Here is a 56,521-nt window from a genome sequence, read left to right on the forward strand (position 1 = left end):
GGACAGCGCCGTGGTGCGGATGGCGCCGCTGGCCACGCCGCCGGCGGTCGATGCCGCGCGGCTGGGCGAGATCGTGCAGGTGGCCTTCAGCCAGCGCCGCAAGCTGCTGCGCCATACGCTGGGCAAGTGGCTGCAGGAACACGGCTTCGAGGGCGAGTTCGATGTCCAGCGGCGGGCCGAGGAAGTGCCCGTCGACGAATACGTCGCCCTGGCCCAGGCCGTCGCCCCATGAAAAAAGCCCGCTGAGCGGGCTTTTTCAATTGGGCTGATGCGCTGTCCGTCGCTTGTGTTCAGGCGGCGGCGAGCCAGTAACCCGCATTGAAGGGGCTGCTCATGCGCAGGGCAAGCGGCGAAACGTCGACCAGTTTGTCGGTCGGCATTTTTTCGCCGGCCGGCTCGGTGCTGGCGGCGGCCGCTGCGGTTGCGGAGGTGTTGTTCACGTCGATGCCATCGAGGGTTTCAGCGTTCGGCTGAGCCTCGTTCGCCCGTTCTGCTTGGCTGGTGGATGCAGAACGGGCTACAGAAAAGAATAGAAGCAGCGGAACGGGACCTTGCGGTCGCCCCAGTAGTCCGAGGCGTCGCGGAAGATGTCGAGCAGCTGCTCGCGCGCTTCCTTGTCGAACTTGGCGTTGGCCGGGATCTGCTCCAGCACGATGACGAAACCTGGCTGCGGGCCCGATTTATGCAACGGGTCGGTCATGCAGTCGTACAGCGCGTCGAAGTTCTTCCCGAAGTGGGCCGGGAACGTGAACTGCTGTGCGATCAGGTCGAGCACGTCCTGCTTGGTCTGGGCGTTGCCCAGGTTCGCATACAAGAAGTGCTGGCCGGCTGCGTTGGCAGCGTCCTGCAGGTCGTTCACGCGGAACGCGCGGATCGATTGCACGATGTTCGGGCGTACGGCACGAAGGGATAAGGTCATCTCCGCTGGTCTTTCCATAGTCATCATCATTTCTTCGGGGCGCTTTGGTGCGCCGCTCAGGTCGTTTTCATCGCTCATGGTGCAATCCGTCTGAAACTCGCATAGTGGTCCGCCGTGTACCAGCAGGCTTCGGGCGCCGTGCGCTGCTCGCCGCCACAGACGATCCGCCGTGCACCACGGTTGCGCGCGCCGGGCGTCTGCACCGTGTACTCGCGGTAGTGGCCGCGGCGTGCCGCTGGCAGGAGGCGTTCGCGGTTGCCAAATACAACGCCGTCCTTCTCATAACGAAACGGGCCGCCGCTGAGGATTGCCTGATAGGTCTGCTGTCCTTGCACCGGCAATTCGGACAGTGCAATCGTTTCCTCGGCGGGCGTTTTTCCTGCGCCGAACCAACCTCGGGCCTCGGCCCCCGTCGTCAACGCCGCCAGCAACAGGCTGGTGAGCGCAAACTTTGTGACAGAGGACGTGATCGAGGCGTAAGCCGCCATGGGGCACCACAAGAAAAGAGCGGGGGGTTCGAATTGGCGATCAACCTCGGGGTTAACCCGCAAATTCAAGCCCGCGAGTGTGCACCACGCTGGCGAAAATAGCAAGCGACTGCCCAAAGTTTGAGCAGTCGCGGGGGCATCGAATGGCGTTTTAAGTTGGCGGCCACTCTCGCCAAACAGCCTATCTTTCGGCGTTTGCGTCAGCCACTGTCAAGGCTGTCATGTTCACGATGCGGCGAACGGTCGCGCTGGCCGTGAGAATGTGCACAGGTTTGGCCGCGCCGAGCAGAACCGGCCCGATCGCGATGTTGCCGCCCGCCGCCGTCTTGAGCAGGTTGTACGAAATATTCGCTGCGTCGATGTTTGGGAAAACCAACAGGTTGGCGTCTCCCGCCAGCGCGCTGTGCGGCATGACGACCGCGCGCTGCTTGCTGTCCAGCGCCACGTCGCCGTGCATTTCGCCGTCCACCTCGAGCCAGGGGGCCTGCACGCGCAGCAGTTCGAGCGTCTTGCGCATCTTGATGGCGCTGGGCTCGTTGCTGGTGCCGAAATTGGAGTGCGACAGCAGCGCCGCCTTCGGCTTCAGGCCGAAGCGCATCATTTCCTCGGCCGCCATCGTCGTGATCTCGGCCAGTTCCTCGGGCGAGGGGTCGTAGTTGACGTGCGTGTCGACCAGGAACACCTGGCGGTCGGGCAGCAGCAGGCCGTTCATGCAGGCGTACACCGGCACGTCCTGCGGGGTGCTCTGGCAGCCGCCGGGGCGCTTGCCGATCACCTGGTCGATGTAGTGCAGGTGGATCAGCGTGGTGCCCCAGGTGCCGCAGATCATGCCGTCGACCTCGTCCTTGTGCAGCAGCATCGCGCCGATCAGCGTGAGGCGGCGGCGCATCTCGATCTTGGCGGTCTGCACCGTCTGGCCCTTGCGCTCGGTCATGCGGTGGTAGGTCTGCCAGAAGTCGCGGTAGCGGTGGTCCTGCTCGACGTTGACGATGTCGTAGTCCAGCTCTTCCTTCAGCCGCAGGCCGAATTTCTCGATGCGCTGGGCGATGATGGCCGGGCGGCCGATCAGCGTCGGGCGGGCGATGCCTTCGTCGACCACGATCTGCGCGGCGCGCAGCACGCGCTCTTCCTCGCCTTCGCAGTAGGCCACGCGCTTCTTGGCGGCACGGCGGGCCGTTTCGAAGATCGGCTTCATCGTGGTGCCCGAGGCATAGACGAAGCTCTGCAGCTTGTCGCGGTAGGCGTCCATGTCCTTGATGGGACGCGTGGCCACGCCGCTTTCCTCCGCCGCCTTGGCCACGGCCGGCGCGATCTTCATCATCAGGCGCGGGTCGAAGGGCTTCGGAATCAGGTATTCGGGGCCGAACGACAGCTTTTCACCGACGTAGGCGGCAGCAACGCGCTCGCTCTGCTCGGCCTGCGCCAGGTCCGCAATGGCGTGCACCGCGGCGATTTCCATCTCGTCGGTGATCGTGGTCGCGCCCGAGTCGAGCGCGCCGCGGAAGATGTACGGGAAGCACAGGACGTTGTTGACCTGGTTCGGGTAGTCGGTGCGGCCGGTGGCCATGATCACGTCGTCGCGCACCGCATGGGCGTCTTCGGGCGAGATCTCGGGGTTCGGGTTCGCCAGCGCGAAGATCACCGGCTTGGCGGCCATCTTGGCCACCATTTCGGGCTTCAGCACGCCGCCGGCCGACAGGCCCAGGAACACGTCGGCGCCGGCAATGACCTCCGACAGCTTGCGCGCGTCGGTCTTCTGCATGTATTGGCGCTTGTCGTCGTCCATCAGCTCGGTACGGCCTTCATAGACCACGCCGGCCAGGTCGGTCACGAACACGTTCTCGCGCTTCAGGCCGACCTTGAGCAGCAGGTTCAGGCAGGCCAGCGCCGCGGCGCCCGCGCCCGAGGTCACCAGCTTCACGTCGGCGATGTTCTTGCCCGCCACTTTCAGGCCGTTGACCATGGCCGCCGCCACCGTGATGGCCGTGCCGTGCTGGTCGTCGTGGAAGACCGGGATCTTCATGCGCTTGCGCAGCTCGCGCTCCACGTAGAAGCAGTCCGGTGCCTTGATGTCTTCCAGGTTGATGGCGCCGAAGGTCGGCTCCAGCGACGCGATGATGTCCACCAGCTTGGCCGGGTCCTTCTCGTCGATTTCGATGTCGAACACGTCGACGCCCGCGAATTTCTTGAAGAGAACGCCCTTGCCTTCCATCACCGGCTTGGACGCCAGCGGGCCGATGTCGCCCAGGCCCAGCACGGCGGTGCCGTTGCTGATGACGGCCACGAGGTTGCCACGGGAGGTGTACTTGAAGGCGTTGGCCGGGTCCTTGACGATTTCCTCGCAGGGGGCGGCCACGCCGGGCGAGTAGGCCAGCGACAGGTCGCGCTGGTTGACCATCTGCTTGGTCGCCGCGATGGCGATCTTGCCGGGGACGGGAAACTCGTGGTACTCGAGGGCGGCACGGCGCAACTCGGCGCGTTTGTCTTCGGGCGTGGGAGTCGATGAGGTCGAAGGGGTCGAATCGGACATGTGCCTGTAGCTCCTGGTGGCGCTTCTTCTGGGGGCGCCGATTGTAGACCTCGCGTCATTGGCGCCCTACGCCGGATGGCCTGTGCGGCCCATGACCAAAGACACGGCTGCGCGGTCAAATCGGTGTGGCAATATGCACAGTTCGTACAAAAACCTGAAAACACCTGAAGAGGAGCGACCATGGCCCTGATGGATTTCATCAAGAAACAGTTCATCGACATCATCCAGTGGACCGAGACCGGCGACGGCACGCTGGCCTGGCGCTTCCCGATGGCGGAGATGGAAATCCAGAACGGCGCATCGCTCACCGTTCGCGAATCCCAGGTGGCGGTTTTCGTCAACGAAGGCAAGGTGGCCGACGTGTTCGGCCCCGGCATGTACAAGCTCACGACGCAGACGCTGCCCGTGCTCACGTACCTGAAGAACTGGGACAAGCTCTTCGAATCCCCCTTCAAGAGCGACGTCTACTTCTTCAGCACCCGCCAGCAGGTCGACCAGAAGTGGGGCACGCCCCAGCCGATCACCATCCGCGACAAGGACTTCGGCGCCGTGCGCCTGCGGGCCTTCGGCAACTACAGCTTCCGCATCGGCGACGCCAAGCTGTTCCACACCGAGATCTCCGGCACGCGCGACATCTACAGCGTGGCCGACCTCGACGGCCAGCTGCGCGGGCTGGTGCTGCAGAACATCAGCAACGCCATCGCTTCCAGCGGCGTGCCCTTCCTCGACCTGGCGGCCAACCAGATCCAGTTCGCGCAGGCGCTGGCCGCGCAACTGGTGCCCGAATTCGAGAAGATCGGCATCAAGCTCGAGAACATCACGGTCCAGAACGTCTCGCTGCCCGAAGAGCTGCAGAAGATCCTCGACCAGAAGATCGGCATGGGCATGGTCGGCAACGACATGGGCAAGTTCATGCAGTACCAGACGGCGCAGGCCATCCCCAAGTTCGCCGAGGGCGCGGCCAACGGCGGCGGCATTGCCGGCGACGCGATGGGCCTGGGCGCCGGCGTGGCGCTCGGCCAGGTGCTGGCGCAGAACCTCGCGCAGGGCCTGAGCCCCAACGCGGCCGCCCAGGCCGCGGCGACCCAGCAGCAGCCTGCCGTGGCCGTGGTGAGCCCCACCGACGTGATGACCACGCTCGAGAAGCTCGGCGAACTCAAGACCAAGGGCATCCTCACGCAGGAAGAGTTCGACGCCAAGAAGGCCGAGTTGCTCAAGAAGCTGGTCTAACCCGCAGGCTTCGCGCACTTCGTGTCGCTACTCCTTCCCCCTTGCAGGGGGCGATACCTGCGGCCCGGCATAGCCGGTTCCGCGGTATCTCCCGCCTCGTTCGCCGTGTCTTCAGCATCGCTTCATGGCTGAGGAAACCGGCAACCAACGCTACTACCGCGCGCCCTGCCCCGGCTGCGGCGCGCCGGTCGAATTCCGCTCGGCGCAATCGACGCATGCGGTCTGCCCGTACTGCCAGAGCACGGTCGTGCGCCAGGGCGACACGCTCGCGCGCACCGGCAAGATGGCCGAGCTGTTCGACGACTTCAGCCCGCTGCAGCTGTTTGCCGCCGGTCGCATCCAGGACAAGCCGTTCACGCTGATCGGCCGGCTGCAATACACCTACCCGGGCGGGCGCTGGACCGAATGGATCGCCACGCTCGACGGCGACCGCACCGGCGTGCTCAGCGAGGACAACGGCGCCTACGTCTTCGCGCTGCCCTTCGACCTGCAGCGCGCCGCGCCGCCCTGGAACGAGCTGCGCGTGGGCGCGACCACCGCCTTCGCCGGCCAGAGCTACACCGTCACCTCGAACGAGCAGGTGGCGCTGACTTCCGCGCAGGGCGAGCTGCCGCACCTGCCCGAACTCGGCCGCTCCTTCGCGATGGTCGAGCTGCGCAACGACAAGGGGCTGGTGCTCAGCATCGACTACGGCACCGCCACGCCCAGCGCCTACCTCGGCCGCTCGGTTCAGCTCGACGACCTGCAGCTCACCGGCCTGCGCGAGGAATCGGCCAAGGACGAGAAAGGCCGCAGCTTCAACTGTCCCAACTGCGGCTCGCCCGTCACCGTCAACCTGGCGGACAGCAAGAGCATCACCTGCCGTTCGTGCAACAGCATCATCGACCTGACGCAGGGCATCGGCGGCGAGCTCAAGCATGCGACGCAGGACGAGCCCGTGCGCCCGCTCATCGCGCTCGGCAGCATGGGCCAGCTGCAGGGTGCGCAGTGGCAGGTGGTCGGCTTCCAGCACCGCATGGGCACCGAGCCCGGCGACGACGAGCAGTTCGGCTGGGACGAGTACCTGCTCTACAACAAGAAGCGCGGCTTCAGCTTCCTGGTCGACGCGGAAGACGGCTGGAGCATGGTCAAGCCGACCACCGGCGCCCCGGTGATGGCCGAGAACGGCAGCACCGCCACCTACCTCAACAAGCGCTACCAGCAGCAGTACGCCTACAACGCCGAGACCACCTATGTGGCGGGCGAGTTCTACTGGCAGGTCGAGCGCGGCCAGAAGACCTTCAACCGCGACTTCGCCAGCGGCCCCGCGCTGCTCTCGATGGAGCGCTCGGCCAACGAGCTCACCTGGTCTTCGGGCATCAAGCTCGACAGCGGCGTGGTGGCCACCGCCTTCAAGCTCGACGCCAAGAAGGACATGTTCAAGCGCGCCGACGCGCTGCCCGTGAGCGCGGCGGCGTCGAAGATGGGCTGCGGCACGATCATCATCATCATCGTCGTGATCATCATCCTGCTGATCATCCTGAGCACCTGCAGCAGCAGTGGCGGCTCTTCGAGCGGCTACCGCAGCTCGGGCGGCTCCTACGGCGGCTACTCGAGTGGCGGCGGGCACAAATGACGAGGAAGATGCGCATGACGCACCCGATGTATCTCATTACTACGACTGGAGGTCCCCATGGGATTTGAATGGCTGAAACCGGGCGTGGTCCTCGGATCGCTCGTGTACGCGCTGATCGGCGTCGTGATCTTCTGGCTCTGCTTCCTGATCATCGACAAGATCACGCCCTATGACCTGTGGGGCGAGATCGTCGAGAAGCAGAACGTGGCGCTGGGCCTCGTCGTGGCGGCAATGAGCCTGGGCATCAGCATCATCGTGGCTGCTGCAATCCATTGAGCGACGCGGCCTCGCCCGCGCGCACCCCGGATGCGCGGGGGCCGCAACCCGTCGAAGTCGCGCTGCTCGCCAGCGTGTTCGTGGTCGCCGCCTGCGGGCTGGTCTACGAACTGAGCGCGGCCGCGCTGAGCTCCTACCTGCTCGGCGACTCGGTGCTGCAGTTCAGCACCATCATCGGCACCTACCTGTTCGCGATGGGCGTGGGCTCCTGGCTCTCGCGCTATTTCGATCGCCAGCTGCCGGCGCACTTCCTGCGCATCGAGCTGATGGTCGCGCTGATCGGCGGCGCGCTGCCGGCGATCCTGTTCCTGGCCAACGCCTACGTGCCGGGCGCCTTCCGGCTGCTGCTCTATGGCCTGGTGATGGTGGTCGGCACGCTGGTGGGCCTCGAGATCCCGCTGGTGATGCGCATCCTGAAGCGCAACATCGTGCTCAAGAACCTGGTGTCGCAGGTGCTGACCTTCGACTACCTCGGCGCGCTCGCGGTGTCGGTGGCGTTCCCGCTCATCCTGGTGCCGCAGCTCGGCATGATCCGCACGGGCCTGCTGTTCGGCTTCATGAACGCGGCGGTGGCGGTGTGGGCGCTGTGGCTGTTCCGCCATGAGCTGCGCCGCATCGGCGCGCATGCGCTCGCCTGCTTCCTGTCGCTGGCGGCGCTGCTGGCGGCCTTCGTGTGGGCCGACCACATCACCACGCTGGCGGAAGACAAGTTCTACCAGGACCGCATCGTGTTCAGCGCGACCTCGCCGTACCAGCGCATCGTGGTCACGCGCGGGCTGCTCGGGCACCGCCTGTTCCTGAACGGCAACCTGCAGTTCGCCGAGCGCGACGAGTACCGCTACCACGAGGCGCTGGTGCATCCGGTGATGGCCGCGCAGGGCGCGCCGAAGAAGGTCGCGGTGCTCGGCGGCGGCGACGGCATGGCGGTGCGCGAGATCCTCAAGTACCCCTCGGTCGAGTCGGTCACGCTGGTGGAGCTGGACCCGAACATGACCAGGCTCTTCACCGAGCACGAGACGCTGGCCGCGCTCAACGGCCACTCGCTCTCGTCGCCCAAGGTGAAGATCGTCAACACCGACGCCTTCCAGTGGCTGCAGCAGCCGGGCGGGTCGAGCGCCGCCGGGCCGTCCCAAGGCGCGAGCGCCCCCTCGGGGGGCAGCGAACCACGCGAAGCGGGGAGCGTGGGGGTCGACGACCTTTACGACGTGATCGTGGTCGACTTTCCCGATCCGACCAACTTCGCGATCGGCAAGCTCTACACCAACAGCTTCTACGCGCTGCTCGAAAAGCGCCTGTCGGCCAGCGGCTATGCGGTGATCCAGACCACCTCGCCGCTGGTGGCGCGCAAGAGCTACTGGACCGTGGCGACCACCATCGAGTCGGTCGGCCTGCGCGCCACGCCGTACCACGCGCACGTGCCCAGCTTCGGCGAGTGGGGCTACATCATCGCGAGCCGCCGGCCTTATCGCATGCCCGATGCCTTGCCTGCCGGCCTGCGCTTCCTGTCGCCGTCCACGCTGCCGCTGATGTTCGACTTTCCGCTCGACATGGCGCGCGTGCCGACCGAAGTGAACCGGCTGTCGAACCAGATCCTCGTCACCACCTATGAGCAGGAGTGGGGCAAGGTCATGGCGCACTGAATGATGAACTCCCCCAGGCTTCGCGCACTTCCTGTCGCTTCGCCTTCCCCCTCGCCGGGGGCAACACCTGCGGCCCGGCAGAGCCGGTTCCGCGGTGTTCCTGGAAGGGAGCGATGCGAATGAAGCGCCGTGGCTTCCTGGGGGCGGCGGGTGCGGCGGGCGCCCTCGCGCTGGCCGGCTGCGAGGCGCCGCCACCACCCATCGAAGGCGGCTTCACCGGCATCGACGTCACGCGCGGCCACGCGATGCGCGACGGCGCGCTCAAGGGCGCGGCGCCCGCCGTCGTGAAGCGCACGCGCGTATTGATTGCCGGCGGGGGCGTGGCCGGACTCGCGGCGGCGCGCGCGCTGCGGCTCGCCGGCGTCGAAGACTTCGCGCTGCTCGAGCTCGAGGACACCGCTGGCGGCAACGCGCGCGGCGGCTTGGTCAACGGCATCGCCTGCCCGCTCGGCGCGCACTACCTGCCGGTGCCGGGAGACGATGCGCGCGAGGTGCAGGACCTGCTCGAGGAACTCGGCCTGCGCCGCCGCGTGGCGGGCCGCTGGGAATATGACGAGCTCAACCTCTGCCACGCCCCGCAGGAGCGGCTGTTCCTGCACGGCGAATGGCAGGACGGCCTGCTGCCCGTGCACGGCGTTGGCGAGAGCACGATGGCGCAGTACCGCAAGTTCGCGCAGCGCATCGACACCCTGCAGCACGCGGCGCATTTCGCCATTCCCACGCTCAAGGTCGCCATCACGCCCGAGCTGCTGGCGCTCGACGCCATCCCCTTCTCCAATTGGCTCGACAGCGAGGGCTTCAGCGACGCGCAGCTGCGCTGGTACCTCGACTACTGCTGCCGCGACGACTACGGCGCCGGCATCGCGCATGTTTCCGCCTGGGCCGGCATCCACTATTTCGCGAGCCGCCACGGCTTCCACGCGCCCGGCGACCCGAGCGGCAGCGTCAACGATTCGAGCCCCGAGCGCGACGGCATCCTCACCTGGCCCGAAGGCAACGGCTGGCTCACGCGGCAGCTGGCCAGGCCGCTCGGCGAGCGGCTGCACACCGGCCAGGTCGTCACGCGCATCGCCGAGTCGCGCGGCGGCGTCGAGGTCGATGCATGGGACGCGAAGACGAAGTCGCTCGTGCGCTGGCAGGCCGAGCGCTGCATCGTCGCGCTGCCGGTGTTCATTGCCGCCCGCGTGGTCGAGAACCCGCCGCCCGTGCTGGCCAACGCCGCCGCGCATGTGCGCTACGCGCCGTGGCTGGTGGCCAACGTGCACCTGCGCGGCCCGCTGGCCGACAGGCCCGGCGCCGCGCCGAGCTGGGACAACGTGATCTACGGCACGCGCGGCCTCGGCTATGTCGATGCGCGCCACCAGGCGCTCGACCCGACGCCGCGCGGCACCGTGCTCAGCTGGTATCGCCCGCTGGGCCCGAGCAGCTACGACACCGCCGATGGCCGCCGCCTGCTGCTCGACCGCCCATGGACCGGCTGGCGCGACGACCTGCTCGCGGAGCTGTCGCTGCCGCATCCAGACCTGCCCGCGCTTGCCACGCGCATCGAGATCACGCGCTACGGGCATGCCATGTCGATCCCCGGGCCAGGCCTGCTGGCGCAGATCGGGTCGCAGCGCAGCGCACCGGACGAGGCGCATCGCGGCAGCGTCGTCGCGGGGCGGTTGTCGTTCGCGCATGCGGACTGGTCGGGCTACTCCATCTTCGAAGAGGCATTCACGCGCGGCCATGTCGCGGGCACCGGCGCGGCGTCCGCATGATGAGGACGCTGGTGCTCGGCGGGTACGGCAATTTCGGCGCGCGCATCTGCCGGGCGCTGGCCGCCGACGCCGGCATCGAGCTGCTGGTGGCCGGGCGCGATGCGCGGCGCGCCACGGCGTTCGCCGAATCGCTGGGCGGTGGCGCGCGCGGGGTTCGCATCGACGTGCAGGCGCCGGACCTCGCGGACACGCTGCGCCGGCTCGGCGTGGCGCTGGCGATCCACACCGCCGGGCCGTTCCAGAACCAGGGCTACGGCGTGCCGCAGGCCGTTGCGGCGGCGGGCGCGCACTACATCGACCTGGCCGACGGCCGCCGCTTCGTGTGCGACTTTCCCGGCGCGCTCGACACCGCGTTCCGCAATGCCGGCCGCACGGGCATCAGCGGCGCCAGCACGGTGCCTGCGCTGTCGTCCGCCGTGGTCGACCATCTGGCGGCGGGCTGGCAAGGCATCCACGGCATCGACATCTGCATCGCGCCCGCGCAAGGCGCGCCGCGCGGCGAAGCCACGCTGGCCGGCGTGCTCGCCTACTGCGGCGAGCCGATCCGCGTCTGGCATGGCGGGCGCTGGACCGAGCAGCCCGGCTGGGCGCACCCGACGAAAGTCGCGTTCGCGCGCATGAAGCCGCGCCGCGGTGCGCTGTGCGACATCCCCGATCTCGAACTCTTTCCCGCGCGCCATGCCGGTGTGCAGTCGGTCATGTTCCGCGCCGCGCTCGAAGTCGGATTGGCGCAGCAGGCCTTTGCGTTCCTGGCCTTCCTGCGCCGCGTGGGCGTGCTGCCCGCGCCGCAAAAGCTGGCGCCGCTGCTGCATTCGGCGGGCCGCGTGTTCGATGCGCTCGGTACTGCGCTGGGCGGCATGGTGGTGCGCGTCGAAGGCACCGACGCATCGGGCCGCACCGCGCGCCGCGCCTGGCACATTGCCGCCGACGACAACCACGGCCCGGAGATCCCCTGCATGGCGGCCATCCTGCTGGCCCGGCGCCTGGCGCGCGGCGACGCACTGCCCGCCGGTGCGCACGCCTGCGCGGGTTTGCTGACGCTGGAGGAATTCGAGCCCGAGTTCGCGCGCTGGGGCACGGTGACGGACACGGTCGAAGAAGGCGCATGACGCGCGCCGAAGCTGACGATCGCCTGCTGCGCCTGAGCCTCGTCGCCGTGTGGCTGTTCACGGCCGTCGCCAGCATCGTCGAGCTGAACGGGCAGAGCCGCGAGGTGCTGGCCGCCGCGGGCATCACTTCGCCGCCGTGGCTGGTGCAACTGCTGATCGGCGGCGGCCCCGCTGCGGACCTCCTCGTCGGCCTGGCGCTCTGGTTGCGACCCGGCCGTGCCAGCTACAGCGCCGCACTCGCCCTGATGCTTGCCATGACGCTAGTGGCGACCGTGCTACAGCCGAGTCTGTGGCTGCACCCGCTCGGCCCGTTGCTCAAGAACCTGCCCATCGCCGCCCTGCTCTGGCATCTTTACCGACGCGCGACGCCATGAACACCTACCTCGTCCTCAAGTGGCTGCACATCGTCTCCAGCGTGCTGATGGTGGGCACCGGGCTGGGGTCGGCGTTCTACATGTTCTTCGCCAACCGCAGCGGCAGCGTGCCCGCGCAGGCGGTGGTGAGCCGGCTGGTGGTGCGTGCCGACTGGTGGTTCACCACGCCCACCGTCATCATCCAGCCGGCCACCGGCTTCGCGCTTGCGCACATGGCGGGCTGGCCGTTGTCCACGCCGTGGCTCGCGCTTTCGCTGGGGCTGTTCGTGTTCGCGGGCATCTGCTGGCTGCCGGTGGTGTGGCTGCAGATCCGCATGGCGGCCATCGCGGCGCAGGCGCATCGCGAATCGACGCCGCTGCCTCAGTTGTATGCGCGCTACCAGCGCTATTGGGAGCTGCTGGGCTATCCGGCCTTCGTGGCGATGGTGGTGGTGTTCTATCTGATGGTGAACAAGCCGCAGCTTTCGATCTGAAATGAAAATCCGCTTTTCGCTTCGTCGAACTGCGCGTTCGGAGCACCCGGTGGCCCTCGCACGCGCCCTGAACAACAGCGCCCCTGACACCGCACCATGAGCCACTGACACGGCCGCGGCGCGGCCCCTGTGCGGTTTTCACGAAGACTTCACACACAGCGCCATTGCTTCACAGATGGTCCGCACACTCGCGGACGCCAACAAAAACACAGTGGGAGCGTCCATGCTGCAAGTCGCCAATCGAAAACTCGCGTCGTTCAGCGACGCGCTCTTCACCGGGCTGGGCCGTGCGCTCGGCCTTCTGCGTCCGGTGGCCCGTGGGCTCGTCGGCTCCTGGCGACCTCCGGGCTGGCTGCGCATCGCGGGCGCATTCCTGCTCTTCGGCCTGCAGTGGCTGCAGCAGCGGCTGGCCTGGGTGGTGTTGCTTCTGCTGCTCGTGCTGGCCGGCTGGATGGCCAGCCCCCATGTGATCAGGTGGTGGCACGGCCTCACGCCCGATCGCGTCGAACCCGTCGTCGCCACCGCGAAGACCGAGCCGCCGCAGCGCACGCAGATCGAACTCGACAGGGGCCCGAACCCCTTCGCCATTGATTTCTCAGCCTCGGTGGCGCCCATTGCGCGCATCGGCCAGGAGGCCACCGGCGTCACCATCGAGCCCGCCATCGCCGGCCGCTGGACGTGGACCAAGCAGAACCGGCTCGAATTCCTGCCCGCGCAAGATTGGCCCGTCGGCCAGCCGTACAAGGTGCAGATCACCGCCAGCGCACTCGCGCCACACATCGAGATGGCCTTGCGCAAGTACGAGTTCACCTCGCCCGAATTCACCGCGCAGATCAACGCCGCCGAGTTCTATCAAGACCCGGTGCAGGCCAACGTGCGCCGCGCGCTCTTTCAGGTGCACTTCTCGCACCCCGTGAACACGGCCGAGTTCGAGAAGCGCCTGGTGCTGACCTACGACCAGCCCTGCAGCGCCTCTTTCTTCAGCGTGGGCAAGTGCGCGAGCGAGAAGTTCACGGTCAGCTACGACAAGCTGCGCCTCAACGCCACCCTGCAATCGGAGCCGCTGCCCATTCCCGAGAAGACGCGCCCGGCGATCCTCAGCCTCACCTCCGGTACGGTCGCGCAGAAGGGCGGCCCGGCGCTGCGTGCCGACATGTCCCGCGCGGTCGACATCCCGGGCCTCTTCAGCCTGAGCATCGCCAGCATCGAACCCACCATCGTCACCGGCGAGAACGGCGAGCCCGAGCACGTGATGCACGTCACCGCCTCCATGCCCGTGCACGAGCGCGAAATGGCGCGCGTGGTGCAAGCCTGGCTGCTGCCCGCGACCGAAGACGCCAAGGGCGAATCCGAAGAAAAGTTCGACTGGTCCGCCGATCCGTCGAAGGTCACCGACGCCGTGCTGCGCCGCGCCAGGAAGATCAACCTGCAGCCCATCGCCAGCGAGCGCGAAGTGACCGAGATGGTCAGCTTCCGCATGCCGCAGGCCGAGGGCGGCCGCTATCTGCTGGTGCGCGTGGCCAAGGGCCTGAAGACGCCCGGCGGCTACCAGCTCGGCGCCGCGCGGCAAGACGTGCGCCTGCTCAAGACCTTCGCGCCCGAGCTCACCATCATGAGCCAGGGCTCGCTGCTCGCACTCTCGGGCGAGCGCAAGCTGCCGATCCTGGTGCGCGACCTGCCGGGCATCCGCCTCGAAATCGGCCGTCTGCTGCCACAGCAGTTGCAGCACCTGGTGACGCAGACCAGCGGCGACTTCGCGCATCCGCAGTTCTACGGCGGCCTGCAGTCGGACAACCTCGTCGACCGCTTCCAGAAGGAGATCCCGCTCAGCATTCCCGCCGGCAAGGCGCACTACGAAACCGTCGACTTCGCCGAGTACCTGCGCAACGACGTGGCCGACCGGCGAGGCGTGTTCCTGCTCAAGGTGCAGGGCTACGACCCCAAGGCGAAGAAGAAGCCCGAGGGCGACGAGCAGCAGTCCCAGCCTGAAGACGAACAGCAACAGGAGGGACAGTCGTCGGACGAGGAAAGCAATGGCGAAGGCGGCAGTCCCGAGCAGCAGCTCGACCAGCGCCTCGTGCTCGTCACAGACCTGGGCATCGTCGCCAAGAAGTCGCTCGACGGCACGCGCGACGTGTTCGTGCAGAGCATCGCCAACGGCCAGCCGGTGGCCGGCGCACTGGTCGAGGTGTGGGGCCGCAACGGCATGATCGTCGCGTCGCAGGCCACGGATGCGACGGGCGCCGCCAAGCTGCCCAACCTCGCCGGGTACCAGCGCGAGAAGGCGCCGGTGGTGCTGGTCGTGCGCAAGGACGGCGACCTGAGCTTCCTGCCCTTCAACCGCAACGACCGCACGCTGGACATCTCCCGCTTCGACGTGGGCGGCCTGCGCGCGGCCGGCGTGCCGAACCAGATGACGGCCTACGTCTTCAGCGACCGCGGCATCTACCGCCCTGGCGACACCATGCACATCGCGATGATGGTCAAGGCCGGCAACTGGGGCACCTCGCTGCGAGACCTGCCGCTCGAAGCCGAGATCATCGATGCGCGCGGCCTCGGCGTGCGCCGCGAAAAGCTCAAGCTCGGCCCGGGCGGCGCGGCGGAAATCGCCCACACCACGCAAGACACATCGCCCACCGGCAACTACACCGTCAACCTCTACCTGCCGCGCGAATCGTCGCCCGGCACGCCCGAGGTCGAAGGCCTGCTGATCGGCAGCACCACGGTGAAGGTGCAGGAGTTCCTGCCGGACCGCACCAAGGTCACGGCCAAGCTCAGCAGCGAAGTCGCCGAAGGCTGGGTCAGGCCCAAGGACCTGAAGGCGCTCATCGACGTGCAGAACCTCTTCGGCACGCCCGCGCCTGATCGCAAAGTGGAAGGCACGCTCACGCTGAGCCCCGGCTTCCCGGTGTTCCGCGCCTTCACCGACTACGCGTTCTTCGATCCGCAGCGTGCCGCCGACAGGCAGGTCGACGACCTGGGCAGCGTGCAGACCAGCGCCGACGGCAAGGCCGAATTCGACCTGCGGCTGTCGCGCTTCGACGCCGCCACCTACCAGGTGCACGTGCTCGCCAAGGCCTTCGAGCCCGAGGGCGGGCGCAGCGTGTCGGCCGAGGCGCAGACGCTGGTGAGCGACATGCCCTACCTCGTCGGCGTGAAGGTCGACGGCGACGTCGGCTACGTGAGCAAGGGCGCCGCGCGCAACGCCACCGTGATCGCCATCGACCCGCAGGCGAAGAAGACGGCCGTGGCCGACCTGAAGATCGAGCGCGTGGAGCGCAAGGTGCTGTCGGTGCTCATCAAGCAGGACAACGGCCTGTACCGCTACGAGTCGCGCCGCAAGGAAGTGGTGCTCGACGAGAAGCCCTTCGCCATCGCCGCGGCCGGCTACAACGTGGCGCTGGACACCGGCGCGCCCGGCAACTTCGCCTACGTGGTGCGCAATGCCCAGGGGCTGGAGCTCAACCGGGTGGAGTACAGCGTGGCGGGCAATGCCAACGTGTCGCGCTCTCTGGACCGCAACGCCGAGCTGCAGCTCACGCTCGACCGCAAGGACTACGAGCCGGGCCAGGAAATCGCGGTAAGCATCCGCGCGCCGTACGTGGGAGCGGGCCTGATCACCATCGAGCGCGACAAGGTCTACGCCCACGCATGGTTCAAGACCGACAAGACCGCCTCGGTGCAGAAGATCGTGCTGCCCAAGGACTTCGAGGGCACCGGCTACATCAACGTGCACTTCGTGCGCGACCCGGCCTCGGACGAGGTCTACATGAGCCCGCTGTCGTACGGCGTCGTGCCCTTCGCCACCGCGCTGACCAAGCGCACCGCCAACCTGCAGCTCACCAGCAGCGAACTGGTGAAGCCGGGGCAGACCGTGAAGATGAAGCTCACCAGCGACAAGCCCACGCGCGCCGTGGTGTTCGCGGTGGACGAAGGCATCCTGCAGGTGGCGCGCTACAAGACGCCCGACCCGCTGAAGCACTTCTTCCAGAAGCGCGCGCTCGAAGTCGGCACGCTGCAGACGCTCGACCTGATCCTGCCGGAGTTCAAGAAGCTCATGCAGGGCGCCGCACCCGGCGGCGACGGCGAGGGCGAACTCGGCAAGCACCTGAACCCGTTCAAGCGCAAGCGCGACAAACCGGTGGCCTACTGGTCGGGCCTGGTCGACGTGAACGGCAGCCGCGAGTTCAGCTACACCGTGCCCGAAAGCTTCAACGGCAGCCTGCGCGTGATGGCCGTGGCCGTGAACGACGAGACCACCGCCGCCAAGAGCACCCGCGCCGTGGTGCGCGGCGACATGGTGATACTGCCGAACGCGCCGCTCGCGATGGCGCCCGGCGATACGGTCGAAGTGGGCGTGGGCCTGGCCAACAACATCGCGGGTTCGGGCGAGGAAGCGCCCATCGCGCTCACGCTCACCGCCTCCGGCGGGCTCGAAGTGGTGGGCGACGCCACGCAGACGCTCAAGGTCAACGAGCGCGGCGAAGCCAGCACCAAGTTCAACGTGCGCGCCAAGCCGGGCGAACAGGCGGTGCTGGGTTCTTCGGCGCTGGTGTTCACATCGACGCACAAGAACTACAGCGCGCGCCTGTCGACCGAAGTGAGCGTGCGGCCGGCGTCGCCCTTCGTCACGCTGGTGCAGGCCGGCAGCTTCCAGCGCGCGGGCGAGCTGTCGAGCCAGGCCGACCTGTACCCGAACTTCCGCCAGAGCGACGTGGCCGTGTCCGCCGCGCCGTGGGCTTTCGCGACCGGCCTCATGCAGTACCTGGAGGCGTACCCGCACGGCTGCACCGAGCAGATCACGAGCCAGACCTTCCCGGCCGTGCTGCTCGCGGGCCGCCCCGAGCTGGTGAAGGAGATGGCGCGTGGCCGCACGGCCGAGCAGGGGCCGATGCCCGAGGCGCGCAAGACCTTCGAGCGTTACCTCGTGCAGCTGCGCGCACGGCAGACGGCCGACGGCGGCTTCTCGCTGTGGCCCGGTGCCGGCACCGATGCCTTCGCCACGCTGTACGCAGTGCACCTGCTGGTCGAGGCCAGGGACCACAAGTTGCCCGTGCCGCAAGACTTGCTGCAGAAGGCCAACGCCTACCTGCAGGGCTGGCTCGGCAGCAGCGACGCATCGCTCGACGGCTGGCGCCAGCGCACGCAGGCGGCGTACCTGCTGACGCGCCAGGGCATCATCGCGCCGGCCGCGCTGGCCAACCTGCGCGAAGCATGGCGCGGCAAGCAGACGCAGGGCTGGAGCGACGACCTCGGCGCTGTCTACCTTGCCGCGAGCTACCAGCTCGTGAAGCAGGAGCAGGTGGCGAACGAGCTGCTGAACCCGGTGTGGGCCGACCTGCTCGCGCGCACGGAGAAGAAACAGCGCCGCAACGTATGGGGCGCCTACTACGACCCGCTGGTGCACGACAGCATGACGCTGCACCTGGTGGGCCGCCACTTCCCGTCGCGCCTGAAGACGCTGAAGCCCGCGGTGTGGGAAGGCATGGCCGCGATGGTGCGCGACGGCTGGTACAACAGCCTGTCGTCGGCCTCGATGCTGCTGGCGGTCGATTCGTACTTCGAGGCCGTGGGGCAGAACGCCGAAGGCAAGCTCACGGCGAGCGCCGTCAACGCGCAGGGCCAGGCCGCCGCGCTCGCGCTGGGCGCGGTGAACCCGATCACCCGCGCAGCGGTGCCGGCCGGCACGGCCAGGCTGAAGCTGTCGAACGACAGCGACTTCAACCTCTACTACAGCTGGGCCGAACAGGGCTTCGAGCGCAACGTGCCCGCTGCGGCGGTGAACAAGGGCCTCGAAATCTTCCACGAAGTGCTCGACGCCAAGGGCAACCCGATCACCAAGGCCAGGCTCGGTGGAGAGGTCACGGTACGGGTGCGCGTGCGCAGCCTGGAGCGCGCGCAGCTCAACGACGTGGCGCTGGTCGACGTGCTGCCCGGCGGCCTCGAGCCTGTGCTGCAGGCCGTGGGCGACGACGACGATGCCAACGCCGACGCGCCCATCTGGAAGAAGCGCCTGGGCGGCGGCGGCTCGTGGAAGGTGCAGTACGCCGACATCCGCGAAGACCGTGTCGTGTTCTACGGCAGCGTCAACAAGGACCTGCTCGAAGTGACCTACAAGGCGCGCGCCACCAACGTGGGCGACTACGTGGTGCCGGCGGCGTACGGCGAGGCGATGTACGACCGGCGGGTGTTCTCGCGCTCGGCCGGTGCGCGCTTCCAGGTGGTCGGCAACTGAGGCAAGGCAGGTCCGCCATGCGCATCGGCATCGCGTCTGCAGGAAGAAGGCTGCGCAAGCCCGCGCTGTGGGCGCTGGCGCTTGTCCTCGTGCTCGCGCTGCTGCGCCTGTGGCCGCACGCGGCGTTGAGCGAGACCGTCGGCAGTTCGCGCGCTGTGTATGCGCAGGGCGGGGAGCTGCTGCGGCTCACGCTCGCGGGGGACGAGCAGTACCGGCTCTGGGTGCCGCTCGATCGCATCTCGCCCACGCTGGTCGACGCGGTGCTGCTGTACGAAGACCGGCGCTTCCATGCGCACCCCGGCGTCAACCCCGCCGCGCTGGCGCGCAGTGCGTGGCGCATTGCCAGCGGCGAACGCAGGCAGGGCGGCTCGACGCTCACGATGCAGCTCGCGCGCCGCGTCTACGGCATCGACAGCCGCACGCCCACAGGCAAGGTCGCGCAGATCTTCGCGGCGCTGTGGCTGGAGGCGCGCTTCAGCAAGCACGACATCCTGGAGGCGTACCTCAACACCGCGCCCTATGGCGGCAACATCGAAGGCGTGCAGGCCGCGAGCCTCATCTACTTCCGCAAGGACGCCGCCAAGCTGAGCCTGCCCGAGGCGCTGACGCTTGCCGTGATTCCGCAGAACCCCGTCAAGCGCATCGCCGAGCGCGGGCGCAATGCCGAGCTGCAGTCGGCGCGCGAACGGCTGTGGGCGCTGTGGGCCGAGCGCGACCCGGCCGCGAAGCAGCATGCGCCCGATGCGCAGCTCGCGCTGTCGGCGCAGTCGCGCGGCAGCCTGCCTTTTCTTGCGCCGCACGCCACCGACATGCTGCTCGCGCAGGAGCGTGGCGTGCAGGAGGTGCGCACCACCATCGACCTGCGCATGCAGGCCACGCTCGAACGCGTGATGGGCCAGTACCTGCGCACGCATGCCGACGTGGGCATGACGAACGCGAGCGCGTTGCTGCTCGACGCCTCGACCATGCAGGTGCGCGCGATGATCGGCTCGGCCGACTTCCGCAACGACGCCATCGCGGGGCAGGTCAACGGCGTGCTGGCCAAGCGCTCGCCGGGCTCCACGCTCAAGCCCTTCATCTACGCGCTGGCGCTCGACCAGGGGCTGCTGCATCCGAAGACGATGCTGAAGGACGCGCCGACCTCCTTCGGCCCCTACACGCCTGAGAACTTCGACCACCGCTTCGCCGGCCCGCTGCCGGCGCAGGAGGCGCTGATCCGCAGCCGCAACGTGCCCGCGGTCGCCGTGGCGGCCAGGCTCTCGAAGCCGGGGCTGTATGACTTCATGCGGCTCGCGGGCGTGCAGAAGCTGCAGAGCGAATCGCACTACGGCCTCGCGCTGGTGCTGGGCGGTGGCGAGGTCACGCCCGAGGAACTGGCGGGCATGTACGCGACGCTGGCCAACGGCGGCATCTCGCAGCCCATTCGCTACACGCAGCCCGCGCCCGACGAGCGGCCCGTGCAGCCGCTGCGCCTGCTGAGCGAGGAGGCTTCCTTCATCACGCTCGACATGCTGCGCCACACGCCGCGCCCCGACACCACGCTGCCCGCGCGCCCCGCCATCGCATGGAAGACGGGCACGTCCTGGGGCTTTCGCGATGCGTGGACGGCCGGCGTGTTCGGCCGGCATGTGCTGGTGGTGTGGGTGGGCAACTTCGACGGCACCAGCAACCCCGCGCTGGTGGGCGTCGATGCGGCCGCGCCGCTGTTCCTGCGCATGGTCGATGCGCTGCGCGCCCAGCGGCTCGACCCCGGCGAGGTCGCGTCGCGCCAGCCGCCCGACTTGCGCCAGGTCGAAGTCTGCGCGGCGACGGGTGGCCTGCCCGACGCGCTGTGCCCGGTGCGCACCATGACGTGGTTCATCGCCGGCAAGTCGCCCATCCAGGTCAGCAACCTGCACCGCGCGGTATGGGTCGACGAGACGACCGGCAAGGTGGTCTGCGGCCCGCAGCCCAATGCCCGCCAGCAGGTGGTGGAGCAATGGGGAAGCGACATGCGCCGACTGTTCCGCCAGGCCGGCCTGCCGCGCGCGAGCGCACCGGCCGATGGCTGCGAGAAAGACGGCGGCGCACCGGAAAGCGCACCGCTCATCACCTCGCCCCTGCGCGGCGTGCGCCACACGCTGCGCGCGAACAAGCCCGAACCGCTGGTGCTGCGCGCCGAAGCCGCGGCGGGCACGCAGGCGATCTACTGGTTTGCCGACGACGCGCTCATCGGCCGCGCCGCGCCCGGCGAAGGCATCACGTGGATGCCCGACCTCGCGGCCTCGGGCCGGCGCTACGTGCTGCGCGCGGTCGACGACCAGGGGCGTGCCGAGTCGCGCGAGGTGACGGTCGACATCGCACCTTGAAGGGATGTCATGGCGGCGTCATGCCCCCTCGGCATGGTCACGCGTTTTCGACTTGAACACTCTCCTGCTCATGACACGTCTTGCCTCCCTGTCCTTCGTTGCCCTGGCCGCCGCACTCGCATGCGGCGCCGCGGCTGCGCAGACCGCCTTCCCCGCCACGCTCGCCGGCCACGCCGTGCTGCCCGCGCAGAGCTTCGTTGCCACGCCCAAGGACGCACCGGCCGACCTGCAGGTCAGCGGCAAGTTCACGACGGCCAGGCGCGTCGAGGCCGTGGGCAGCGTCGAAGGCCTGTCGGCCGGACGCCCCACCGGCGTGTCGCTGCCCTTCAAGGGCCAGCCGCTGCAAGGCCACTCGGGCATCAAGAAGATGGACGACGGCACCTTCTGGATCCTTACCGACAACGGCGCCGGCGCCAAGGCCAACTCGCCCGACTTCATGCTCTACCTGAACCACTACAAGGTGGACTTCAAGAGCGGCAAGTTCAATCGCCTGGACACCATCTTCCTGCACGACCCCGACAAGAAGGTGCCTTTCCGCATCGTGCAGGAAGGCACCAGGCAGCGCTACCTGACGGGCTCCGACTTCGACCCCGAGAGCTTCCAGTTCGCCGGCGGCGCGCTGTGGATCGGCGAGGAGTTCGGCCCCTTCCTCATCAAGGCCGACCTGAAGGGCAAGGTGCTCGCGGTGTACGACACGCTGGTCGACGGCAAGGCCGTTCGCTCGCCCGACCATCCGGCCGTGACCACGCCGGGCGCGCCGGGTGGCGCGGTCGAGTTCCAGGTCAAGCGCTCCAAGGGCTTCGAGGGCATGGCCTCGTCGAAGGACGGCAGCAAGCTCTACGCGCTGCTCGAAGGCCCGGTGTGGAACGCCGAGGCCAAGGACTACGAGAAGGTCGAAGGCAAGGAGGCGCTGCGCGTGCTCGAGTTCGACGTGGCCACCGAGAAGTGGACCGGCCGCCACTGGCAATACGTGCTCGAAGCCAACGGCAACGCCATCGGCGACTTCAACATGATCGACGGCAAGGCAGGAGATGGCACGAGTGCCATGGGCCTCATCATCGAACGCGACAACGGCGAAGGCACCAGCGACAAGGCCTGCCCCGAAGGCCAGAAGCGCACCGACTGCTTCCACGACATCGCCAAGTTCAAGCGCGTCTACAAGGTCGAGCTGAACGATGCGAACGTGGGCGGCCCGGTGCGCAAGATCGGCTACATCGACCTGCTGAACATTGCCGACCCGAACAAGCTCGCACGCAAGCCGCTGAACGACGGCGTGCTGAAGTTCCCGTTCTTCACGATCGAGAACGTCGACGTGGTCGATGCCACGCACATCGTGGTCGGCAACGACAACAACCTGCCCTTCTCCAGCAGCCGCGAGCCCAACAAGGCCGACGACAACGAGCTGGTGCTGCTCGAAGCCGGCGCGCTGCTGCAGGCGAAGTAACGACGCGGTACGCAGAAGCCGACGCTCAATCTCGATTGACGCCGGGCAAGGCCCCGCGCGGTGCAGCCGCATCGCTCCGGGGCTTTTGCCGTGGCGCTCCATTGCTGCTGCGTCACCAGGGCAAGAAGAGATTCGCGCCGAAGATGAGTATGATTCTCATTATCTGACATCTCTTTTTTCCCATGAATCCCCGAACGTCCTCGCCCGCCGTCCGGCCCGCGTCGTGAGCTCCAGCTTTCGTTACCGCCTCGGCGTGGCCGTGCGCGCCATCGCCGCCATCCTGGGCGGCTACGGCGTAGCCGCCCTGTTCGCCGCCGTCCTCGCCCTGTGCCTGCCCTTCGCCTTCGGCATGGCCCGCAGCGAAGCCACGATGACCGGCACGCTGGCTTCCTTCCTCGTCTTCGCGCTCGCCGTGATGTGGGTCTTTGCGGCGCGCACCGCGCTGCGTGCCTGGTCCGGCCTGGCCGTCGCCGCGGGGTCGCTCGGCGTGCTGCTGCTTGTCCTCCTGCGGCTCACCGGAGGCGCAGCTGCATGAAGGAGGGATTCCGCCAGTCGATGGCCTGGCTGCATACCTGGTCGGGCCTGCTGGTCGGCTGGGTGCTGTTCATGGTCTTCGCGGCCGGCACGGCGTCGTATTTCAAGGACGAGATCACGCTGTGGATGAAGCCCGAGCTGCACGCCGCCGCGCAGCCCGCCGTGCCGCAGGTGCGCGCGGTCGAAAGTGCCGTGGCCTATCTGCAGCAACGCGGCGCGGACAGCCCGCGCTGGTTCATCAACCTGCCGAATGAGCGCCAGAGGTCGACCGACGTGCTCTGGCTCGCGCCGCCGGCCGCCGCCGCCGCTGCCACGCCCGACGACAAGAAACCGCCGCGCCGCCGCTTCGACCGCGCATCGCTCGACCCGGCCACCGGCGAGCCGGTCAGCGCGCCGCGCGTCACACGCGGCGGCGAGTTCTTCTACCGCCTGCACTTCGACCTGCACTACATGCCCGCGCTGTGGGCGCGCTGGATCGTGGGCTTCTGCGCGATGTTCATGCTGGTGGCCATCTTCAGCGGCATCGTCACGCACAAGCGCATCTTCAAGGACTTCTTCACCTTCCGGCCGAAGAAGGGCCAGCGTTCGTGGCTCGATGCGCACAATGTGACGGCGGTGCTCGCGCTGCCCTATCACCTGATGATCACGTACACGGGCCTCGTCACGCTGATGTTCCTGTACATGCCGTGGGCTCCCCAGGTGGCCTACAAGGACCGCGGCGGCGAGCAGGTGTTCTTCTCCGAAGCTTTCCCCGGCAGCGGCCGTGACCAGTTCAAGGCCTCGGGCAACAGGGTGCCGCTTGCGCCCATCGCGCCGATGATCGCGCAGGCCTCCGCGCACTGGCACGGCGCGGCCGTGGGCCGTGTCACCGTGCACCAGCCGAACGATGCCAAGGCGGTGGTCTCGCTCACGCGCGCCGAGGGGCCGCAGCTTTCCTACGACCAGCCGACGATGCAGTTCAACGGCGCGACCGGCGCGCTGATCGGCACGTTCGGCGACGTGCCCAAGCCCGCCGCCGAGACGCGCGGCGTGCTCTACGGCCTGCACATCGGGCGCTTCGCGAATCCGCTGCTGCGCGCGCTGTTCTTCCTCTCTGGCATCGCGGGCTGCCTGATGGTGGCCACGGGGCTGCTGCTGTGGGCGGTGAAGGAGCGGCAGAAGTACTCAAAGACGCTCAAGCAGGGCGGGCGTGTCGGCTTAGGCCTGCGGCTGGTCGACGGGCTCAACCTCGGCGCCATCGCCGGGTTGCCGCTCGCGATGGCGGCCTTCTTCTGGGCCAACCGCCTGCTGCCGGTCGAGATGGCCGAGCGCGGCGATGCGGAGATCCGCTGGTTCTTCATCGTCTGGGGCGCGTCCGCGGTGCTGGGCCTGCTGCGGCCGACGCTGCGCATGTGGCAGGCGCAACTGGCGCTCGGCGCGCTGCTGTTCGTGCTGCTGCCGGTGCTCAATGCGTTCACCGGCCCCGCGCCGTTGACGGTGAGCCTGCGCTCCGGACCGAGCGCGGTGGCGGGCTTCGATCTCGTCGCCATCGCGCTGGGCCTGGGGCTCGCGAGCGCGGTCTGGCTCGTCGAGCGAAAGCGCCGCAAGGCCATCACGCAGAAGCCGGCCCCGAAGACACCGCCGCAGCAAGGGCTCGCCACCTCGGGAGGCGGCTCCTGATGCACGCCCTGCTCCTGGCGCTGGTGTTCGCCGCTTCGCTCGCGGGCTTCTGCGCATTGAGCCTCGCGATGGACCGCCACAGCGAAGACGTTTTCGGCCGCGGCAGCACGCCGGGCCCGTGGCGGCGCTGGCTGCAGCTGGGGGGCACTGCCCTCCTGTGCCTGTCGCTGGGCGCGAGCCTGCAGGCTGCCGGCAGCGCCATCGGCTGGGTGCTCTGGCTGGGCGCGCTCACCGCGGCCGCGCTGACGACGGTGGGCCTGCTGAGCGCGGTGCCGGGCCGCTTTCACTGGATCGCTTCCGCTGCCGCGGTGCTGGCGCTCGGCGCCGCGCTGCTCCATCTGGTGCTGGCGGCCCTGGCCGCCAGCTGACGACCAGCAGCGAGCGCAGCGGGCCGTCAGGCTCGCATCAGCGCCTCGATCTCGTCCGCCTTCACCGGCACGCCGCGCGAGATGAGCTCGCAGCCGGTGGCGGTGACGATCGCGTCGTCCTCGATGCGGATGCCGATGTTGTGGAACTGCTCCGGCACGCCGTCGGCCGGCCGCACGTAGATGCCGGGCTCCAGCGTCAGCACCATGCCCGGATGCAGGATGCGGCTCGGGCGGTTCTTGATGACCTCGTTCGACAGCGGATCCTTGCGTTCGCTCACTTCGCCGACCTGCGTGGGCTCGACGTAGCTGCCGCAGTCGTGCACGTCCATGCCCAGCCAGTGGCCGGTGCGGTGCATGTAGAACTGGAAATAGGCGCGCGAGTCGATCACGTCCTGCACGTTGCCGACCTTGTCGGCGTCGAGCAGGCCCAGGTCGAGCATGCCCTGCGACAGCACCTTCACGGCCGCGTCGTGCGGGTCGTTGAAGCGGTTGCCGGCCTTGGTGGCGGCGGCCGCGGCGTCCTGGCTGGCCAGCACCAGGTCGTACAGCGCGCGCTGCGGGCCGGTGAATCTGCCGTCGGCCGGGAAGGTGCGCGTGATGTCGCTGGCGTAGCCGTCCAGCTCGCAGCCCGCGTCGATCAGCACCAGCTCGCCCTTGCGCACGGGCGCCGCATCGGCGCGGTAGTGCAGCACGCAGGCGTTGGCACCGGCCGCGACGATGGAGTAGTAGGCCGGGTACTGCGAGCCGCCAAGGCGGAATTCATGCAGCAGCTCGGCATCGAGGTGGTACTCGCGAGCGTCCTTGCCCTCGCGCAGCATGCGGGCCGACAGCTGCATCGCGCGGACGTGCGCGCGGGCGCTGATCTGCGCGGCGCGCCGCATGATGTCCTGTTCGTGCGCGTCCTTCACGAGGCGCATCTCGTCGAGCGGGCCGCACAGGTCGCGCTGCTCCTCGGGGCACAGCGCGCCGTAGCGCACGCGGGCGCGCACAGACTGCAGCCAGCCGTCGATGCGGGTCTCCAGGCCCTTGTGGATCGCGAACGGGAACCACACGGTCGAGCGGTTCTCGAGCAGCTTCGGCAGTTTCGTGTCGAGGTCGGTCACCGAGAAGGCTTCGTCGACGCCGAGCGCCGCCGGCGCCGCGTCGGGACCGAGGCGGTAGCCGTCCCAGATCTCGCGCTCCAGGTCTTTCGGCGCGCAGAACAGCGTGGCGCGGCCGTCGCCCGCCAGCACCAGCCAGGCGTTGGGCTCGGTGAAGCCGGTCAGGTAATAGAAGTAGCTGTCGTGGCGGTAGAGGAAATCGGTGTCGCGGTTGCGCGGGCGCTCGGGCGCGGTCGGAATGATGGCGATGCCGTCCTTGCCCAGTTGCGAAGCGAGGCGCGCGCGGCGCTCGGCGTAGATCGTGGTGGTGTCTGCAGAGGTCATCTTGGCGTGTTCAGTTGGGCAAGCCGTTCGGGGGTTCCCACATCGGTCCAGGGGCCGGTGTAGAGCTCGGCGCTCACCAGTTCATTGTCCATCGCGGCACGCAGGATCGGCGCCAACGGGGCTTTGCGGCCGTCCGGGTTGCCGGGGGGGATGTCGCAGTACGGCGGCGCGAACAGCGCTGCGCGGTAGAGGCCGATGGTCGAGAAGGTGAATTTCTCGGGCGCCGTGTTCAGCGCAAGCCCGTCCGGCGACAGGCCGAAGTCGCCCTTGGGGTTGTGCGCCGGGTTCGGCACCAGCCACAGGTGCGCGAGCTTGCCGCCGGCCAGGAAGCGCTCGACCGAAGCCTGCGTGAAGGCGAAGCCGGGCGCGAACACATCGCCGGCCGCGACCCAGAACACATCGCCCAGCAGCGTCAGCGCGCGCACGATGCCGCCGGCGGTCTCGAGCGCGCCGCCGAAGTCGCGGCCTTCGTCGGAGTATGAAATCGATAGCGCGGCGTGCCCGTCCAGCAAGGGCTTTGCGCCGAAGCGCTGCGAAATCTGCGCGCCCAGCCAGTCGGTGTTGACCACCAGTTCAGTGAAGCCGCCGGCGGCCAGCGCCTCCATCGGCCACTGCATCAGCGGCTTGCCGCGCACTTCGAGCAGGGGCTTGGGGCAGGTGCCGGTCAGCGGCCGCATGCGCTCGCCGCGCCCTGCGGCAAGGATCATGGCCCGCGCCGCGCTCACGCCGGGACCCGTCCGCGCTGGAGCTCGTTGCGCTCGCTGTGGCGGGGCTGGAACAGCGCCACCAGGCATTCCATCAGCGCATGCGCCTTGGCCGAGTGGTCGCCGCTGAAATTGCAGACGTACACGTCCAGCGTCACGCCGCGCTGCTCGGGCCAGGTGTGGATGCACAGGTGCGATTCGGCCAGCAGCACCGTGGCGGTGACGCCGCCCGGCCCCTGCGGCGTGGCCGGAAAACCGTGGACCAGCCTGCCCACCGCCTGCAGCCCGGCGGCCGATACCGCCTTGAGGCAAACCGCTCCCAGCGCCTCCCGGTCGGTGAGCCATTGAAGGCCGCATTGGCAGTCGTGGAGGTCGGCGGTGAGGTGCAGCCCATGCATGGGTGGCAACTCTAGCAGTCCGGCCGCCGCACAAGAACATCCGCGGGGTGTTCGGGCCGTATCGGCAGCCGTTCGGGCTCGCCCGGTAAAATCGCGGGTTCCCCCCTATCCCACCCACCCTTTTCCCCCGAAAGTCCCATGCCCATGGCAAACCAAGCCCTGATGGCCAACGCGATCCGCGCGCTGGCTATGGATGCCGTTCAACAAGCGAATTCCGGACATCCGGGTGCACCGATGGGCATGGCCGACATGGCCGTCGCACTCTGGGGCGAACACCTGCGCTACAACCCCGCGAACCCGCACTGGTTCGACCGCGACCGCTTCGTGCTCTCGAACGGCCACGCCTCGATGCTGCTGTACTCGGTGCTGCACCTCACCGGCTACGACCTGCCCATCGGCGAGCTCAAGAACTTCCGCCAGCTGCACAGCAAGACGGCCGGCCACCCTGAAGTCGACGTGACCCCCGGCGTGGAAACCACCACCGGCCCGCTGGGCCAGGGCATCACCAACGCCGTGGGCTTCGCGCTGGCCGAGAAGCTCCTGTCGGCCGAGTTCAACCGCAAGGACCACGCCATCGTCGACCACCACACCTACGCCTTCCTGGGCGACGGTTGCATGATGGAAGGCATCAGCCATGAAGCCTGCGCACTCGCCGGCGCCTGGCACCTGAACAAGCTGATCGCGCTGTACGACGACAACGGCATCAGCATCGACGGCCAGGTCAAGCCCTGGTACATCGACAACGTGGCCGAGCGCTTCCATGCCTATGGCTGGCACGTGATCGGCCCGATCGACGGCAACGACGCCGCCGAAGTGTCGAAGGCCATCGCCAAGGCCAAGCAGTCGACCGACAAGCCCACGCTCATCAACTGCAAGACCGTCATCGGCAAGGGCAGCCCGAACCGCGCCGGCACCGCCAAGGCCCACGGCGAAGCACTGGGCGCCGAAGAAATCAAGCTCACGCGCGACGCCATCGACTGGCACTACCCGCCCTTCGAGATTCCGGCCGAGGTGTACGCCGACTGGGACCACAAGGAAGCCGGCGCCAACATCGAAGCCGAGTGGAACGCCAGGTTCGCCGCCTACGCCGCCGCCTACCCCGAGCTGGCCGCCGACTTCACCCGCCGCATGAAGGGCGAGCTGCCCAAGGACTTCCACCAGGTCGCGTTCGACACCGTGGTCGCCGCCCACACCAAGGCCGAGACCGTGGCCAGCCGCAAGGCCAGCCAGCTCGCGCTGGAAGCCTTCACCGCCGCGCTGCCTGAAATGCTCGGCGGCAGCGCCGACCTGACCGGCTCCAACCTCACCAACACCAAGAGCACCGCCGCGCTGCGCTTCGATGCGAAGACCGGCGCGGTGGTCATGAACGTGCCGGCCGTCGAAGCCAAGCAGGGCGCCGAAGACGAAACCAAGTCCGAGGCCCCGGCCGAAACGCCCCACGGCACCATCGGCCGCCACATCAACTACGGCGTGCGCGAGTTCGGCATGGCGGCCATCATGAACGGCGTGGCGCTGCATGGCGGCTACATCCCCTACGGCGGCACCTTCCTCACCTTCAGCGACTACAGCCGCAACGCCATCCGCATGGCCGCGCTGATGAAGCGCCGCGTGATCCACGTGTTCACCCACGACTCCATCGGCCTGGGCGAAGACGGCCCCACGCACCAGTCGATCGAGCACGCCGCCTCGCTGCGCCTGATTCCGAACCTGGACGTCTGGCGCCCGGGCGACACGGCCGAAACCGCCGTGGCCTGGGCCGTGGCGCTGCAGAACCAGTCGCGCCCGACCGCGCTGCTGCTGAGCCGCCAGAACATCGCCTACGCGCCCAAGAGCGAACTCGGCGACATCAGCCGCGGTGCCTACGTGCTGTCCGAGCCGGAAGCCGTCGGCCTGAAGAGCAAGAAGACGGCCGCCGTCATCATCGCCACGGGTTCCGAAGTGCAGCTCGCACTGGCCGCGCAGAAGCTGCTGGCCGAGAAGAAGATCGCCGTGCGCGTGGTGTCGATGCCCTCGACCACCACCTTCGACCGCCAGGACCTGGCCTACAAGAAGGCCGTGCTGCCCAAGAAGCTGCCGCGCATCGCCGTCGAAATGGGCTGCACCGGCGGCTGGTGGAAGTACGGCTGCGCCGCCGTCGTGGGCATCGACACGTACGGCGAATCGGCGCCCGCGCCGGTGCTGTTCAAGCACTTCGGATTCACGGCGGAGAACGTGGCCGCCACGGTGGAAGCAGCGCTGCGCGACTGAGTCCCTTCGCACGGTTCACGACAGACAACAAGTTTTTCAACCTTAGGAGCAAGTCAGATGGCTATCAAACTCGGTATCAACGGCTTCGGCCGCATCGGTCGCAACGTGCTGCGCGCAGCAGTGCAGAACTTCAAGAACGACATCGAAATCGTTGCCATCAACGACTTGCTCGAGCCCGACTACCTCGCCTACATGCTCCAGTACGACTCGGTGCATGGCCGCTTCAAGGGTGAGGTCACGGTTGACGGCAATACGCTGATCGTGAACGGCAAGAGGATCCGCCTGACCCAGGAGCGCGACCCCGCGCAACTGAAGTGGAACGAAGTCGGCGCCGACGTCGTGCTCGAATCGACCGGCCTGTTCCTCACCAAGGAAACCGCGCAGAAGCACATCGACGCGGGCGCCAAGAAGGTCATCCTGTCGGCACCGTCGAAGGACGACACCCCCATGTTCGTCTACGGCGTGAACGACAAGAAGTACGCCGGCGAAGCCATCGTCAGCAACGCCAGCTGCACCACCAACTGCCTGGCGCCGCTGGCCAAGGTGCTGAACGACAAGTGGGGCATCAAGCGCGGCCTGATGACGACCGTGCACGCGGCCACCGCCACGCAGAAGACCGTGGACGGCCCGAGCAACAAGGATTGGCGCGGCGGCCGCGGCATCCTGGAAAACATCATTCCCTCGAGCACCGGCGCCGCCAAGGCCGTGGGCGTGGTGATCCCCGAGCTCAACAAGAAGCTCACCGGCATGAGCTTCCGCGTGCCGACCTCCGACGTGTCGGTGGTCGACCTGACGGTCGAGCTGGTGAAGGAAGCCACGTACAAGGAAATCTGCGCCGAGATGAAGGCACAGAGCGAAGGCGCGCTCAAGGGCGTGCTGGGCTACACCGAAGACAAGGTCGTCGCCACCGACTTCCGCGGCGACCCGCGCACCTCGATCTTCGACGCCGAAGCCGGCATTGCGCTGGACGGCACCTTCGTCAAGCTCGTGAGCTGGTACGACAACGAGTGGGGCTACTCGAACAAGTGCCTGGAGATGGTGAAGGTCGTGTCGAAGTAAGGCTTCGACGCTTCCATGAAAAAACGCGCCCGAGGGCGCGTTTTTTCATGGCGAGGCGGCAGGCAGCAGCCGCCGGGTTCAGCGCAGCTTCTCGTTCCTGCGGATTTCGCTGCGCGTGCGAAAACTCAAACCGGCTCGAGCACGTGAATCAGCTTGCCCGCCGTCAGCTCCTTGGTCTTCTCGCTGTGCGCCTTCATGTGCGGCGCGACGGCGTGGGCCTGCAGGTGGGCCAGCGTTTCCCATTTCTCGATCACGACGAAGGTGTCGTTGCCGAAGCTGGCCTTCGACGTCGGGATGCCTTGCGCGTCGATCGTCGCGCCGTATTCGATGCAGCCTTCTTCGGCCAGCACGGCCGCGCGGTTGGCGGCGAAGGCTTCGAGCAGCGCGGCGCGCTGGCCCGGCTTGGCGGTGATGACTGCGACGACGTGGATCATTGGAAAGGTCTCCGAGGATTGATGTGAGGGATGACGCACCGGGGTGCGAACGCCGAATCTAAGAGATGCGGCATCGCCGCGCCGGTCAGGTCCGCGACAACGCCGCGTCCTTGTCCCTATCATCGCCCGGATGTTCTTTCCGCTGCCCCGCACGGCCACCGCGCCTTTCTGTCCCTCCGAAGTGAAGGGCAGCGTGGCCGTTCCCCAGGACCTGCCTTTCTTCAGGAAGCTGATGCGCTACGCGGGCCCGGGCCTGCTGGTGTCGGTCGGCTACATGGACCCGGGCAACTGGGCCACCGACATCGAGGCCGGCTCGCGCTTCGGCTACGGCCTGCTGTTCGTGGTGCTGCTGGCGAGCCTGGCGGCGATGCTGCTGCAGACGCTGTGCGTGCGCCTGGGGCTGGTGGCGCAGAAAGACCTGGCGCGCGCCTGCCGCGAGCACTACTCGCCGCGCGTCAACCGCTTGCTGTGGCTGGGCGCCGAGCTGGCCATCGTGGCCTGCGACCTCGCCGAGGTGCTGGGCAGCGCGCTCGCGCTGCACCTGCTGTTCGGCGTGTCGATTCCGGTGGGCATCGCCATCACGGCCTTCGACACGCTGCTGGTGCTGGGCCTGCAGGGCGCGGGCTTTCGCCGGGTGGAGGCCATCGTGCTCGGGCTGGTCGGCACCATCGCGGGCTGCTTCGCGGTCGAGCTGATGATGGCGCCGCCCAACTGGTTCGGCGTGGCGATGGGCTTCGCGCCGAGCCTGGAGCGGCTGCACCAGCCGGGCGCGCTGTACCTGGCCATCGGCATCGTCGGCGCCACGGTGATGCCGCACAACCTGTACCTGCATTCGTCCATCGTGCAGACCCGCCTCGTGGCCGACACCGAACCGGCGCGGCGCGAGGCGGTGCGCTTCTGCACGCTCGACGCGGTGGTGTCGCTGTCGCTCGCGCTGCTGGTCAACGCGGCCATCATGGTGCTGGCGGCCAGCGCCTTCCATGCCACCGGCCACCGCGAAGTGGCGGAGATCGACGACGCCTACCGCCTGCTCGAGCCCGTCGTCGGCAGCGCTTTCGCGGCCACGCTGTTCGGCATCGCGCTGCTGGCCTCGGGGCAGAGCTCGACCTTCACCGGCACCATCGCGGGCCAGATCATCATGGAGGGCTTTCTCGACATGAAGATCCCGTGCTGGCAGCGCCGGCTGATCACGCGCGCGCTCGCGCTCGGCCCGGCCTTCCTCGGCGTCTGGTGGTTCGGCGACGGCGGCGTGGGCAAGATGCTTGTGCTCAGCCAGGTGGTGCTGAGCTTCCAGCTTCCGTTCGCGATGTGGCCCTTGATTCGCTTCACCAGCAGCCGCGCCATGATGGGCGGGTTTGCCAACGGGCCGGTGCTCAAGTCGCTGGCGTGGGGCCTGTTCGGCGTGATCAGCGCCGCCAACGTGTGGCTGGTGGCCTCGGTGCTCAGCGGCGGTTGAGCGCAGGCTCGGCCGCGTCCTTGCCGAGCGCGGCCGCGATGAAGTCGACGAAGGTCCGCACGCGCGCCGACAGCTGGTGGCGCTGCGGGTACACGGCGTAGATGTCGGCGTCGGGCGTTCGGTAGTTCGCGAGCACCTGCACCAGCCGGCCGCTGCGCAGGTAGCGCGCGATGTCCCACTCGGCGCGCATCAGGATGCCGTGGCCGTCGAGCGCCCAGTTGACCGCGATCTCGCCGTCGTTGGTGCTCAGCGCGCCGCGCGTCTTCACCGCCTCTGTGCGCTGCGCCGCGCCCCGGCCGGTGCTCAGGCGCCACATGCCGTAGGCCTCGTCGCCCTGGCGGATGCCGATGCAGCGGTGGTGCGCAAGGTCGTTGGGCACCCTGGGCTGCCCGGCGCGCGCCAGGTAGGCCGGCGAGGCGCACAGCAGCCGCCGGTTCGACGCGATGCGCCGCGCGATCACGCGGGCCTCGGGCGGCGCGCCGAAGCGGATGCAGACGTCGAAGGCGTCGTCGGTCAGCGGCGGCGGGTTGACCGAAAGCTGCAGCTGCACCTCGACCTGCGGATGCTTGCGCACGAACTTCGATATCAGCGGCGCCACGTGGCTGCGCCCGAAGCCCAGCGTGGCATTCACGCGCAGCAGGCCCTGCGCCTCGCCCTTGGCGCCGCCCAGCAACTGCGCCATGTCGTCGATCTCGCCGAGGATGCGGCGCGCATGCGCCACGTAGAGCTCGCCTTCGGGCGTGAGGCTCATGCGCCGCGTGGTGCGGTTCACCAGCGTCACCCCCAGGCGCGTTTCCATCTGCGAGAGCCGCTTGCTCACGGCCGGCGTGCTGATGCCCAGCTCGCGCGCCGCGGCGCTGAGGCTGCCGCAGGCCGCGAGCGCGGAGAAGAAGCCGAGGTCGGCGGGCTGTACAGGCGACGTCATGGCAGCCTCACTGTTGAATTGAAGTTAAGGATGGATTCACTTCGGGCATGAATTGTTCAGCGCGCCGGATCCTACAGTGCGCCTTCCAAAGAGCACACACGCAAAAGGACATCGATGACCCGCTACAGCATTGCCACCATTCCCGGCGACGGCATCGGCAAGGAAGTGATTCCGGCGGGGCGCCGGGTGATGGAGGCGCTGGCCGAGGCCTCCGGCGGCGCGCTGCAATTCAGCTTCGAGGACTTCGGCTGGGGCGGCGACTGGTACCGCGCGCACGGCGAGATGATGCCGGCCGACGGCCTCGACGCGCTGCGCGGCAAGGACGCCATTCTTTTCGGCTCCGCGGGCGATCCGCACATTCCCGACCATGTCACGCTCTGGGGCCTGCGCCTGAAGATCTGCCAGGGCTTCGACCAGTACGCCAACGTGCGGCCCACGCGCATCCTGCCGGGCATCGACGGCCCGCTCAAGCGCTGCGCGCCCGGCCAGCTCGACTGGGTGATCGTGCGCGAGAACTCCGAGGGCGAGTACGCCGGCGTCGGCGGCCGCGTGCACCAGGGCCACCCCATCGAGGCCGCGACCGACGTGAGCATGATGACCCGCGCGGGCGTGGAGCGCATCATGCGTTTCGCCTTCAAGCTGGCCGGTTCGCGGCCGCGCAAGCTGCTCACCGTGGTGACCAAGAGCAACGCGCAACGCCATGCGATGGTGATGTGGGACGAGATCGCGCTGCAGATCTCCAAGGAGTTCCCCGACGTGACGTGGGACAAGGAACTGGTCGACGCCTGCACCGCGCGCATGGTCAACCGCCCGGCCACGCTCGACACCATCGTCGCCACCAACCTGCACGCCGACATCCTCAGCGACCTGGCCGCCGCGCTGGCGGGCAGCCTGGGCATCGCGCCCACCGGCAACATCGATCCGGAGCGGCGCTATCCGTCGATGTTCGAGCCCATCCACGGATCGGCCTTCGACATCATGGGCAAGGGGCTGGCCAACCCGGTCGGCACCTTCTGGTCGGTGGTGATGCTGCTCGAGCACCTGGGCGAGGCCGAGGCGGCGCGGCGCGTGATGCAGGCGGTGGAGCACGTCACGGCCAACCCGGCGCTGCACACACGCGACCTGGGCGGCAGCGCGACCACCGAGCAGGTGACGCAGGCGGTGTGCGCGCACATCGCGGGCGAGCCGATGCGGCTTGCGGCGTGACACACGCAATGGCCTGAACGGCCGCCAGCGACAGACACGACGGTATCCGCGCGCCTCGATGCGCGCACCACGACAACGAGCCGGAGACAAACCATGAACGCTTCTTCCAACGCGCGCCGCCGCAGCAGCGGCAGGCGCAGCCTGCTTCGGGCCGCGACGCTCGCACTGGGCCTTGGCACCGCTGCGCTGGCCTTCGCGCAGTCACCGGCCGGCTGGCCGGCGAAGCCCATCAGCCTCATCGTGCCCTTCCCCGCCGGCGGCACCACCGACGTGCTGGCGCGCGCGCTGGCCGACAAGCTCTCGCAGTCGCTCGGCCAGCCCGTGGTGGTGGAAAGCAGGCCAGGTGCCGGCGCCACGCTCGGCGCCGACTACGTGGCCAAGGCCAAACCCGACGGCTACACGCTGCTGATGGGCGCGGTGCACCACACCATCGCCACCAGCGTCTACAAGAAGCTGCCTTACGACTTCCAGAAAGACCTGGCGCCTGTCACCCTGGTGGCCATGGTGCCGAACGTGCTGGTCGTCAACGCCGCCAGCACGCCCGCGAAGAACGTCGCCGAACTGGTCGCGCTGGCCAAGGCCGCGCCCGAGAAGCTGGCCTACGGCTCCAACGGGAACGGCACGGCGCAGCACCTGATCGGCACGCAGTTCCAGGCCAGCACCGGCACCACGCTGCTGCACGTGCCCTACAAGGGCAGCGGCCCGCTCACCACCGACCTGCTCGGCGGCCAGGTGGCGATGTCCTTCGACACCATCACGCCGGTGCTGCAGCACATCAAGAGCGGCAAGCTGCGCGCGCTGGCCGTGACTACGGCGCGCCGCTCGACGGTGCTGCCCGACGTGCCGACGATGGAAGAGGCGGGCCTCAAGGGCTTCGACATCGGCACCTGGTTCGGCGTGCTGGCGCCGGCGGCCACGCCGAAGGAGATCGTCGCGCGCCTGAACGCCGAGATGGTGAAGATCATCCATTCGCCCGACTTCGCGCAACGCATGCAGGCCATCGGTGCCGAGCCGCTGGGCGGCACGCAGGAAGAAATGGCGCGGCGCATCCGCGAGGAGACGGCCAAGTTCGCGAAGCTGGTGAAGGAAGGCGGCGTGGCAATCGAGTGAGGAGGCGGCCGAACCACCGAACTCATAGGATGGTGGCTTCCTCGTTCACTCTCTGCCCTCATCCATGTTCATCGTCACTCTCACCTACATCCGCCCGCTCGAAGAACTCGATGCGCTGATGGACGCGCATGTCAGCTGGCTCAAGACGCACTACGAAAGCGGCCTGTTCGTGGCCTCGGGCCGGCAGGTGCCGCGCAAGGGCGGCGTGATCCTGGCGCGCTCGGGCGACCGCGCGGCGCTGGAAGCCTTGCTGGCGCGCGATCCGTTCGTGCAGAACGGCGTCGCGCGCACCGACGTGATCGAGTTCGTGCCCAGCATGACGGCGCCGGGCGCCGAAGTCCTGAAGACGCTCTGAGCCGGGGCTCGCTCAGGCTTCGGGCACTTCCTCTCGCCCGCCCGGGTGCCTTGCGAAGCGCGCGGCCTCTTGGCCGTGCACCGGTGCCGAGTCGTCCCAGGGCCAGCCGCCGAACTGGGTGCGGCGGTAGTCGGCCATGGTCTGGCTGATCTCAGCCTGCGTGTTCATCACGAAGGGGCCGTACTGCACCACCGGCTCGGCGATCGGGCGGCCCTGCAGCACCAGGAACTCGCTCTCGCTGTCGCCGTTGGCAATCTCCACCGCGGCATCGCCGCGCAGTTCGATGGCCGCCGGGCATTCCACGCGCCGGCCCGCGACGAAAGCCGCCGCGCCCTTGAAGAAATACAGCATGCGCCGCGTGCCCTCGCCGCTGGCGGCCGGCAGCGTCCATTGCGCGCCGGGCGTCATCTTGAGCGTCCAGATCGCCACGTCGGCGTCGGCCTGCGAGGCCCACGAGTCGGGCGGCGGCGCCAGCGGCTGGATCGGGTCCTGTCCGTTGACGGTGTCGCCCAGCCGGCCGGCGATCACGGCGACCTCGGTGCGGCCGCCCTTCGCGTCGTCGGAAGCGAAACGCGGAATGGCGTCGGACCAGAACATCGTGAAATGCGGCTCGGCCATCTTGCTGCGCGCCGGCAGGTTCAGCCAGATCTGGAACAGCTCCAGCGGGTTGGGCGCGCCGGCGTCGAGCAGCGGGAACATCTCGGAGTGCACGATGCCCTTGCCGGCCGTGAGCCACTGCACGTCGCCGCCGCCGAAGCGCGCGGTGGCGCCCAGCGAGTCGGAGTGATCGACCAGGCCCTTGCGCACGATGGTCACGGTCTCGAAGCCGCGGTGCGGGTGCGAGGGAAAGCCCGGCACCTTGTCGCCGTGGTACATGCTCCAGCCGTCCTTGCGGCTGAAGTCCTGGCCGATGTCGCGCCCGGCCAGCGAGGCGGCCGGCCCCATGCGCCCGTTGCCCTGCGGATACGCATCGTCGTGGTAGACGCAGAACAGGAACGGGTCGATCGTCTGCCACGGGAAACCGAGGGGCGCGACCCGCACGACGGGGCTGTTGTCTTGTTCGGGCATGGGGCTATTCCTTTTCATGGGGGGCTCGGCCGATGATGCCGTGCCGGTGAAAGGAATATCGGGGCGCCGCCCCCGTCCGGTAGGGGCCTTCCGTGCAACAGTGAAGAGCGCGTATGGAACGATCGGCATCGTTCTGCTTCTTCAACGGTGTGGCGTGGCGTGGCGTCAGGTCACTGGTTCTGGTGCGTGACGACGGCGTTCGGGTCCATGTACATCAGCTCCCAGAGGTGGCCGTCGATGTCCTGGAAGCCGTGGCCGTACATGAAGCCGTAGTCCTTCGGTTCGCCCGGGATGGTGCCGCCCGCGGCCTTGGCCTTGGCCACCAGCTCGTCGACCTCGGCGCGGCTTTCGCACGAGAGGCACAGCAGCACCTCGGTGCTCTTGCTGGTGTCGGTGATGCTCTTGCTAGTGAAGGTCTTGAAGAAATCTTCCACCAGCAGCATGGCGTGGATGCTGCCTTCCTGGATGACCATGCATGCGGCATTGGCGTCGGTGAACTGCGCATTGAAGGTGTAGCCCAGCGCGGCGAAGAATGCCTTGCTCTTGTCGAGGTCCTTGACGGGGAGGTTCACGAAGATCTGCTTGGTGGCCATGGTGTCGTCCTGTGTCGGTGAAGGGTGATGTGGATGTTCAACGGCGTCTTGTGTACGCCGTCCACAAAAGATACCAAAGAAAATGGACGGCGTCCACATGATTTTCCAGACAGGGGATTTGGCGGCCCTGCGTGACGGGGCGGGCATCATGGCGCCCTATGGAAATCGAGTTCAAGTTCTGCATTCCCGCCGGCCGCCTGAAGGCCGTCGAAGCCGCCCTGAAACGCGGCACCGTCGTGCGCACCCGCCTGCAGGCCCGCTATTTCGACACCGCCGACCAGCGGCTGGCCGCCGACGGCATGGTGCTTCGGCTGCGCAAGGAAGGCCGGCGCTGGGTGCAGACCGTGAAGGCCACCGGCGACAACGCCCTGCACCGGCTGGAGCACAACGTCGACCTGGGCACGGCCGGTGCCGCGCCGGCCATCCACCCGCAGCGCCACCAGGGCACGCCGGTGGGCGACAGGCTCGCGAAGCTGCTGGCGGACGGCAGCGACGGCGGCGTGCCGCTAGTCGAGCGGCAATCGACCGACATCGTGCGGCTCACGCGCGACGTGCGCGTCACCGGGGCCGGCGGCGCGGTGGTCGAGATGGCGCTCGACGTCGGCAAGGTCGTCGCCCACGCCGGCACGCCAGAGCAACGCGCATCGCCGGTGTGCGAACTGGAACTGGAACTCAAGCACGGCGACGTGCAAGGCCTGGTGTCGCTCGCGCGGCGCTGGTCGCAGCAGCACGGCCTGTGGTTCAGCACCGTGTCGAAGGCCGAGCGCGGCGCGCGCCTGCTGGCGGCGCAGGAAACGGTGGAAGCCGTGAAGGCCGAGGCCCCGCACTTCGGCAGCCCGCACCCGGACGGCCGTGCCATCCAGCAGGCGGTGGTCGCCTCATGCCTGGCGCAGATGCTGCCGAACGCGAGCGAGATCGCCGCGGGCAGCGAAGACGACGAGCAGGTGCACCAGTTGCGCATCGGCATCCGGCGGTTGCGCACCGCGCTGCGAGAGCTGGCCGAACTCGACACCGCCTCGGGCCTGTTCGATGCCGCTGCATGGGAGCCGCGCCTGGTCGAAGCCTTCCGCGCGCTTGGCGAGTTGCGTGACCGCGAGCAGGTGGTGAAGCTGGCGCAGCCCCGGCTGCGCGAGGCACGCGCGCCGGAGTTCGATCCGCTGGCCGGCGATGCGGCGGCCAAAAGCGCGCCTTCGGCCGGAGACGCCGTGCGCGCTTCGGCGTTCCAGAACGTGCTGGTGTCGCTGATCGGCTTTACCGCGGCCGGCCCCGCGAAGGCTGCGTCGGAAAGCGAAGAAGGAGGAGAGATGCCACCGGCCAGCCCGGCGCCCCTGGATGCCGACGCCGCCCGGCGCGTGCTGCGCAAGCGGCTGCAACGCCTGCACAAGCAGGTGATGCGCGAAGGTGAACGCTTCGAATCGCTGGACACCGAAAGCCAGCACCGCGTGCGCAAGCGACTCAAGCGCTTGCGCTACCTCGCCGAATTCGTCGCGCCGCTGTTCGATGCGGCGGACATGGGCGGCGCCGAGCGCTACCTCAAGGCCTTGCGTCCCGCACAGGATGCGCTGGGCGAGTTCAACGACGAGGCCGTCGCGCTCGCGCTCTACCGCGAAGCGACCGAACGCGATTCCCGCGCGTGGTTCGCCGTGGGCTGGTTCAGCGCGCGCCATGCGGCGGGCGCAAGGGCCTGCGCCAAGGCGCTGGGCAAAATAGACAAGGCCGCCAGGTTCTGGAAGAAGAAATAGGAAACCGGATGGATGAGCCACTGCAACTGCGATTCAGGCTGGCGCCGGAAGACGCGGAACTGCTCGGAGAAGCGGCCCTGGAACGCCGCCTCGCGGAACATGACCGGCAGTCGGAACGCCTTCATGCGGCTGTCCAGCGGCTGGTGCCACGGGCGCTGTCGGCGCTGATGGTGGCCGCGCCCGTGCTCGCCATCGGGCTTCTGTACGCGCTCGAACCCCGGCCCGTGCGTGCCGAGTTCTGGATCAGCTCGGCCGTGGCAGTCGTGCTGTCGGGGCTGCTGTGGCTCTTTCGCGCACGTCTCGTCGAGCGAATAGCCGCCCTGGGCTCGCGCCGCAGGGCGAGGACCCAGCCCGCCAGGCGGGACCGCGTGGCCCGCGCACTGCATCGATCGGTCACGCGCTCCGCGACCCGTGCAGTCGGCATCCACGAGGTGACGATTAGTGCGCAAGGCCTGAGCCTCATGGCCCCCCAAAGCAGCAAGGCCGCCGTCGTACCGTGGCAAAAGCTGACGCGCATCGAAGAAGGCGAGCGCTTCTACCGGCTCTACACCCAGGCCACCGAGCGCTTCGGACTCAGCTACCTGGTGGCGAGGCACAGCAGCGAAATGGACGCTGCGGCCTACGAGGCCGGCCTGCAGCGGCTGCTGGCACTGAGCCCCGTCACGCCGGTGCCGCGCAGCAGCGGCTAGAAGAAGCAGATCAGTGATGGTGCCCGTGGGCGCCATGCACATGCCGGTGCTCGATTTCCACCGGCAGCGCCGCGCGCACGTCCGTCACCTGCAGGCTGAACTTCAGCGCCTTGCCAGCCCACGGATGGTTGCCGTCGAGCAGCACGACCGGGCCCTTGATCTTCATCACGGTGAAGACGTGCTCGCGGCCGTCGTCCAGGCGACCCTGCAGTTGGCCGCCCACCTTCACGCCCGGTGGAAAGTCGGTCTTGGGAATGCTGCGCACCAGCGTCTCGTCGCGTTGGCCGAAGGCGTCTTCGGGCGAGAGGTTCAGCACGGTCTGGTAGCCCTTTTCCTTGCCGTCGAGCGCTTCCTCGATCTTCGGCAGCGTGTTCTCGTAGCCGCCATGCAGATAGGCCATCGGCTCGGGGCTCGCCTCGATGAGCTTGCCCTGAGCGTCGGAGACCTTGTACTTGATGGTGACGACGGTGTCTTTTTCGATTTTCATGGGGAGGCATTTTCAGTGGAAAATAAAAGGAACCCGTCGCCTAGGCTTTCCCCTGCGACGCGGGCTCGTGCAGCACGTCCATCTGGTCGAGCTTGGCCATCACCAGCTCGATGAACGCCGACACCGCCAGCGGCAGGTGCTTGCGGCTCGGGTAGACCACGCTGAGCCCCCGGCCGGTGTACTCGTACTGCGGCAGCACCCGCACCAGCCGTCCTTCCTGCTCGTCGCGCGTCGCCATTGCCGGCGGCAGCTGGGCGATGCCCAGTCCGGCCAGTGCGGCCCTGCGCAGCGCCTGCGCGGTGTTGCCGGTGAACCGGCCGCTGACCTGCACTTCTTCTTCAGCGCCGCCAGGGCCCGCGAGGCGCCAGATGGTGTGGCCGGTGGGGTGCGGCGGCGTCACGCAGTCGTGGTCCGCCAGCTCCTGCAGGGTGGTGGGCTGGCCGCGCCGCGCGATGTAGCCGGGGCTCGCCAGCAGGCCGCCGCTTCGCGTCATCAGCCGGCGCCCGATGTAGCCCGAATCGCGCAGCACGCCGCCGCGGAATGCCACGTCGATCTGCTCGGCGATGAGGTCGGCGGCCGCGTCGCTGAGCACGAAGTCGAGCCGTACCAGCGGATGCCCGGCCAGGAAATCGGCGACCCATTCCATCGGGAAGAAATCGAAGAAATCCGCCGGCGCCGCCACGCGCACGAGGCCGCTGGGCTCCTGGCCTCCGGCCGCCAGCGCCTGCCCGGCGGCGGCCAGCCCGTCGACCAGCCCCGCGCATTGGTCATGAAAAGCCTGCCCGGCGCTCGTCAGCGTCAGCTTGCGCGTCGAGCGCTGCATTAGCCGCGTGCCCAGCTGCGACTCGAGCTGCTGGATGCGCCGGCTCACGGTGTTGGGCGGCAGGCCCAGCCTGCGGGCCGCTTCGGCAAAGCTGCCGTGGCGCACCACCTGCACAAACATGGCAACGTCGTTGAGGTCGAGCATGGTGGGTAGATTCCTTCGTTTGATGGACGAGTGCAATCCGACTCTACCGTCTAGTCGATCAATGGGTGCGTACCTAAGCTTCTGTCCATGGCCTCGCGGCCTTCATCCAACCGTCCAGGAGCACCCCATGACCTCACAGCAGCAACCCCGTATCGGCATCGTCATCGCCTCGACCCGCGAGGGCCGCTTCGGCGAAAAGCCCGCGCAATGGATCCACGAGATCGCGCAGCAGCGCACCGACCTCGCCTTCGAGCTGGTCGACCTGCGCGACCATCCGCTGCCCTTCTTCAACGAGGCGTCCGCGCCCGCCTGGGGGCCGGTGAAGAACGAGGCCGCGCAGCGCTGGCAAGCCAGGCTGGGCACCTTCGACGGCCTGATCGTCGTCACGCCCGAATACAACCACGGCCCCAGCGCGGTGCTGAAGAACGCGATCGACTGGGCGTACAAGGAGTTCATCCGCAAGCCGATCGGCTTCGTGGGCTACGGCGGCGTGGGCGCGGCGCGCGCGGTCGAGCAGCTGCGGCTGGTGGCGGTCGAGATGCAGATGGCGCCGGTGCGCCATGCGGTGCACATCGGCATGGTCGAGTTCATGGGCATATGGCAGCAGGGCAAGAGCTTCGGCGACTTCCCGCATCTCGCGCAGTCCGCAAACGGCATGCTCGACGACATCGCCTGGTGGGCCAAGGCGCTGAAGACCGCAAGGGAGGCCGCATGACCGCCGCCGTCGATACGCAGGCCCGCGCCGTGGTCTACCGCACGCGCGGCAGTTCGCACGGCTCGATCACGCGGCTGGTGAGCCCCGGGGACCTGGGCGAATTCCTGAAGCCCTTCGTTTTCCTCGACCTCTTCGGCTTCAGCACCGAAGGCGGCCACAAGGGCTTCGGCCTGCATCCGCACTCGGGCATCGCCACGCTGACCTACCTGATCGAAGGCGACACGCTGTACGAAGACACGACCGGCGAACAAGGCACGCTGCGCGGCGGCGGTGTGGAGTGGATGCGCGCCGGCAACGGCGTGTGGCACACCGGCGCGCCCGTGCCGGGCGTGAAGCGCGTGCGCGGCTTCCAGCTGTGGGTGGCCCTGCCGCCTTCGGAAGAAAACGCGCCTGCGCAAAGCATGTACCTCGCACCCGCGCAGGTGCCGCGCGAAGGTCCGGCGCGCGTGCTGCTCGGGCGCCACGGCGCGGCGCGCAGCGCCATTGCCGCGCCCGCGTCGATGAACTACCTGGCCGTGGAGCTGAAAGACGGCGAGCGCTGGCGCTACACGCCGCCTGCCGGCCACACGGTGGGCTGGGTGGCGGTCAACGAGGGCGGGCTCGGCACCGGCGACGCGCGCGGCGGGCCGATCGGCGCCGGCGAGCTGGCGGTGTTCGAGGAGTCGAACGACGCCATCGATTTCATCGCGCATGGCGACACGGCCTTCGTGCTGGGCTCGGCGGTGAAGCATCCGCACGAGCTGGTGATGGGCCACTACTCGGTGCACACCAGCCGGGCGGCGCTCGACCAGGGCGAGGCCGAGATCCGCCGCATCGGCGCGGCGCTGAGGCAGCAGGGCCGACTCTCGTAAGCCTGCATGCGCGTGGCGCGCGGCTGCGCCAGAATCGTTCGCTTCCGGTCGAACGACCGACTCGCAGCCCACGCCCCGCCATGAACATTGCCGATTCCTTTGCCGACATCTCGCGCTTCGTCGAGATCCGGCGCGACATCCACGCCCACCCCGAACTCGGTTTCGAGGAACACCGCACCTCCGAGAAGGTCGCGAAGCTGCTCGCCGAATGGGGCATCGAGGTGCACCGCGGCATTGCCGGCACCGGCCTCGTCGGCGTGCTGCGCAAGGGCAACGGCAGCCGCACCATCGGCCTGCGCGCCGACATGGACGCGCTGCCGCTGCACGAGGCCAACGAGTTCGCCCACAAGTCGACCAACCCCGGGCGCATGCACGCCTGCGGCCACGATGGCCACACCACCATGCTGCTGGCCGCCGCGTGGCACCTGTCGCAGCAGGGGCCGGACGACTTCGACGGCACCGTGCATTTCATCTTCCAGCCCGCCGAGGAGATGGGCAAGGCCGGCGCCAAGAAGATGATCGACGAGGGCCTGTTCGAGCGCTTCCCGTGCGACGCGGTCTTCGGGCTGCACAACTTTCCGGTCGGCGACGTGGGCCGCTTCGCGCTCAACGAAGGCGCGCTCATGGCCTCGAGCAACACGTACAAGATCACCGTGCGCGGACGCGGCACGCACGCCTCGATGCCGCACACGGGCATCGACCCCGTGGCGGCGGTGGTCAACCTTGCGCAGCAGCTGCAGACCATCGTGGCGCGCACCATTCCCAGCACCGAGCGCGCGCTGCTGGCCGTCACGCAGCTGCAGGGCTCCGACGCGCCCAACGTGATTCCCGACGTGGCCACGGTGGGCGGCACCATCCGCACTTTCTCCATCGAGGCCATCGACAAGATCGAGGCGCGCCTGCGCGAAGTGGCCGCGGGCGTGGCGGCGGCGCACGGCTGCACGGCCGAGGTGTATTTCAACCGCTCGTCGCCGCCGACGGTGAACCACGCGGCAGAGGCGCGCTTCGCCGCCGGCGTGATGCGCGAGGTGGTGGGCGACGACATGGTCACCGACAACTTTCCCGCCGTGATGGGCGCCGAAGACTTCGCGCACATGCTGCTCGCGCGGCCAGGCTGCTACGCCTTCCTGGGCAACGGCGACGGCGACCACCGGCTCGACGGCCACGGGCCCGGCCCTTGCATCATCCACAACACCTCGTTCGACTTCAACGACGAGATCATCCCGATCGGTGCCAGCTACTTCGTGAAGCTGGTGCAGCGCTGGCTGCCGTCGGGCGCCTGAGATTCCTCCCCTGTGTTGATGACGATGAAAAAGAAAGCGGCCCCCACGATGCCTTCGACCCTGTTCTCCCGGCGTGCCTTGGGCGCGCTTGCCGCGGCTGCCGCGCTCTGTGCCTTCGCACCGGTACATGCGCAGCAGCGCGTGATCCACATCGTCGTGCCCTTCGGCACCGGCGCGGTGCAGGACACGGTGGCGCGCGCCTTCAACAACGAGCTGGGTGCTGCGCTGGGCGCCAGCGCCATCGTCGAGAACCGCGCGGGCGCGGGCGGCACCGTGGGCGCGGCCCTGGTGGCGCGCGCACCGGCCGACGGCAACACGCTGATCCTGGCGGCCGCGAGCCACAACATCGCGGGCTTCCTCTACAACAAGCTGAGCTACGACCCGCTGAAGGACTTCGTCGGCGTGGCCAACGTCGGCAACGCGGGCTACGTGCTGGCGGTGGCGGGCGGCATGGGCGTGTCGAACACGGCCGACTTCATCAAGGAGGTCAAGGCGCATCCGGGCAAGTACAACTACGCCTCGGCCGGCAACGGCAGCGCCACGCACCTCGCGATGGCGTCGTTCCTGGCGAAGGCGGGGCTGCAGATGACGCACATCCCGACCAAGTCGACCGGCGAGGCCGTCAACGAAGTGCTGGCGGGCCGGGTGCAGGCGGTGATCTCGTCGAGCATCGGCGTGATCGGCTTCCAGGACGACGCGCGCATCAAGCTGCTGGCGTCCACCGGCAAGTCGCGCAGCCCCTTCCTGCCCAAGCTGCCGACCGTGGCCGAAAGCGGCCTGCCCGGCTATGCCTTCGACTCGTGGATCGGCCTGCTCGCGCCGGCCGCCACGCCCAAGGCGGAGGTCGAGCGCATCAACGCTGCGGCCAACAAGGTGCTGGCCGACCCGGCGATCCAGGAGCGCTTCAAGCGCCTGGGCGTGGAGCCGCGCAGCCAGAGCGCGGAAGAATTCCAGAAGCTGCTGCGCTCGGACTGGGATGCGATGGGCGCGGTGGTGAAGGCGTCGGGCGCAAAGATCGATTGAATGGCTGGGGGAAATACAGGCTCAGCCTGATAGTTCGTAAAAATACGCCAAAGCCGATATTTTGACAAAACAAGACAGGGCCGATATTCTGAGTCCGCCATGGACTATCCCCTGCGCTTCGTCGACCAGCTCCGGCCGCACCTCAAGGCCTTGCGGAAGCAGCGCGGGCTGACGCAAGCGCAGGCCGGCGCCCTCATCGGCGTCAGCCAGGCCCGCGTCGCGGAAATCGAGGCGAATCCCGGCGCGGTCAGCTTCGAGCAGCTGATGAAACTGCTGTCGGCGCTGGGGGCCTCCTTTTGCCTGCGCGACGAGGCTGCGCAAAGCCGCGTGCTCGTGGCTGCTGAAGAGCCGGCGCAGTACGACGCGGTGAAGCTCCCGCCCGGCCCATGGACCGCCACGCAGATGAGCGATCAGTCGGTGCTGGTGCGCCTGGAAGCCGAATCGCCGGGCGCACCGGGCGAATCGCTTCGGGCGCTCCAGGCGCTGAATCCCGGCAAGGAGGTCAAGCCCACGTCGCGCCGGAGCTTCGTCGTGCGGCCGAAGAGGGAATCCTGGTGACGCAGGCCCTGGACGCCTGGATGAACGGAGAGCGCGTAGGCACCTGGTTCGTCGACCGTGGCGCCCACGCTTTCCGCTACGACCCGGCCTGGCTGGAATCGACCCGGCGGCGTTCGCTGTCGCTGTCGATTCCGCTCAACAGCACGCTCGAGGTTCGCGGCGATGTGGTCCGCAACTACTTCGACAACCTGCTGCCCGACAACGACCGCATTCGCGCGCGGCTGCGCAACCGCTTCCGGCTCAAGGATGCCACCACCTTCGGCCTGCTCGAAGCCATCGGCCGCGACTGCGTCGGTGCCGTGCAGCTGCTGCCCGAAGGGGCTGTGCCGGAAGGCTGGAACGCCATCAACTGCGAGCCGCTGGACGACGCGCAGATCGCCGAACTGCTGCAGGCCGTGCCGTCCGAAGACGCCCCGCAAGGCATGCGCGACGAAGACCTGTTTCGCATCTCGCTGGCCGGCGCGCAGGAAAAGACGGCACTGACCCGATGGAATGGCGCGTGGTGCCGGCCGCACGGCGCCACGCCCACCACGCACATCGTGAAGCTGCCGCTCGGGCTGATCGGCGGCTCCAGGCGCGTGGACGCCTCCGACTCGGTGCAGAACGAATGGCTGTGCGCGCAGATCGTCGAGGCCCTGGGCCTGCCGGTGGCGCCGACCTCCATGGCCACCTTCGGCGGGCAGACGGTGCTGATGGTGGAGCGCTTCGACCGCGAATGGATGGACGGCGGCACCTGGATCGCGCGGCTGCCGCAGGAAGACTTCTGCCAGGCCCTGGGCCTGCCGTCAGACAAGAAGTACGAGCAGCACGGCGGCCCCGGCATGCCGAAGTGCCTGCAGCTTCTGCAAGGCAGCCGGAGCGCGGACGACGGCATGCGCTTCCTGCTGGCGCAGTTGGCTTTCTTTCTGCTCGCGGCCACGGACGGGCACGCCAAGAACTTCTCGATCCATCTCCAGCGCGGCGACGCCTACGAGATGACGCCGCTGTACGACGTCATCTCGATGTGGCCGTACTTCGGCGATGGCGCCAATCAGTTCCAGCCGCGCAAGGCGGGGCTGGCGATGGCCGTGCGCTCGCGGAACACGCACTACGTGTTCCAGACCATCCAGGCGCGCCACTGGCATGGCCTGGCCATGAAGAACGGCGGCATCGACGTATGGAACGCCATGCTCGGCCTGGTGGCGTCGGTGGACGCTGCGCTGGACGAGGTCGAGGCGCTGCTGCCGCCTGGCTTTCCCGCGCGGACCTGGCAGACCATTTCGCAGGGCATGCGGGGCGAGGCGAAGCGATTCCTCGCAGGCCTCGACGGCACCGCTGCGTAGAAGCCGCTCAGGACTCGGAGGTGAAGCCGATCTGCTTCACCAGCGGCCCCCAGCGCTCGTACTCGGCCTTCTGGTCGGCGGCCATGTCCTGGGGCGTGCTGGCGTTTGCGACCAGGCCGACCAGGGCCAGCGCGTCAACCACGGCCTTGTCTTTCAGCGCCTGAGTGATGGCGGCATTGGCGGCGGCGATGGTGGCGGCGGGCGTCCTGGCGGGCGCGTAGAAGCCGAACCATTCCTCGGAGGTCACGTCGGGGTAGCCCAGCTCGGTGAATGTCGGCACGTCGGGCAGGAAGGGCGAGCGCTTCTTGCCGGAGGTCGCCAGCACGCGGATGCGGCCGGTCTTCATGTACTGCAGATAGTCGCCGCTGGGGTTCATGGCGGCGGCGATCTGCCCGCCGACGAGGTCGGTGATGCTGGGCACGGTGCCGCGGTAGGGAACGTGCTTGATCTCCACGCCCGCGCGCATGCCCAGCAGCGCGCCCAGCAGGTGCGGCATGGAGCCGGCGCCGGGCGAGCCGTAGCTGGCCTTCTCGGGATGGGCCTTGGCCCAGGCCAGGAAGTCCTTGAGCGTCTTGACCTCGGCGGGCACGGCGGGCCCCACGGCCAGGCCATGGAACATGATCGCGCCGATGGACACGGCCGTCACGTCTTCCGGCTTGTACGCGAGCTTCGGGTAGATGTACGGGTAGACCGACAACGCCGACACGGGGGCCAGTGCCAGCACGGAGCCATCGGCCGGCGCGGCCTTGAGCGTCTCCAGCGCGATGCGCCCGCCCGCGCCGGGCTTGTTCTCCACATAGCCCGCGTTCTTGCTGTAGCCCGTGCCGCCCAGCTTTTCGGACACGCGGCGCGCCACGCTGTCGCCGGCGCTGCCGGCGGGAAAGCCGTAGATGACCTTCACCTGGTCCAGTGCCTGCGCGATGGCCGAGAAGGGCATCAGCGCCCCTGCGGTGGCGGCGCCGGCCATGGTGTTCAGGAAGTGACGTCGTTGCATGGTTCTGTCTCCTTGAGTGTGTGTGTATGCGTGCGGGGAAAAACTGGGGAGCGCCGGCGTCAGGCGGCCGTGCGCTGTCGGGCGTAGTCGATGAAGAAGGCGAGGCTGCGAGGGTTCTGCATGCTGTCGGGGCTGGCCACCTTGTCGGCCGGGGCGCCCAGCAACAGCCTGCGCACCGGCACTTCCATCTTCTTGCCGCTGAGCGTGCGCGGAATCTCGTCGACCTGGACGACGTCGTCGGGCACATGGCGCGCCGAGGCCTTGGCCCGGATGTCGGCGCAGATGCGCTCCTTGAGCGATGCGTCGAGCGTCGCGCCCGGCTGCAGCACGACGAACAGGGGCATGAACGACGGCCGGCCCAGGTACTCCAGGTCGACCACCAGGCTGTCGCGCACCTCGGGCAGTTGCTCCACCACCCGGTAGATCTCGGCCGTGCCCATGCGGATGCCGAACCGGTTGATGGTGCTGTCGGAGCGGCCGTAGATCACCGCGCTGCGCCGCGGCGTGAAGCGAATCCAGTCGCCGTGCCGCCAGACGTGGGGAAAGGTCGTGAAGTAGCTCTCGCGGTAGCGCTGGTCATCGGGATCGTTCCAGAAGTAGAGCGGCATCGAGGGCATCGGCTTGGTGATGACCAGTTCGCCCACTTCATCGACCACCGGCCGGCCGGCGTCGTCGAAGGCGTAGGCCGCCACGCCCAGCTCGGGGCACTGGATCTCGCCGGCATGCACCGGCAAGCTGGGAGCGCAAGCCACGAAGCCCGAGGCGATGTCGGTGCCGCCGCTGATGGAGGCCAGCCAGAGGTCGGGCTTGACGGCCTCGTAGACCCACAGGTAGGCGTCGACGGGCAGCGGCGAGCCGGTCGCGTTGATGGCCCGCAGGCGGTCCAGCTTCGCGATGTCGCGCGGGCGCAAGCCTTCCTTCATGCAATTGACCAGGTAGGCCGCGCCGCAGCCGAACAGCGTGACGCCCTGCTCGTCGATGAAGCGCCACAACGCCTCGGCATCCGGCCAGCTGGGGTTGCCGTCGAACATCACGATGCTCGCGCCGGTCAACAGCGCGCCCACCTGCAGGTTCCACACGATCCATCCGGTGCTGCCCAGGAACAGCAGCCGGTCGCCCTCGCGCAGGTCGTGCTGCAGCGCCATGGTCTTCAGGTGCGTGAGCACGATGCCGCCGTGGCCGTGCACCATCGCCTTGGGCAGGCCGGTGGTGCCGGAGGAATAGACGATCCACAGCGGGTGGTCGAAAGGCAGGCGCTCGTAGTGCGGCGGCGCGTCGTTGCGCAGCGCCTCGGCCCAGTCGACGCGGTCGCGCCAGTCGGGCACAGGCGCTTCGTCCGCGGCGCCCGGCACGTGCACTACGCGCTTCACGCTGGGCAGCTCGGCCAGCAGCTCCCTGACCTGCGCGATGCGATCGTGGCGCTTGCCGTTGTAGCGGTAGCTGTCGGTGGCCAGCAGCAGGCAGGGCTCGATCTGGCGCAACCGGTCCAGGACCACGCCCGGGCCCATGTCCGGCGCGCAGCTGGACCATATGGCGCCGATGCTGGCGCAAGCCAGGAAAGCGACGACGGTCTCCGGCCAGTTGGGCAGGTAGCCGGCCACCCGGTCGCCGGGGCCGATGCCCCAGGCGCGCATCTGCCCGGCCAGCGCGGCGACGTCGCGTTCCAGTTCGGCCCACGACACGGTGCGCAGCGGCGCGCCTTCCCTGCGCGCGATGATCGCCGGACTTGCCGGGTCCATGGGCGCCCGGCGAAACAGGTTCTCGGCATAGTTCAGCCGCATGCCCGGGAACCACTGCGCACCGGGCATCTCGCGGCGGCCCAGTGCCGGTTGCGGATCGCCGTGGCCGACCACGCCGAAGTACTCCCGCACCGATTGCCAGAACGCGTCCAGCTCCTCCACCGACCACTGCCAGAGCGCTTCGTAGCCGCCCGCGGGCACGCCGTGGCGGTCGGCCAGCCATTGCTGGTAGTCGTGCAGGCGGCTGGCGCGAATCTGTTCGGCCGAAGGCGACCACAGCAGTGGGGCTTGAGCTTCGGAGGGGGTCGAGTTGTGCATGTAGTGGCCGGGTGAATCCAAGGTGCCGCCGGGTGGGCGGGTTGGGCCGGATTGTTCGGGCTAGGTTGAAGCGTTACTGTTGAAACGGGGACATTTGGAGGAAGGGTTTACCCGTTGAAAACGAAGCTGGACGATCTGCCGGTCGCGCCTGATGACGGCACGTCGCGTGGCATGCCGCCCCGGCGCCTGAGCGTGGGCGAACCTGCGGGCTTCGGGCTGGACGAGCTGTTGCGTCTCTCGCCCTGGTACGCAATGCTCCCGGCCCCGGTACAGGGCTGGATCCGGGAGCGTGCCCGCGAACACCGGGTGGCGCAGGGCCAGCTGCTGGCCCGGCGGGGTGAGATACCTACGGCCTGGTTCGGACTCGCGCAGGGGCTGCTCAAGACTTCGGTGCTGGCTGCCGACGGACGCAGTTCCACGCTCGGCGGCATCCTGCCGGGCTGCTGGTTCGGCGAAGGCGCACTGCTGCGCGGCAAGCCGCGCCATGCCGACTACGTGGCGCTGCGCGACAGCCGCGTCGTACTGCTGCCGCTGGACGATTTCGCCCGTCTGCTGCAGGAGCAGCCGGTGTTCAAGGACTTCGTGTACTCGCAGATCAACGAGCGCCTGCACTACTTCATGGACCATGTGGGCGACGTGCGGCTGATGCGCGGCCCCGCGCGAGTGGCGAATGCGCTGTGCGGACTGGCGCATGTGCTGAACAACCCGCTCGGCCTCGTCCACCTGCCCATCGCGCAGGACGAACTGGCCGCCATCGCCGCTGTTTCGCGCCAGCGCTGCAACCTGGCACTGCAGCACATGCAGGCTCGGGGCTGGCTGCACGTCGGCTATGGGCACCTGACCTTGCTCGCGCTCGACCCCATCGCCGAGATGGCGCGCTCCGGCTGACGCCCTTTACCGCAGCGGCGTGGCAAACGCCGCGTGTAGGACGCCGCTGGATTGACAACGCGGCGTCGGCGCCCATGCTCCGGGGTGGGTTCCCCGCATGCTGCGAGGGAAAGAAAAAAGGATTCCCCATGGACTCGACATCCCCCCTTGATCAACCCTCCGGCGCGCCGGGCGCCGCCAGGTCGCCGAAGGCACTGTGGGCAGTGATCGGCGCCCTGGCCGTGGCCGTGGTGGCGCTGGGTGGCGTGCTGTTGCACAAGCAGTCGCAGGACACGACGACGGCCGCCGCAGCCTCGCCGCCCGTGGCCGCCGCGATGGCGCCCAAGGCGCCGGACGACTTCAAGCCCGAGCTCATGCCGCCCGCCCCCGCCGTGCCACCTGCCGGCGCGGGCCCGGCACCGCAGGCCATGGCCGCGGCGCCCATGTCCACGCCTGTTCCGGCCCCGCTGCCGGCGCAAGCCGTCCAGCCTGCCCCCGCTCCCGGCTCGAATGCACCGATGGTGGCCGCCGCCCAGCCCGCACCGCCGCCTTGCGCAGTCTGCGGCCGGGTCGAATCGGTCCGGCCGGTACAGCGTGCACAGCGCACCACCGGTGTCGGCGCGGTCGCGGGCGGCGTGGTGGGTGGCCTTGTGGGCAACCAGTTCGGCCACGGCAACGGCCGTGCCGCGACCACCGTGCTCGGCGCGGTCGGCGGCGGCTTCGCGGGCAATGCCATCGAGAAGCACGTGCGCACCGTCACCGTCTACGAGGTCGGCGTGCGCATGGACAACGGCTCGCTGCGTACGGTGGAGACCAAGAGCGCGCCGCCCATCGGCAAGCCGGTCACGCTCAGGCGCGGCGTGCTGCGCCCGGCCGACGGCCGCAAGTAGCGCACGGCGGCGGCCCGCCTCCGGGCCGCGATATCACACAAGCTCCGTGCCCGGAAGAGCGCTTGCCCCACGAATATCTTGACGGTATATCGTTAATATATTTAAAGTGCGACGCTTCCACACCGCACATCCACAAGGAGCGACCAAGTGAGCAATCCCCGCTGGCAAGGCATCTTTCCCGCCGTCACCACCAAGTTCCACGCCGACGAGAGCATCGATGCCGAAGGCACCGCCCGGCACATCGACTTCCAGATCCGCAACGGCATCCACGGCCTCGTCACCTGCGGCTCGCTCGGCGAAGCCAGCACGCTCACGCTGGAAGAAAAGCTGCAGGTTGCGAAGATCGCGCTGGAGGCCGCCGACGGCCGCATCCCGGTGCTTGCCAACGTGTCGGAAACCAGCACCCGGGAGGCGCTGCGCTACGTGGACGGCGCCAACAAGCTCGGCGTGGCCGGCTTCATGGTGATGCCCTCGGTGATCTACGTGGCCGACGCGCGCGAGGCCATGCTCAACGTGCGCACCATCGCCAACGCGGCGCAGAAACCCATCATGGTCTACAACAACCCGGTGGCCTACCGCGTCGACCTGAAGCCGCAGCACATGGTCGAGCTGGCCGACTGCGAATGGATCGCGGCCATCAAGGAAAGCACCGACGACATCCGCCGCATCACCGACCTGCGCAACACCGTGGGCGACCGCTACCAGCTGTTCCTGGGCGTGGACGACCTCGCCTACGAAGGCCTCGCACTCGGCTGCGACGGGCTGCTGGCCGGCGTCGGCTGCGCCTTCCCGCGCGAGACCGTGGCGCTGTACGACCTGATGAAGGCCGGCAAGTTCGCCGAAGCGCTCAAGCTCTACCAGTGGATGACGCCCATGCTGCACCTCGACGTGTCGACCAAGCTGGTGCAGAACCTCAAGCTCATCGACGTGCTGGTGGGCGTGGGCACCGAGCACATGCGCCGCCCGCGCCTGCCGCTGATCGGCGCCGAGCGCGAGTTCATCGAAGGCATCGTGAAGAAGGCGCTCGCGAGCCGGCCTGTTCAATACCAGTCGGTCATGTAATAACCGCACGGCCTCGCGTTTTTCATCGTCCCCAACCCAGCAGGAAGAAGCATGAAGACAAAAGCAAGCATGGTTTCGTTTCTCGGACTCGCGGCCCTCGCCCTTGCAGGCCAGGCGCATGCGCAGGAGCAGGTGGTCAAGATCGGCCACAGCGGCCCGCTTTCGGGCCCCAACGCCTTCGCGGGCAAGGACAATGAAAACGGCGTGCGCCTGGCCGTGGAGGAGCTCAACGCGAAGAAGCTCGTGGTCGGCGGCAAGACGCTCAAGTTCGAGCTGGTCTCCGAAGACGACCAGTGCGACGCCAAGACCGGCGTGAGCGTGGCGCAGAAGTTCGTGGACGACGGCGTGAAGTTCGTCATGGGCCCTTACTGCTCCGGCGTGGCCATTCCGGCCTCGCGCATCTACAGCGACGGCGGCGTGCTGCTCTCCACCGTGGGCACCAACCCCAAGGTCACGCAGGGCGGCTACAAGAACCTCTACCGCATCATCGCCAGCGACAACCAGATCGGCGGCGCGATGGCGGTCTATGCGGCCAAGGTGCTCAAGGTCAAGAAGGTCGGCGTGATCGACGACCGCACGGCCTTCGGCCAGGGCCTGGCGGAAGAATTCACCAAGGAAGCCAAGGCGCAGGGCCTGAGCGTGGTCGGCCAGGAGTTCACCACCGACAAGGCCGTCGACTTCACTGCCATCCTCACCAACATGAAGGCCAAGGCGCCCGAAGCCATCTTCTTCGGCGGCTATGCGCCGCAGGCCGCGCCCATGGCCCGCCAGATGAAGCAGCTGGCCGTGGCCGGCAAGCTGCTGGGCGGCGACACCGTCTGCAGCCCCGCCACCGGCAAGCTCGGCGGCGACGCGGTCAACGACGTGGTGTTCTGCGCGCAGGGCGGCTCCATCCTCGAGAAGGCGCAGAGCGGCCCGGCGTTCAAGGAGAAGTTCAAGAAGCGCTTCAACATCGATGCCGACGCCTACGCCGCCTCGTACTACGACCAGGTGATGTTCATCGGCGAGTCGATGAAGAAGGCCAACTCCATCGACCCCGACAAGGTCGGCGCCGAGCTCTACAAGACCACCTACAAGGGCGTGGCCGCCACCTACGCCTACGACGACAAGGGCAACATGAAGCAGGCGCCGATCACGGTGTTCACCTTCAAGAACGCCGCGCCCGTTCCCCTGGCCAGCTACTGATGGGGCCCGGCCGCATGCAACGCATCCAGGTCATCGACTCGCACACGGGCGGCGAGCCCACGCGCCTTGTGATCGGCGGGTTCCCCGATCTGGGCGGCGGCAGCATGGCCGAGCGCCGCGCGCTGCTGGCCGAGCGGCACGACAAATGGCGCGCCGCCGCCGTGCTGGAGCCGCGCGGCAGCGACGTGGTGGTGGGCGCGCTGCTGTGCGAGCCCGTGTCGCCCGACGCCGCCGCCGGCGTGATCTTCTTCAACAACGCCGGCTACCTCGGCATGTGCGGCCACGGCACCATCGGGCTGGTCGCGAGCCTGGCGCACATGGGGCGCATCGGCGTGGGCGAGCACCGCATCGAGACGCCCGTGGGCACGGTCACGACCACGCTGCACGAAGACGGCTCGGTGAGCGTGCGCAACGTGCCGGCCTACCGGCACCTGCGGCAGGTGGCGGTCGAGCTGCCGGGCCACGGCGTCGTGCGTGGCGACGTGGCCTGGGGCGGCAACTGGTTCTTCCTGGTGAGCGAACACGGCCAGCGCGTGGCCAGCGACAACCTCGCGGCGCTGACCGACTACACCGCCGCTTTGCGCCGCGCACTGGCGGCGCAGGGCATCACCGGCGCGGACGGCGCGGAGATCGACCACATCGAACTCTTCGCCGACGACAGCGAAGGCGCCGACAGCCGCAATTTCGTGCTGTGCCCCGGCAACGCCTACGACCGCTCGCCCTGCGGCACCGGCACCAGCGCCAAGATCGCCTGCCTCGCGGCCGACGGCAAGCTCGCGCCGGGCGCGGTGTGGACGCAGGCCAGCGTGATCGGCAGCCGCTTCGAGGCCAGCTACGCGATGGACGGCGACAAGGTCATTCCCACGCTGCGCGGCCGCGCGCACATCAGCGCGGAGGCCACACTGCTGATCGACGACGGCGATCCCTTCGGCTGGGGCATCCGGCTCTGACGCCGGGCGGCATGGACGCGGATGTCATCGTCATCGGCGCCGGCATCGTCGGCGCGGCGTGCGCGCATGCGCTCGCGCAGGCGGGGCTGCAGGTGCTGGTGCTCGATGCGCGCACCGGCGGCGCCACCGGCGCGGGCATGGGCCACCTCGTGGTGATGGACGACAACGCGGCCGAGCTGGAACTGAGCCGGCGTTCGGTCGCGCAATGGCGCGCGCTGGCGCCGCGCATGAGCGAAGACTGCGCCTACAGCCCCTGCGGCACGCTCTGGATCGCGGCCAACGACGAAGAAATGGCCGAGGCCGAACGCAAGCACCAGCGTCTGCATGCGCACGGCATCGACAGCCGCCTGCTGACGGCGGGCGAACTGGCGAGCGCGGAGCCCGCCTTGCGCAAGGGCCTGGCCGGTGCGCTCGAAGTGCCTGGCGACGGCATCCTCTATGCGCCCAACGCGGCGCGCTGGCTGCTCGCGCAGGCCGCGGATTCGGTGCGCGTCGAACATGCAAAGGTCGCCGCCATCCAGGATGACGGCACCCTGCGGCTCGCCGACGGCAGCAGTCGCCGCGCGCCGCAGATCGTGCTCGCCAACGGCATCCAGGCCACGACGCTGTGCCCCGAACTCCCGATCCGCCCGAAGAAGGGCCACCTGCTGATCACCGACCGCTATCCGGGCACCGTGCACCACCAGCTCGTCGAGCTCGGCTACGTGACCAGCGCGCACCACAGCGACGGCGATTCGGTCGCCTTCAACGTGCAGCCGCGCCCCACCGGGCAACTGCTGGTGGGCTCGTCGCGACAGTTCGACACCACCGACCCGGCGGTCGAGGCGCCGATGCTGGCGCGCATGCTCCAGCGCACGCTCGACTACCTCCCGGGGCTCGCCAACCTCAACGCCGTGCG

General features: G+C 68.4%; 50 protein-coding genes (2 of these 50 only partly in view). 35 read left to right on the forward strand and 15 right to left on the reverse strand.

Going from position 1 to position 56,521, the window contains the following annotated elements; translation table 11 throughout:
- Positions 1-232, forward strand: partial view of a 16S rRNA (adenine(1518)-N(6)/adenine(1519)-N(6))-dimethyltransferase RsmA gene (rsmA, locus tag C4F17_RS19215; protein ID WP_106936307.1) — the 3' end only. It extends 533 nt beyond the left edge of the window; 232 of the gene's 765 nt are visible here — the last part of the coding sequence; its start codon lies beyond the left edge, outside the window; it ends in the stop codon at positions 230-232.
- 58 nt (positions 233-290) lie between these two features.
- On the opposite strand, the gene C4F17_RS33450 is transcribed toward rsmA, so the two are convergent.
- The 4 genes from C4F17_RS33450 to C4F17_RS19230 all read right to left on the reverse strand — a co-directional run bounded on the left by C4F17_RS33450 (position 291) and on the right by C4F17_RS19230 (position 3,937).
- Positions 291-440 (reverse strand): hypothetical protein, encoded by a 150-nt coding sequence (locus C4F17_RS33450; protein ID WP_155742519.1) that lies wholly within the window; start codon positions 438-440, stop codon positions 291-293.
- 77 nt (positions 441-517) lie between these two features.
- Complete coding sequence (locus C4F17_RS19220) at positions 518-943, reverse strand: barstar family protein (RefSeq protein ID WP_086011111.1); 426 nt, start codon at positions 941-943, stop codon at positions 518-520.
- Positions 944-993: 50 nt separating this feature from the next.
- The gene (locus C4F17_RS19225) at positions 994-1,407 is read right to left on the reverse strand and encodes a ribonuclease domain-containing protein (protein WP_081268225.1); all 414 of its coding nucleotides are present in this window, start codon (positions 1,405-1,407) and stop codon (positions 994-996) included.
- Positions 1,408-1,588: 181 nt separating this feature from the next.
- Positions 1,589-3,937 (reverse strand): NADP-dependent malic enzyme, encoded by a 2,349-nt coding sequence (locus tag C4F17_RS19230; RefSeq protein ID WP_106936308.1) that lies wholly within the window; start codon positions 3,935-3,937, stop codon positions 1,589-1,591.
- Positions 3,938-4,117: 180 nt separating this feature from the next.
- Here C4F17_RS19230 and C4F17_RS19235 point away from each other — a divergent pair, with 180 nt between their 5' ends.
- The 14 genes from C4F17_RS19235 to C4F17_RS19300 all read left to right on the forward strand — a co-directional run bounded on the left by C4F17_RS19235 (position 4,118) and on the right by C4F17_RS19300 (position 25,002).
- The gene (locus tag C4F17_RS19235; RefSeq protein ID WP_081268227.1) at positions 4,118-5,167 is read left to right on the forward strand and encodes an SPFH domain-containing protein; all 1,050 of its coding nucleotides are present in this window, start codon (positions 4,118-4,120) and stop codon (positions 5,165-5,167) included.
- Positions 5,168-5,291: 124 nt separating this feature from the next.
- The gene (locus C4F17_RS19240; protein WP_106936309.1) at positions 5,292-6,782 is read left to right on the forward strand and encodes a DUF4178 domain-containing protein; all 1,491 of its coding nucleotides are present in this window, start codon (positions 5,292-5,294) and stop codon (positions 6,780-6,782) included.
- Between the two features lie 57 nt (positions 6,783-6,839).
- Positions 6,840-7,058 carry a DUF350 domain-containing protein gene (locus tag C4F17_RS19245; RefSeq protein WP_019653703.1) on the forward strand — a complete coding sequence of 73 codons (219 nt, stop codon included), beginning with the start codon at positions 6,840-6,842 and terminating at the stop codon, positions 7,056-7,058.
- Positions 7,055-8,698, forward strand: a complete 1,644-nt coding sequence (locus C4F17_RS19250; protein ID WP_106936310.1) for a polyamine aminopropyltransferase — start codon at positions 7,055-7,057, stop codon at positions 8,696-8,698. Before C4F17_RS19245 ends, C4F17_RS19250 begins: the two co-directional genes overlap by 4 nt.
- A gap of 119 nt (positions 8,699-8,817) precedes the next feature.
- Positions 8,818-10,458, forward strand: coding sequence for an FAD-dependent oxidoreductase (locus C4F17_RS19255; protein ID WP_081268230.1), 1,641 nt, complete (start codon positions 8,818-8,820; stop codon positions 10,456-10,458).
- Positions 10,455-11,567 carry a saccharopine dehydrogenase family protein gene (locus tag C4F17_RS19260; RefSeq protein WP_234382206.1) on the forward strand — a complete coding sequence of 371 codons (1,113 nt, stop codon included), beginning with the start codon at positions 10,455-10,457 and terminating at the stop codon, positions 11,565-11,567. Before C4F17_RS19255 ends, C4F17_RS19260 begins: the two co-directional genes overlap by 4 nt.
- Positions 11,564-11,941, forward strand: coding sequence for a DoxX-like family protein (locus C4F17_RS19265; RefSeq protein ID WP_081268231.1), 378 nt, complete (start codon positions 11,564-11,566; stop codon positions 11,939-11,941). Before C4F17_RS19260 ends, C4F17_RS19265 begins: the two co-directional genes overlap by 4 nt.
- Positions 11,938-12,414: a DUF2269 family protein gene (locus C4F17_RS19270; RefSeq protein WP_081268232.1), complete on the forward strand. Its 477-nt coding sequence runs from the start codon at positions 11,938-11,940 to the stop codon at positions 12,412-12,414. Before C4F17_RS19265 ends, C4F17_RS19270 begins: the two co-directional genes overlap by 4 nt.
- Positions 12,415-12,637: 223 nt before the next feature.
- Positions 12,638-18,649, forward strand: a complete 6,012-nt coding sequence (locus C4F17_RS19275; protein WP_106937614.1) for an alpha-2-macroglobulin family protein — start codon at positions 12,638-12,640, stop codon at positions 18,647-18,649.
- A gap of 17 nt (positions 18,650-18,666) precedes the next feature.
- A complete protein-coding gene (gene pbpC, locus C4F17_RS19280) occupies positions 18,667-20,997 on the forward strand; it encodes a penicillin-binding protein 1C (protein ID WP_234382208.1) in 2,331 nt (776 codons plus the stop codon).
- A gap of 70 nt (positions 20,998-21,067) precedes the next feature.
- Complete coding sequence (locus C4F17_RS19285; protein ID WP_106936311.1) at positions 21,068-22,441, forward strand: esterase-like activity of phytase family protein; 1,374 nt, start codon at positions 21,068-21,070, stop codon at positions 22,439-22,441.
- 223 nt (positions 22,442-22,664) lie between these two features.
- The gene (locus tag C4F17_RS19290; protein ID WP_234382211.1) at positions 22,665-22,976 is read left to right on the forward strand and encodes an iron transporter; all 312 of its coding nucleotides are present in this window, start codon (positions 22,665-22,667) and stop codon (positions 22,974-22,976) included.
- The gene (locus C4F17_RS19295; protein WP_106936312.1) at positions 22,973-24,634 is read left to right on the forward strand and encodes a PepSY-associated TM helix domain-containing protein; all 1,662 of its coding nucleotides are present in this window, start codon (positions 22,973-22,975) and stop codon (positions 24,632-24,634) included. The genes C4F17_RS19290 and C4F17_RS19295 overlap by 4 nt, the downstream gene beginning before the upstream one ends.
- Positions 24,634-25,002, forward strand: coding sequence for a DUF3325 domain-containing protein (locus tag C4F17_RS19300; protein ID WP_081268235.1), 369 nt, complete (start codon positions 24,634-24,636; stop codon positions 25,000-25,002). Before C4F17_RS19295 ends, C4F17_RS19300 begins: the two co-directional genes overlap by 1 nt.
- A 26-nt stretch (positions 25,003-25,028) precedes the next feature.
- Here the strand turns inward: C4F17_RS19300 and C4F17_RS19305 are convergent, their stop codons facing one another.
- From C4F17_RS19305 to speD, 3 genes are read right to left on the reverse strand one after another with little or no spacing between them, the layout of a single operon-like run.
- Complete coding sequence (locus C4F17_RS19305; RefSeq protein WP_106936313.1) at positions 25,029-26,426, reverse strand: aminopeptidase P N-terminal domain-containing protein; 1,398 nt, start codon at positions 26,424-26,426, stop codon at positions 25,029-25,031.
- Positions 26,423-27,133 carry a nucleotidyltransferase family protein gene (locus C4F17_RS19310; protein WP_106936314.1) on the reverse strand — a complete coding sequence of 237 codons (711 nt, stop codon included), beginning with the start codon at positions 27,131-27,133 and terminating at the stop codon, positions 26,423-26,425. The genes C4F17_RS19305 and C4F17_RS19310 overlap by 4 nt, the downstream gene beginning before the upstream one ends.
- 14 nt (positions 27,134-27,147) lie before the next feature.
- A complete protein-coding gene (gene speD, locus C4F17_RS19315) occupies positions 27,148-27,528 on the reverse strand; it encodes an adenosylmethionine decarboxylase (protein ID WP_106936315.1) in 381 nt (126 codons plus the stop codon).
- 144 nt (positions 27,529-27,672) lie between these two features.
- On the opposite strand from speD, the gene C4F17_RS19320 reads away from it, so the two are divergent.
- Both C4F17_RS19320 and gap read left to right on the forward strand, forming a co-directional pair.
- On the forward strand, positions 27,673-29,775 hold the full coding sequence (locus C4F17_RS19320) for a transketolase family protein (RefSeq protein ID WP_106937616.1): 2,103 nt from the start codon (positions 27,673-27,675) through the stop codon (positions 29,773-29,775).
- Positions 29,776-29,832: 57 nt separating this feature from the next.
- Positions 29,833-30,834, forward strand: coding sequence for a type I glyceraldehyde-3-phosphate dehydrogenase (gene gap / locus C4F17_RS19325; protein ID WP_081268239.1), 1,002 nt, complete (start codon positions 29,833-29,835; stop codon positions 30,832-30,834).
- 125 nt (positions 30,835-30,959) lie between these two features.
- On the opposite strand, the gene C4F17_RS19330 is transcribed toward gap, so the two are convergent.
- A complete protein-coding gene (locus tag C4F17_RS19330) occupies positions 30,960-31,268 on the reverse strand; it encodes a putative quinol monooxygenase (protein WP_106936316.1) in 309 nt (102 codons plus the stop codon).
- 130 nt (positions 31,269-31,398) lie between these two features.
- Between C4F17_RS19330 and C4F17_RS19335 the strand changes: the two genes are divergently transcribed.
- A complete protein-coding gene (locus C4F17_RS19335) occupies positions 31,399-32,724 on the forward strand; it encodes an Nramp family divalent metal transporter (RefSeq protein WP_106936317.1) in 1,326 nt (441 codons plus the stop codon).
- Here C4F17_RS19335 and C4F17_RS19340 read toward each other — a convergent pair.
- Positions 32,711-33,649, reverse strand: coding sequence for a LysR family transcriptional regulator (locus tag C4F17_RS19340; RefSeq protein ID WP_106936318.1), 939 nt, complete (start codon positions 33,647-33,649; stop codon positions 32,711-32,713). The two genes, C4F17_RS19335 and C4F17_RS19340, sit on opposite strands and share 14 nt — an antisense overlap.
- A 114-nt stretch (positions 33,650-33,763) precedes the next feature.
- Here C4F17_RS19340 and C4F17_RS19345 point away from each other — a divergent pair, with 114 nt between their 5' ends.
- The 3 genes from C4F17_RS19345 (at position 33,764) to C4F17_RS19355 (ending at position 36,320) form a co-directional block, all read left to right on the forward strand.
- Entirely contained in the window at positions 33,764-34,855 is a 1,092-nt protein-coding gene (locus C4F17_RS19345; protein ID WP_106936319.1) for a tartrate dehydrogenase, read from the forward strand.
- Positions 34,856-34,948: 93 nt separating this feature from the next.
- On the forward strand, positions 34,949-35,965 hold the full coding sequence (locus tag C4F17_RS19350; RefSeq protein ID WP_106936320.1) for a Bug family tripartite tricarboxylate transporter substrate binding protein: 1,017 nt from the start codon (positions 34,949-34,951) through the stop codon (positions 35,963-35,965).
- A 64-nt stretch (positions 35,966-36,029) separates the two neighbouring features.
- Complete coding sequence (locus C4F17_RS19355; RefSeq protein WP_106936321.1) at positions 36,030-36,320, forward strand: YciI family protein; 291 nt, start codon at positions 36,030-36,032, stop codon at positions 36,318-36,320.
- Positions 36,321-36,332: 12 nt separating this feature from the next.
- On the opposite strand, the gene C4F17_RS19360 is transcribed toward C4F17_RS19355, so the two are convergent.
- Together C4F17_RS19360 and C4F17_RS19365 are read right to left on the reverse strand one after the other, a co-directional pair.
- Entirely contained in the window at positions 36,333-37,406 is a 1,074-nt protein-coding gene (locus C4F17_RS19360) for a pirin family protein (protein WP_106936322.1), read from the reverse strand.
- A 152-nt stretch (positions 37,407-37,558) separates the two neighbouring features.
- Positions 37,559-37,981: a VOC family protein gene (locus C4F17_RS19365; protein ID WP_106936323.1), complete on the reverse strand. Its 423-nt coding sequence runs from the start codon at positions 37,979-37,981 to the stop codon at positions 37,559-37,561.
- A gap of 158 nt (positions 37,982-38,139) precedes the next feature.
- Here C4F17_RS19365 and C4F17_RS19370 point away from each other — a divergent pair, with 158 nt between their 5' ends.
- Positions 38,140-39,723, forward strand: coding sequence for a CYTH and CHAD domain-containing protein (locus C4F17_RS19370; RefSeq protein WP_106936324.1), 1,584 nt, complete (start codon positions 38,140-38,142; stop codon positions 39,721-39,723).
- Between the two features lie 8 nt (positions 39,724-39,731).
- On the forward strand, positions 39,732-40,412 hold the full coding sequence (locus tag C4F17_RS19375) for a hypothetical protein (RefSeq protein ID WP_106936325.1): 681 nt from the start codon (positions 39,732-39,734) through the stop codon (positions 40,410-40,412).
- A gap of 10 nt (positions 40,413-40,422) precedes the next feature.
- Here C4F17_RS19375 and C4F17_RS19380 read toward each other — a convergent pair whose 3' ends face one another.
- Together C4F17_RS19380 and C4F17_RS19385 are read right to left on the reverse strand one after the other, a co-directional pair.
- A complete protein-coding gene (locus C4F17_RS19380; RefSeq protein WP_106936326.1) occupies positions 40,423-40,899 on the reverse strand; it encodes an FKBP-type peptidyl-prolyl cis-trans isomerase in 477 nt (158 codons plus the stop codon).
- A gap of 40 nt (positions 40,900-40,939) precedes the next feature.
- The gene (locus tag C4F17_RS19385) at positions 40,940-41,866 is read right to left on the reverse strand and encodes a LysR family transcriptional regulator (protein ID WP_106936327.1); all 927 of its coding nucleotides are present in this window, start codon (positions 41,864-41,866) and stop codon (positions 40,940-40,942) included.
- A gap of 127 nt (positions 41,867-41,993) precedes the next feature.
- On the opposite strand from C4F17_RS19385, the gene C4F17_RS19390 reads away from it, so the two are divergent.
- The 6 genes from C4F17_RS19390 to C4F17_RS19415 all read left to right on the forward strand — a co-directional run bounded on the left by C4F17_RS19390 (position 41,994) and on the right by C4F17_RS19415 (position 47,618).
- Complete coding sequence (locus C4F17_RS19390; RefSeq protein ID WP_106936328.1) at positions 41,994-42,581, forward strand: NADPH-dependent FMN reductase; 588 nt, start codon at positions 41,994-41,996, stop codon at positions 42,579-42,581.
- The gene (locus C4F17_RS19395; protein ID WP_106936329.1) at positions 42,578-43,432 is read left to right on the forward strand and encodes a pirin family protein; all 855 of its coding nucleotides are present in this window, start codon (positions 42,578-42,580) and stop codon (positions 43,430-43,432) included. Before C4F17_RS19390 ends, C4F17_RS19395 begins: the two co-directional genes overlap by 4 nt.
- 80 nt (positions 43,433-43,512) lie before the next feature.
- Entirely contained in the window at positions 43,513-44,715 is a 1,203-nt protein-coding gene (locus C4F17_RS19400) for a M20 aminoacylase family protein (RefSeq protein ID WP_106936330.1), read from the forward strand.
- Positions 44,716-44,763: 48 nt separating this feature from the next.
- Positions 44,764-45,738, forward strand: coding sequence for a tripartite tricarboxylate transporter substrate-binding protein (locus C4F17_RS19405; protein ID WP_234382220.1), 975 nt, complete (start codon positions 44,764-44,766; stop codon positions 45,736-45,738).
- A 99-nt stretch (positions 45,739-45,837) separates the two neighbouring features.
- A complete protein-coding gene (locus C4F17_RS19410) occupies positions 45,838-46,296 on the forward strand; it encodes a helix-turn-helix domain-containing protein (protein ID WP_106936332.1) in 459 nt (152 codons plus the stop codon).
- A gap of 20 nt (positions 46,297-46,316) precedes the next feature.
- Positions 46,317-47,618 (forward strand): HipA domain-containing protein, encoded by a 1,302-nt coding sequence (locus C4F17_RS19415; protein ID WP_106937617.1) that lies wholly within the window; start codon positions 46,317-46,319, stop codon positions 47,616-47,618.
- Between the two features lie 7 nt (positions 47,619-47,625).
- Here C4F17_RS19415 and C4F17_RS19420 read toward each other — a convergent pair whose 3' ends face one another.
- Positions 47,626-48,612 (reverse strand): tripartite tricarboxylate transporter substrate-binding protein, encoded by a 987-nt coding sequence (locus C4F17_RS19420; protein WP_106936333.1) that lies wholly within the window; start codon positions 48,610-48,612, stop codon positions 47,626-47,628.
- A 59-nt stretch (positions 48,613-48,671) separates the two neighbouring features.
- Complete coding sequence (locus C4F17_RS19425; RefSeq protein ID WP_106936334.1) at positions 48,672-50,669, reverse strand: acetoacetate--CoA ligase; 1,998 nt, start codon at positions 50,667-50,669, stop codon at positions 48,672-48,674.
- 114 nt (positions 50,670-50,783) lie between these two features.
- On the opposite strand from C4F17_RS19425, the gene C4F17_RS19430 reads away from it, so the two are divergent.
- From C4F17_RS19430 to C4F17_RS19455, 6 genes are all read left to right on the forward strand, one after another.
- Positions 50,784-51,557: a Crp/Fnr family transcriptional regulator gene (locus C4F17_RS19430; RefSeq protein ID WP_234382223.1), complete on the forward strand. Its 774-nt coding sequence runs from the start codon at positions 50,784-50,786 to the stop codon at positions 51,555-51,557.
- 128 nt (positions 51,558-51,685) lie between these two features.
- The gene (locus C4F17_RS19435; RefSeq protein ID WP_106936335.1) at positions 51,686-52,426 is read left to right on the forward strand and encodes a glycine zipper 2TM domain-containing protein; all 741 of its coding nucleotides are present in this window, start codon (positions 51,686-51,688) and stop codon (positions 52,424-52,426) included.
- A 147-nt stretch (positions 52,427-52,573) separates the two neighbouring features.
- On the forward strand, positions 52,574-53,488 hold the full coding sequence (locus tag C4F17_RS19440; RefSeq protein WP_106936336.1) for a dihydrodipicolinate synthase family protein: 915 nt from the start codon (positions 52,574-52,576) through the stop codon (positions 53,486-53,488).
- Between the two features lie 51 nt (positions 53,489-53,539).
- Positions 53,540-54,673 carry a branched-chain amino acid ABC transporter substrate-binding protein gene (locus C4F17_RS19445; RefSeq protein WP_106936337.1) on the forward strand — a complete coding sequence of 378 codons (1,134 nt, stop codon included), beginning with the start codon at positions 53,540-53,542 and terminating at the stop codon, positions 54,671-54,673.
- Positions 54,674-54,687: 14 nt separating this feature from the next.
- On the forward strand, positions 54,688-55,623 hold the full coding sequence (locus tag C4F17_RS19450; RefSeq protein ID WP_106937619.1) for a 4-hydroxyproline epimerase: 936 nt from the start codon (positions 54,688-54,690) through the stop codon (positions 55,621-55,623).
- A gap of 11 nt (positions 55,624-55,634) precedes the next feature.
- Positions 55,635-56,521, forward strand: the 5' portion of a protein-coding gene (locus C4F17_RS19455) for an NAD(P)/FAD-dependent oxidoreductase (protein WP_106936338.1). Its footprint extends 217 nt past the window's final position; 887 of the gene's 1,104 nt are visible here — the first part of the coding sequence; the start codon lies at positions 55,635-55,637; its stop codon lies off the right edge, out of view.

This window comes from Variovorax sp. PMC12, from assembly GCF_003019815.1.
Classification (GTDB): domain Bacteria; phylum Pseudomonadota; class Gammaproteobacteria; order Burkholderiales; family Burkholderiaceae_C; genus Variovorax.

Excerpts from the sequence above, each read along its gene's own strand:
- C4F17_RS19245 (WP_019653703.1), top strand. The coding sequence starts at position 6,840 with ATGGGATTTGAATGGCTGAAACCGGGCGTGGTCCTCGGATCGCTCGTG.
- C4F17_RS19410 (WP_106936332.1), top strand. The coding sequence starts at position 45,838 with ATGGACTATCCCCTGCGCTTCGTCGACCAGCTCCGGCCGCACCTCAAG.
- C4F17_RS19300 (WP_081268235.1), top strand. The coding sequence starts at position 24,634 with ATGCACGCCCTGCTCCTGGCGCTGGTGTTCGCCGCTTCGCTCGCGGGC.
- C4F17_RS19330 (WP_106936316.1), bottom strand. The coding sequence starts at position 31,268 with ATGATCCACGTCGTCGCAGTCATCACCGCCAAGCCGGGCCAGCGCGCC.
- C4F17_RS19295 (WP_106936312.1), top strand. The coding sequence starts at position 22,973 with ATGAAGGAGGGATTCCGCCAGTCGATGGCCTGGCTGCATACCTGGTCG.
- C4F17_RS19220 (WP_086011111.1), bottom strand. The coding sequence starts at position 943 with ATGACTATGGAAAGACCAGCGGAGATGACCTTATCCCTTCGTGCCGTA.
- C4F17_RS19400 (WP_106936330.1), top strand. The coding sequence starts at position 43,513 with ATGAACATTGCCGATTCCTTTGCCGACATCTCGCGCTTCGTCGAGATC.
- C4F17_RS19305 (WP_106936313.1), bottom strand. The coding sequence starts at position 26,426 with ATGACCTCTGCAGACACCACCACGATCTACGCCGAGCGCCGCGCGCGC.
- C4F17_RS19355 (WP_106936321.1), top strand. The coding sequence starts at position 36,030 with ATGTTCATCGTCACTCTCACCTACATCCGCCCGCTCGAAGAACTCGAT.
- C4F17_RS19230 (WP_106936308.1), bottom strand. The coding sequence starts at position 3,937 with ATGTCCGATTCGACCCCTTCGACCTCATCGACTCCCACGCCCGAAGAC.
- C4F17_RS19255 (WP_081268230.1), top strand. The coding sequence starts at position 8,818 with ATGAAGCGCCGTGGCTTCCTGGGGGCGGCGGGTGCGGCGGGCGCCCTC.
- C4F17_RS19450 (WP_106937619.1), top strand. The coding sequence starts at position 54,688 with ATGCAACGCATCCAGGTCATCGACTCGCACACGGGCGGCGAGCCCACG.
- C4F17_RS19350 (WP_106936320.1), top strand. The coding sequence starts at position 34,949 with ATGAACGCTTCTTCCAACGCGCGCCGCCGCAGCAGCGGCAGGCGCAGC.
- C4F17_RS19415 (WP_106937617.1), top strand. The coding sequence starts at position 46,317 with ATGAACGGAGAGCGCGTAGGCACCTGGTTCGTCGACCGTGGCGCCCAC.
- C4F17_RS19360 (WP_106936322.1), bottom strand. The coding sequence starts at position 37,406 with ATGAAAAGGAATAGCCCCATGCCCGAACAAGACAACAGCCCCGTCGTG.
- pbpC (WP_234382208.1), top strand. The coding sequence starts at position 18,667 with ATGCGCATCGGCATCGCGTCTGCAGGAAGAAGGCTGCGCAAGCCCGCG.
- C4F17_RS19380 (WP_106936326.1), bottom strand. The coding sequence starts at position 40,899 with ATGAAAATCGAAAAAGACACCGTCGTCACCATCAAGTACAAGGTCTCC.
- C4F17_RS19390 (WP_106936328.1), top strand. The coding sequence starts at position 41,994 with ATGACCTCACAGCAGCAACCCCGTATCGGCATCGTCATCGCCTCGACC.
- C4F17_RS19310 (WP_106936314.1), bottom strand. The coding sequence starts at position 27,133 with ATGATCCTTGCCGCAGGGCGCGGCGAGCGCATGCGGCCGCTGACCGGC.
- gap (WP_081268239.1), top strand. The coding sequence starts at position 29,833 with ATGGCTATCAAACTCGGTATCAACGGCTTCGGCCGCATCGGTCGCAAC.
- C4F17_RS19370 (WP_106936324.1), top strand. The coding sequence starts at position 38,140 with ATGGAAATCGAGTTCAAGTTCTGCATTCCCGCCGGCCGCCTGAAGGCC.
- C4F17_RS19435 (WP_106936335.1), top strand. The coding sequence starts at position 51,686 with ATGGACTCGACATCCCCCCTTGATCAACCCTCCGGCGCGCCGGGCGCC.
- C4F17_RS19375 (WP_106936325.1), top strand. The coding sequence starts at position 39,732 with ATGGATGAGCCACTGCAACTGCGATTCAGGCTGGCGCCGGAAGACGCG.
- C4F17_RS19365 (WP_106936323.1), bottom strand. The coding sequence starts at position 37,981 with ATGGCCACCAAGCAGATCTTCGTGAACCTCCCCGTCAAGGACCTCGAC.
- C4F17_RS19445 (WP_106936337.1), top strand. The coding sequence starts at position 53,540 with ATGAAGACAAAAGCAAGCATGGTTTCGTTTCTCGGACTCGCGGCCCTC.
- C4F17_RS19395 (WP_106936329.1), top strand. The coding sequence starts at position 42,578 with ATGACCGCCGCCGTCGATACGCAGGCCCGCGCCGTGGTCTACCGCACG.
- C4F17_RS19275 (WP_106937614.1), top strand. The coding sequence starts at position 12,638 with ATGCTGCAAGTCGCCAATCGAAAACTCGCGTCGTTCAGCGACGCGCTC.
- C4F17_RS19270 (WP_081268232.1), top strand. The coding sequence starts at position 11,938 with ATGAACACCTACCTCGTCCTCAAGTGGCTGCACATCGTCTCCAGCGTG.
- C4F17_RS19260 (WP_234382206.1), top strand. The coding sequence starts at position 10,455 with ATGATGAGGACGCTGGTGCTCGGCGGGTACGGCAATTTCGGCGCGCGC.
- C4F17_RS19420 (WP_106936333.1), bottom strand. The coding sequence starts at position 48,612 with ATGCAACGACGTCACTTCCTGAACACCATGGCCGGCGCCGCCACCGCA.
- speD (WP_106936315.1), bottom strand. The coding sequence starts at position 27,528 with ATGCATGGGCTGCACCTCACCGCCGACCTCCACGACTGCCAATGCGGC.
- C4F17_RS19225 (WP_081268225.1), bottom strand. The coding sequence starts at position 1,407 with ATGGCGGCTTACGCCTCGATCACGTCCTCTGTCACAAAGTTTGCGCTC.
- C4F17_RS19335 (WP_106936317.1), top strand. The coding sequence starts at position 31,399 with ATGTTCTTTCCGCTGCCCCGCACGGCCACCGCGCCTTTCTGTCCCTCC.
- C4F17_RS19235 (WP_081268227.1), top strand. The coding sequence starts at position 4,118 with ATGGCCCTGATGGATTTCATCAAGAAACAGTTCATCGACATCATCCAG.
- C4F17_RS19405 (WP_234382220.1), top strand. The coding sequence starts at position 44,764 with ATGCCTTCGACCCTGTTCTCCCGGCGTGCCTTGGGCGCGCTTGCCGCG.
- C4F17_RS19345 (WP_106936319.1), top strand. The coding sequence starts at position 33,764 with ATGACCCGCTACAGCATTGCCACCATTCCCGGCGACGGCATCGGCAAG.
- C4F17_RS19240 (WP_106936309.1), top strand. The coding sequence starts at position 5,292 with ATGGCTGAGGAAACCGGCAACCAACGCTACTACCGCGCGCCCTGCCCC.
- C4F17_RS19285 (WP_106936311.1), top strand. The coding sequence starts at position 21,068 with ATGACACGTCTTGCCTCCCTGTCCTTCGTTGCCCTGGCCGCCGCACTC.
- C4F17_RS19340 (WP_106936318.1), bottom strand. The coding sequence starts at position 33,649 with ATGACGTCGCCTGTACAGCCCGCCGACCTCGGCTTCTTCTCCGCGCTC.
- C4F17_RS19425 (WP_106936334.1), bottom strand. The coding sequence starts at position 50,669 with ATGCACAACTCGACCCCCTCCGAAGCTCAAGCCCCACTGCTGTGGTCG.
- C4F17_RS19320 (WP_106937616.1), top strand. The coding sequence starts at position 27,673 with ATGGCAAACCAAGCCCTGATGGCCAACGCGATCCGCGCGCTGGCTATG.
- C4F17_RS19385 (WP_106936327.1), bottom strand. The coding sequence starts at position 41,866 with ATGCTCGACCTCAACGACGTTGCCATGTTTGTGCAGGTGGTGCGCCAC.
- C4F17_RS19265 (WP_081268231.1), top strand. The coding sequence starts at position 11,564 with ATGACGCGCGCCGAAGCTGACGATCGCCTGCTGCGCCTGAGCCTCGTC.